This is a genomic window from Martelella sp. FOR1707, from assembly GCF_053484265.1.
On sequence record NZ_JBAKFP010000001.1, the window covers coordinates 346270 to 403940 of the forward strand.

48 protein-coding genes (2 of these 48 only partly in view) are annotated in these 57671 nt (G+C 63.3%); 18 read left to right on the forward strand and 30 right to left on the reverse strand.

The genetic code is table 11. From position 1 onward, the window contains the following. From V6765_RS01545 to V6765_RS01555, 3 genes are all read right to left on the reverse strand, one after another. A protein-coding gene (locus V6765_RS01545) for a formate dehydrogenase beta subunit (RefSeq protein WP_448425873.1) crosses the window boundary here: on the reverse strand, positions 1 to 1363 show its 5' portion. The gene continues 209 nt to the left of window position 1, outside the view; the window shows 1363 of its 1572 coding nt (coding positions 1-1363); it begins with the start codon at positions 1361 to 1363; its stop codon lies beyond the left edge, outside the window. Then, on the reverse strand, positions 1360 to 1839 hold the full coding sequence (locus V6765_RS01550) for a formate dehydrogenase subunit gamma (protein WP_448426607.1): 480 nt from the start codon (positions 1837 to 1839) through the stop codon (positions 1360 to 1362). The genes V6765_RS01545 and V6765_RS01550 overlap by 4 nt, the downstream gene beginning before the upstream one ends. Positions 1840 to 1957: 118 nt before the next feature. Then, the gene (locus V6765_RS01555; RefSeq protein WP_448425875.1) at positions 1958 to 2839 is read right to left on the reverse strand and encodes a LysR family transcriptional regulator; all 882 of its coding nucleotides are present in this window, start codon (positions 2837 to 2839) and stop codon (positions 1958 to 1960) included. Between the two features lie 491 nt (positions 2840 to 3330). Between V6765_RS01555 and V6765_RS01560 the strand changes: the two genes are divergently transcribed. The 4 genes from V6765_RS01560 to V6765_RS01575 all read left to right on the forward strand — a co-directional run bounded on the left by V6765_RS01560 (position 3331) and on the right by V6765_RS01575 (position 7295). Next, a complete protein-coding gene (locus V6765_RS01560; RefSeq protein WP_448425877.1) occupies positions 3331 to 3603 on the forward strand; it encodes a helix-turn-helix transcriptional regulator in 273 nt (90 codons plus the stop codon). After that, positions 3600 to 4853 carry a HipA domain-containing protein gene (locus tag V6765_RS01565; RefSeq protein ID WP_448425878.1) on the forward strand — a complete coding sequence of 418 codons (1254 nt, stop codon included), beginning with the start codon at positions 3600 to 3602 and terminating at the stop codon, positions 4851 to 4853. Before V6765_RS01560 ends, V6765_RS01565 begins: the two co-directional genes overlap by 4 nt. A 259-nt stretch (positions 4854 to 5112) precedes the next feature. Continuing rightward, complete coding sequence (locus V6765_RS01570) at positions 5113 to 5874, forward strand: hypothetical protein (protein WP_448425879.1); 762 nt, start codon at positions 5113 to 5115, stop codon at positions 5872 to 5874. 47 nt (positions 5875 to 5921) lie between these two features. Continuing rightward, complete coding sequence (locus V6765_RS01575; RefSeq protein ID WP_448425880.1) at positions 5922 to 7295, forward strand: NAD-dependent succinate-semialdehyde dehydrogenase; 1374 nt, start codon at positions 5922 to 5924, stop codon at positions 7293 to 7295. A 75-nt stretch (positions 7296 to 7370) separates the two neighbouring features. Here V6765_RS01575 and V6765_RS01580 read toward each other — a convergent pair whose 3' ends face one another. The 8 genes from V6765_RS01580 to V6765_RS01615 all read right to left on the reverse strand — a co-directional run bounded on the left by V6765_RS01580 (position 7371) and on the right by V6765_RS01615 (position 20393). Next, positions 7371 to 10856 (reverse strand): S8 family serine peptidase, encoded by a 3486-nt coding sequence (locus V6765_RS01580; RefSeq protein ID WP_448425881.1) that lies wholly within the window; start codon positions 10854 to 10856, stop codon positions 7371 to 7373. Between the two features lie 264 nt (positions 10857 to 11120). Beyond that, complete coding sequence (locus tag V6765_RS01585; RefSeq protein WP_448425882.1) at positions 11121 to 12158, reverse strand: helix-turn-helix domain-containing protein; 1038 nt, start codon at positions 12156 to 12158, stop codon at positions 11121 to 11123. A 175-nt stretch (positions 12159 to 12333) separates the two neighbouring features. Continuing rightward, positions 12334 to 13950 (reverse strand): GMC family oxidoreductase, encoded by a 1617-nt coding sequence (locus V6765_RS01590; protein ID WP_448425884.1) that lies wholly within the window; start codon positions 13948 to 13950, stop codon positions 12334 to 12336. 148 nt (positions 13951 to 14098) lie between these two features. Next, a complete protein-coding gene (locus tag V6765_RS01595; RefSeq protein WP_448425886.1) occupies positions 14099 to 15370 on the reverse strand; it encodes an ABC transporter substrate-binding protein in 1272 nt (423 codons plus the stop codon). Positions 15371 to 15462: 92 nt separating this feature from the next. Further along, positions 15463 to 16113, reverse strand: coding sequence for an alpha/beta hydrolase (locus V6765_RS01600; RefSeq protein WP_448425887.1), 651 nt, complete (start codon positions 16111 to 16113; stop codon positions 15463 to 15465). Then, positions 16113 to 17072 (reverse strand): VOC family protein, encoded by a 960-nt coding sequence (locus V6765_RS01605; RefSeq protein ID WP_448425888.1) that lies wholly within the window; start codon positions 17070 to 17072, stop codon positions 16113 to 16115. Before V6765_RS01605 ends, V6765_RS01600 begins: the two co-directional genes overlap by 1 nt. A gap of 442 nt (positions 17073 to 17514) precedes the next feature. Further along, entirely contained in the window at positions 17515 to 19272 is a 1758-nt protein-coding gene (locus tag V6765_RS01610; RefSeq protein WP_448425890.1) for an FAD-dependent oxidoreductase, read from the reverse strand. 47 nt (positions 19273 to 19319) lie between these two features. Then, entirely contained in the window at positions 19320 to 20393 is a 1074-nt protein-coding gene (locus V6765_RS01615) for a maleylacetate reductase (protein ID WP_448425892.1), read from the reverse strand. Positions 20394 to 20485: 92 nt separating this feature from the next. On the opposite strand from V6765_RS01615, the gene V6765_RS01620 reads away from it, so the two are divergent. Beyond that, entirely contained in the window at positions 20486 to 21436 is a 951-nt protein-coding gene (locus V6765_RS01620; RefSeq protein WP_448425894.1) for a LysR family transcriptional regulator, read from the forward strand. Between the two features lie 3 nt (positions 21437 to 21439). On the opposite strand, the gene V6765_RS01625 is transcribed toward V6765_RS01620, so the two are convergent. The 17 genes from V6765_RS01625 to V6765_RS01705 form a co-directional block, all read right to left on the reverse strand. After that, a complete protein-coding gene (locus tag V6765_RS01625; RefSeq protein WP_018064648.1) occupies positions 21440 to 21772 on the reverse strand; it encodes a hypothetical protein in 333 nt (110 codons plus the stop codon). 7 nt (positions 21773 to 21779) lie between these two features. After that, complete coding sequence (locus V6765_RS01630) at positions 21780 to 22619, reverse strand: intradiol ring-cleavage dioxygenase (protein ID WP_448426609.1); 840 nt, start codon at positions 22617 to 22619, stop codon at positions 21780 to 21782. Between the two features lie 19 nt (positions 22620 to 22638). Then, positions 22639 to 23670, reverse strand: coding sequence for a branched-chain amino acid ABC transporter permease (locus V6765_RS01635; RefSeq protein WP_448425896.1), 1032 nt, complete (start codon positions 23668 to 23670; stop codon positions 22639 to 22641). A gap of 9 nt (positions 23671 to 23679) precedes the next feature. Then, a complete protein-coding gene (locus V6765_RS01640) occupies positions 23680 to 24543 on the reverse strand; it encodes a branched-chain amino acid ABC transporter permease (protein ID WP_448425898.1) in 864 nt (287 codons plus the stop codon). Beyond that, positions 24540 to 25253 (reverse strand): ABC transporter ATP-binding protein, encoded by a 714-nt coding sequence (locus V6765_RS01645; RefSeq protein WP_448425900.1) that lies wholly within the window; start codon positions 25251 to 25253, stop codon positions 24540 to 24542. Before V6765_RS01645 ends, V6765_RS01640 begins: the two co-directional genes overlap by 4 nt. Further along, on the reverse strand, positions 25250 to 25969 hold the full coding sequence (locus V6765_RS01650; protein WP_448425901.1) for an ABC transporter ATP-binding protein: 720 nt from the start codon (positions 25967 to 25969) through the stop codon (positions 25250 to 25252). Before V6765_RS01650 ends, V6765_RS01645 begins: the two co-directional genes overlap by 4 nt. 219 nt (positions 25970 to 26188) lie before the next feature. After that, complete coding sequence (locus V6765_RS01655) at positions 26189 to 26749, reverse strand: flavin reductase family protein (RefSeq protein ID WP_448425903.1); 561 nt, start codon at positions 26747 to 26749, stop codon at positions 26189 to 26191. A 58-nt stretch (positions 26750 to 26807) separates the two neighbouring features. Then, positions 26808 to 28028, reverse strand: coding sequence for an acyl-CoA dehydrogenase family protein (locus tag V6765_RS01660; RefSeq protein ID WP_448425904.1), 1221 nt, complete (start codon positions 28026 to 28028; stop codon positions 26808 to 26810). 11 nt (positions 28029 to 28039) lie between these two features. Further along, positions 28040 to 28837, reverse strand: coding sequence for an alpha/beta fold hydrolase (locus tag V6765_RS01665; RefSeq protein ID WP_448425906.1), 798 nt, complete (start codon positions 28835 to 28837; stop codon positions 28040 to 28042). A gap of 10 nt (positions 28838 to 28847) precedes the next feature. Then, positions 28848 to 29867, reverse strand: a complete 1020-nt coding sequence (locus V6765_RS01670) for a zinc-dependent alcohol dehydrogenase (RefSeq protein WP_448425908.1) — start codon at positions 29865 to 29867, stop codon at positions 28848 to 28850. Further along, positions 29864 to 30907, reverse strand: a complete 1044-nt coding sequence (locus V6765_RS01675; protein WP_448425910.1) for a branched-chain amino acid ABC transporter permease — start codon at positions 30905 to 30907, stop codon at positions 29864 to 29866. Before V6765_RS01675 ends, V6765_RS01670 begins: the two co-directional genes overlap by 4 nt. Before the next feature lie 3 nt (positions 30908 to 30910). Then, entirely contained in the window at positions 30911 to 31768 is an 858-nt protein-coding gene (locus tag V6765_RS01680; RefSeq protein ID WP_230719985.1) for a branched-chain amino acid ABC transporter permease, read from the reverse strand. Further along, on the reverse strand, positions 31755 to 32483 hold the full coding sequence (locus tag V6765_RS01685; RefSeq protein ID WP_448425913.1) for an ABC transporter ATP-binding protein: 729 nt from the start codon (positions 32481 to 32483) through the stop codon (positions 31755 to 31757). The genes V6765_RS01680 and V6765_RS01685 overlap by 14 nt, the downstream gene beginning before the upstream one ends. Further along, positions 32480 to 33229 carry an ABC transporter ATP-binding protein gene (locus tag V6765_RS01690; RefSeq protein ID WP_448425914.1) on the reverse strand — a complete coding sequence of 250 codons (750 nt, stop codon included), beginning with the start codon at positions 33227 to 33229 and terminating at the stop codon, positions 32480 to 32482. The genes V6765_RS01685 and V6765_RS01690 overlap by 4 nt, the downstream gene beginning before the upstream one ends. 1 nt (position 33230) lies before the next feature. After that, positions 33231 to 34520 (reverse strand): ABC transporter substrate-binding protein, encoded by a 1290-nt coding sequence (locus V6765_RS01695; protein ID WP_448425916.1) that lies wholly within the window; start codon positions 34518 to 34520, stop codon positions 33231 to 33233. 72 nt (positions 34521 to 34592) lie between these two features. Continuing rightward, positions 34593 to 35405: an SDR family NAD(P)-dependent oxidoreductase gene (locus tag V6765_RS01700; protein WP_448425917.1), complete on the reverse strand. Its 813-nt coding sequence runs from the start codon at positions 35403 to 35405 to the stop codon at positions 34593 to 34595. Positions 35406 to 35664: 259 nt separating this feature from the next. Further along, positions 35665 to 36462 carry a helix-turn-helix domain-containing protein gene (locus tag V6765_RS01705; RefSeq protein ID WP_448425919.1) on the reverse strand — a complete coding sequence of 266 codons (798 nt, stop codon included), beginning with the start codon at positions 36460 to 36462 and terminating at the stop codon, positions 35665 to 35667. A 215-nt stretch (positions 36463 to 36677) separates the two neighbouring features. On the opposite strand from V6765_RS01705, the gene V6765_RS01710 reads away from it, so the two are divergent. From V6765_RS01710 to V6765_RS01730, 5 genes are all read left to right on the forward strand, one after another. Continuing rightward, entirely contained in the window at positions 36678 to 38258 is a 1581-nt protein-coding gene (locus V6765_RS01710) for an ABC transporter substrate-binding protein (RefSeq protein WP_448425921.1), read from the forward strand. A gap of 51 nt (positions 38259 to 38309) precedes the next feature. After that, complete coding sequence (locus tag V6765_RS01715) at positions 38310 to 39341, forward strand: ABC transporter permease (RefSeq protein ID WP_448425923.1); 1032 nt, start codon at positions 38310 to 38312, stop codon at positions 39339 to 39341. After that, positions 39338 to 40162, forward strand: a complete 825-nt coding sequence (locus tag V6765_RS01720; protein ID WP_448425925.1) for an ABC transporter permease — start codon at positions 39338 to 39340, stop codon at positions 40160 to 40162. Before V6765_RS01715 ends, V6765_RS01720 begins: the two co-directional genes overlap by 4 nt. Before the next feature lie 58 nt (positions 40163 to 40220). Then, positions 40221 to 41807 (forward strand): ABC transporter ATP-binding protein, encoded by a 1587-nt coding sequence (locus V6765_RS01725; RefSeq protein ID WP_448426611.1) that lies wholly within the window; start codon positions 40221 to 40223, stop codon positions 41805 to 41807. Between the two features lie 73 nt (positions 41808 to 41880). Then, complete coding sequence (locus V6765_RS01730; RefSeq protein ID WP_448425927.1) at positions 41881 to 43875, forward strand: CocE/NonD family hydrolase; 1995 nt, start codon at positions 41881 to 41883, stop codon at positions 43873 to 43875. Positions 43876 to 43935: 60 nt separating this feature from the next. Here the strand turns inward: V6765_RS01730 and V6765_RS01735 are convergent, their stop codons facing one another. Next, positions 43936 to 44910 carry a LacI family DNA-binding transcriptional regulator gene (locus V6765_RS01735; protein ID WP_448425928.1) on the reverse strand — a complete coding sequence of 325 codons (975 nt, stop codon included), beginning with the start codon at positions 44908 to 44910 and terminating at the stop codon, positions 43936 to 43938. A 159-nt stretch (positions 44911 to 45069) separates the two neighbouring features. Here V6765_RS01735 and V6765_RS01740 point away from each other — a divergent pair, with 159 nt between their 5' ends. The 8 genes from V6765_RS01740 to V6765_RS01775 all read left to right on the forward strand — a co-directional run bounded on the left by V6765_RS01740 (position 45070) and on the right by V6765_RS01775 (position 57254). After that, on the forward strand, positions 45070 to 46995 hold the full coding sequence (locus tag V6765_RS01740; RefSeq protein ID WP_448425929.1) for an ABC transporter substrate-binding protein: 1926 nt from the start codon (positions 45070 to 45072) through the stop codon (positions 46993 to 46995). 94 nt (positions 46996 to 47089) lie between these two features. Continuing rightward, complete coding sequence (locus tag V6765_RS01745) at positions 47090 to 49198, forward strand: family 10 glycosylhydrolase (RefSeq protein ID WP_448425931.1); 2109 nt, start codon at positions 47090 to 47092, stop codon at positions 49196 to 49198. 43 nt (positions 49199 to 49241) lie between these two features. Next, the gene (locus tag V6765_RS01750; RefSeq protein ID WP_448425933.1) at positions 49242 to 50231 is read left to right on the forward strand and encodes an ABC transporter permease; all 990 of its coding nucleotides are present in this window, start codon (positions 49242 to 49244) and stop codon (positions 50229 to 50231) included. Next, on the forward strand, positions 50228 to 51427 hold the full coding sequence (locus tag V6765_RS01755) for an ABC transporter permease (protein ID WP_448425934.1): 1200 nt from the start codon (positions 50228 to 50230) through the stop codon (positions 51425 to 51427). Before V6765_RS01750 ends, V6765_RS01755 begins: the two co-directional genes overlap by 4 nt. 10 nt (positions 51428 to 51437) lie before the next feature. Further along, positions 51438 to 53159, forward strand: coding sequence for an ABC transporter ATP-binding protein (locus V6765_RS01760; RefSeq protein WP_448425936.1), 1722 nt, complete (start codon positions 51438 to 51440; stop codon positions 53157 to 53159). 11 nt (positions 53160 to 53170) lie between these two features. Further along, positions 53171 to 53947 carry a hydroxypyruvate isomerase gene (hyi, locus tag V6765_RS01765; RefSeq protein WP_448425938.1) on the forward strand — a complete coding sequence of 259 codons (777 nt, stop codon included), beginning with the start codon at positions 53171 to 53173 and terminating at the stop codon, positions 53945 to 53947. A gap of 10 nt (positions 53948 to 53957) precedes the next feature. Next, positions 53958 to 54827, forward strand: a complete 870-nt coding sequence (locus V6765_RS01770) for a 2-hydroxy-3-oxopropionate reductase (protein WP_448425939.1) — start codon at positions 53958 to 53960, stop codon at positions 54825 to 54827. A 318-nt stretch (positions 54828 to 55145) separates the two neighbouring features. After that, complete coding sequence (locus V6765_RS01775) at positions 55146 to 57254, forward strand: beta-galactosidase (protein WP_448425941.1); 2109 nt, start codon at positions 55146 to 55148, stop codon at positions 57252 to 57254. A gap of 125 nt (positions 57255 to 57379) precedes the next feature. Here V6765_RS01775 and V6765_RS01780 read toward each other — a convergent pair whose 3' ends face one another. Beyond that, on the reverse strand, positions 57380 to 57671 hold the end of the coding sequence (locus V6765_RS01780) for a FadR/GntR family transcriptional regulator (protein ID WP_448425943.1). Its footprint extends 491 nt past the window's final position; 292 of the gene's 783 nt are visible here — the last part of the coding sequence; its start codon lies off the right edge, out of view; the stop codon is at positions 57380 to 57382.

Genomic DNA, 57671 nt, shown 5'->3' on the forward strand with positions numbered 1-57671 from the left:
CCCCGCGCACCGCGCCGATGCGACAGGGCGTGCATTTGCCGCAGCTTTCCGCCGCGCAGAACTCGAAGGCGAAACGCGCCTGCTTCATCATGTCGGCGGTATCGTCAAAGACGACGATGCCGGCATGGCCGATCAGCCCGTTATTGGCGGTGAAGGCTTCATAGTCGAAGGGGATATCGAAATGGCTGGTCGGGAAATAGGCACCGAGCGGGCCGCCCACCTGCACGGCCTTCACCGGCCGGCCGCTCGCCGTGCCGCCGCCGATATCGTAGATCAGCTCATTCAGCGTGATGCCGAAGGCGGTCTCGAACAGCCCGCCATGTTTGATATTGCCGGCAAGCTGAATCGGCATGGTGCCGCGCGATTTTCCGACGCCGAAATCGCGGTAATAGTCCGCGCCGCGGTCCAGAATCAGCGGGATGGAGGCCAGCGACAGCACGTTGTTGACCACGGTCGGACAGCCGAACAGACCCTCGAGTGCCGGGAGCGGCGGCTTGGCGCGCACAACGCCCCGCTTGCCCTCCAGGCTGTTGAGCATGGAGGTTTCCTCGCCGCAGACATAGGCCCCCGCGCCGACGCGCATTTCCATATCGAAGGCGTGCCCGGAACCCAGCACCGATGGCCCCAGAATGCCCTCCCGGCGCGCGATCTCGATCGCCTTCCGCATGGTCTGGATCGCATGCGGATATTCGGAACGGGTGTAGATGTATCCCTTGGTGGCACCGGTCGCGAGGCCCGCAATCGCCATGCCTTCGATCAGAACGAAGGGATCGCCTTCCATGATCATCCGGTCGGCAAAGGTGCCGCTGTCGCCCTCGTCGGCATTGCAGACGATGTATTTCCGGGGACCTGCCGCCTTGCGCACAGTGTCCCATTTGATGCCTGTCGGGAAACCCGCGCCGCCGCGACCGCGAAGGCCGCTGTCGGTGACGGTCTGGACGATATCCGCGCTTTCCATCGTGATCGCGTTTTCCAGACCGCGCAGGCCCTTGTAATGGCGGTAGTCGGCGACGGATAGCGGATCGGTCACGCCGCAGCGGGCAAAGGTCAGCCGCGTCTGCCGTTTCAGGAAGGGCAGTTCACGCGTCTCGCCAAGGAAAAGCGGATGCTCCGCACCCTCCAGAAAGCCCGCTTCGAACAGGCTTTCGACATCGGAAGCCTTCACCGGGCCATAGGCAACGCGACCGTTTCCGGTGCGCACTTCCATCATCGGCTCAAGCCAGTGCAGGCCGCGCGAGCCATTGCGCACGATCTCAGCGTCCAGCCCGCGTGCAGCAAGCGTTTCGGAAATCGCCGATGCCACCCTGTCGGCGCCAACGGCGAGGGCTGCGGCATCGCAAGGGATGAAAATGACAGGTTTCATTGTCCGGCCTCCGCAACGACATCCTTGAGCGTCGCTTCATCGAGCCGGCCGTAAAGCGCGTCATCCAGCATCGCCGCCGGCGCGCAGGAGCAGAGGCCCAGACAGTAGACGGGTTCAAGCGTCAACCGGCCGTCCGTTTTCGTCTCGTGCCAGTCAAGGCCAAGGGCGGCGCGCAGACCGTCGGCCAGCGCCTCTCCGCCCATGGACTGGCAGGCTTCGGCGCGACAGATCTTCAGGACATGGTGACCGGCCGGTTCGCGGCGAAAATCGTGGTAAAAGCTCATCACGCCATGCACTTCGGCGCGGCTGAGGTTCAGTTTTTCGGCGACAAGCCGCAATGCGGTTTCCGGGATATAGCCGAACTCGCTTTGAATATCGTGCAGGATCGGCAGCAGCGGCGCTTCGCGCTGCTGATGGTCTTCGACAATCGCGGCTGTCCGTGCGGCAACCGCCTCCCGCTCGAAACCCAGATCCATCATGCTCCTCCGCCTCTATGACTGATCTCGAAAAATGTCATATTTTTGGACGGACAATCAATGCGGCAGTTCCGTCAGTCGATGGCTTTTACTTATAGATGACTGCAGTGCTCATATTTCATGCCTCGGCCAGGTGCCGCACCTGCCGCAGAAAGGCCGAGATCAAGGGCGCATAGGGCTCGCGATGCGTGGCAACGAGGCCGACCTCGGACCCGGCCACGGGATCGATGATCGGTATGGTCTTCAGGGTCTCGTTTGCAAGGCTCGTCGCCAGGCTCTCGGGCATGATGGTCGACCACAGCCCGGTCTGCACATGGGCAAAGAGGGTGACGATCGAGTCCGATTCCAGCGTCGGCGCGACATCAGCGGAAACCTGCGTGAGGATGCCGTCGAGTATGCGCCGGTTCTGCATGTCCTTCGTCAGAAGACAGAGCGGCAGGCGGCTGACGTCGTTCCATGTGATCCGCCTGGCCTCGCCGAGATCGGTTTCGGCATGGGTCACCAGGCAATAGGTTTCACGGTAGAGCGGGATCTGCGTGACCTTCCCCACCGGTTCGTTCTCGAGATAGGTGATGCCGACGTCGATCTCGAGATTTTCCAGAAGCGACAGGATTTCGGCGGAGGAACGCGACAGCACCGAGACCGTGACGCCGGGATTGCTCGCGACAAACGGCGTCGTCAGCGTCGGGACATAGGATAGCGCGGTAGGAATGGCCGCAACCCTTAGGTGACCGCTCAGGCCCTCGCGAATGGTCTTCAGTTCCTGCTGCATGGTGCGCGCATCGGCGACAAGCCGTCGCGCCCATTCCAGCACCCGCTGGCCTTCCGGCGTCAGCCCCTGATAGCGCGAGCCGCGCAACACCAGAAGAACGCCCAGCTGCTCCTCAAGCTGCTTGATCGATGCCGAAAGCGCCGGCTGCGAAACCCCGCATGCCTCCGCCGCGCGCCCGAAATGCCGCTCCCGCGCGAGCGTTATGAACATCTCAAGTTTTTCAATCATGCATCTTCCATCCGGGGCAACCTTGCTGCAGCCCGCATTTGTGCATTCTGCCCCGGCGGCGACAATCGCGCCAGCGCCGGGGTGTGGTTTTTCACCAACTCACTAGGTCGTCGCGTTTGGTGTTTTTCATGTCCCGGCGTTTTCTGGCGATCGACGCGATGACGAGCAACCCGGCTATGGCCTATAGCATCGGGTTATGGAGGCTCGGTGAAGCTTTCTCATCTGGATGATAGCGGCACCCTGAGCCCCCTGGAAAATGTTACCTTTTTCGATACGCTCGGATTTGCTCCTCATTCCGATCGGGTAGAAACGGGCTTTCAACAGGAAAACTTCCTTTTCGGTAAGTTTTCCTTTCATTGCCGCCAAACTTCCTGTACGGTAAGTCCAATTCGGGTAGCGCCGCGTTTTATAATGGCCGGAAGCTGCTCCACTTGCGCTAAGCGATTTCGCCAGGTCAGCAATCTGCCTGCGAAATGCTCAAGGGAATGCACATGATAAAGTCGGCCAAGGATTTCGGAGAACTGGTCAGGGCGAAGCGCAAGGCGTGCGGCTGGACCCAGACGGAGCTCGCGCGGCGCGCCGGCACGGGCGAACGCTTCATCGTAGACCTTGAAGCCGGGAAGCCGAGCTGCCAGCTCGGAAAGGCTTTGACAGTCGCTCGCACGGTTGGTCTGGAACTCGGGGACCTGAAGGTCCGAGCGTCTTTTGATGAAGGGAATGACACAAGCCTCGACTTCCTGCCGACATTCGGGAACCGGCGATGATCCCGTTTTTCTACGAAAATCTGCCTGTTGGGCATCTCGTCACGAAAGAGCCATGGCGGTTCGCGTACGATCCCGCATGGGAGAGCAGGCGGTCCGCCTTCCCGATCTCGCTGACCATGCCGCTGCGGTCCGGTCCGATCGGTCCTGAAAGACTGCTGCCCTGGCTTGCAAACCTGCTGCCGGAAACGCACCTTGCCGAGATCGGCTTCCGGCTCAAGGTTTCACCGCAGGATATTGTCGGGATGTTGGCCCATATCGGCCGCGACACCGCCGGCGCTCTTTCGATCGGACAACCGCGACAAACGGGTCTGCAACTGCATCCCGTTGACGACGAGGCCGCGCTGGAGCGCATACTCGACGAACTGCCGTCAAAGCCGTTTCTTGTTGGCGAGCGTGGCGTGTCGATGTCGCTTGCGGGCGTGCAGGAAAAACTTCCTGTCTTCGTCGATAACGCGGGTAAGATCGCGATTCCTGTCAACGGCACCCCCTCCACCCACATCATCAAGCCGGACACGCAGCGTCTGGCGGGAAGCGTCGAAAACGAAGCCTTCTGCCTCGCGCTTGCGCGGACCTGCGGGCTGGAAGCGGCGCAGGCCATGATTGGCACGGCGGGCCGAAGGCGCTACCTGCTCGTCGAGCGCTATGATCGCTTCGAGGATAGGCAAGGTTCTATCCGCAGGCTCCACCAGGAAGATCTCTGTCAGCTGAATGGCCGATTTCCGGCGCAAAAATACCAGCGCTCCGCATCGGGTGGCGGGCTGTCCCTGCCAATGCTCTTCGGCGCGGTTGAGGCGCTCGTCTCGCCCGCGGAGCGGACCGCCCTTCTGGATGCCGTGATATTCAATGTCCTGATCTGCAACTCGGATTCCCATGCGAAGAACTATTCGGTCCTGATCGGCGCGAGCGGAACGGCCAGAATGGCGCCGCTTTATGATCTGATGTGCGCCGCGATCTACCCCCAGGTTGACCAGAGCCTTCCCCAGAGCATTGCAGGCAAGTTTCAGGCAACGGAACTGCATGCCAACGACTGGAAGACGCTTGCGGCCGACATCGAACTGAGCGGGGCGGCCACAGTTCGGCGGGTCGAAGAGCTGGCGGCACTGGTGCAAGCAGCCTGCGACGATGTGGCCGGTCAACTGCTGGAAGCGGCCGGAGATCCGTCGCGATCCCTGGCACGGATCGTTCACGAGATCAAAAAGCGCTGCCGTCGCATTGAGCGGCAGCTCAGCAACCAGCGCTCCTCAGGCTGAACGGCAAGACTTCACATGACGTTCAGAATGAAGTTCTTAGGCGATTTGTGACTTGATCGCGAAGACCACGGCGTGAACGCGCCTGTTGCCGTCCAGACATGATGCGAATGCGACCCTGCGAACAGCTCTGTCGCGGCCCGCATCGGGCCCGTCAGGCAGTGATCGCGCATCCGCGCGGAACATAGCCCCTCCCCTATCCATTTGAGAGGTGATGGCTCACGCGAGCGGGCCGTCATCGGATCGAAGGATAAGCCGCGCGATGCAGCAACTGGCCGACAATTTCTGGACTTTCCGCGGGGACTTCAAAGTTGCCGGCGTGATCAATCTCGGCACCCATATGTCGCTTCTGCGAAGGGCAAACGGCAAGTTCCTGCTTCTCGACAGCTATGACCTTGATGAAAGCGATCGTGACGCGCTGCTGTCGCTGACGGATGGCGGGCGCGCCATCGAGGCGGTTCTCAACGTCCACCCGTTCCACACGCTTCATTGCGCCGCCATCCACGCACTCCTGCCCCATGCCCGTCTTTTCGGTACGTGCCGCCACCACAAGCAGGCGCCGGATCTGCCCTGGGAAACGGGATTTGTCGAGGACGTCGCGACACAGGATGCGTTTGCCGAGGACCTTGCATTCTCGGTGCCTGAGGGCGTCGACTTTGTCTGCGACGACGACAGCGTCCATGTCGCCTCTGTTTTGGTGCGCCTCCGGGAGAGCGGCATCGTCCATGTCGACGACACGATCAATGTGCTGGCAGCGCCCGGTCTTCTCGGCAAGCTGCTGCCGCAATCGAAACTGAAGTTCCATCCGCAGCTTTCAAAAGCTTTGCAGAAGCGGCCCGGCGCCGCCGACGATTATGCGCGATGGGCGCGCGGCCTTGCCGAGGATTGGTCAGGCACCCCGATCGTCTGCGCCGCCCACTCCTCCATCCGCAAGCTGCCGAGGGGCGGCTGGCGCAGCGAGGTTCTCGACGCGCTCGCCGCCGCGGACAAGACGCTTTCGCAGCACCGATCCGCCCATGGCTGATGCGTTCGGCCCACAACGAAAAATGAACCACGAGGAAACCTCATCAAATGTCCAATTCCATTACGACCATCAATCCGCTGACCGAAGAAGAGCTCGAATCCTATCCGCAGATGTCGGACGAGGAAGCCTCTGCGGTCGTTGAAGCGAGCCACGCGGCGTTTCTCGAATGGCGCCTGAAGCCGCTCGAGGAGCGCGCAAAGGTGATCGCGGCGATCGCCGAGGAGATGCGCAAGTCGAAGGACGAATTCGCCAAGCTGATGACCGACGAGGTCGGCAAGCTGCTTAAGGACAGCCGTGAAGAGGTCGACCTCTGCGCGGCGATCTGCGATTACACCGCCAAGATCGGTCCGGACACGCTGGCAGACGACGAGCGCGAGGTTGAGAGCGGCAAGGGCATCGTCACCCATTCGCCGATCGGCGTGGTCTATGGCATCCAGCCGTGGAACTTTCCCGCCTATCAGGCGGTGCGCTATTCGATCGCGAGCCTGATGGCCGGCAACGGCGTGCTGCTGAAACATGCCTCGGCCTGCACCGGCAGCGGGCTGTTCCTGCGCGATCTCTACGAACGGGCCGGCCTGCCCAAGGGGCTGTTCGGCGTTCTGCTGATCTCGCACGACCAGTCGGACAGGATCATCGAGGACGAGCGCGTGCGCGGCGTGACGCTGACGGGCAGCGACAAGGCCGGGCGGGCCGTGGCCGGCAAGGCCGCCGAACTGGTCAAGAAGACCGTGCTGGAGCTCGGCTCCAACGACGCCTATCTGGTGCTCGACGACGCCGACCTGGATCTGGCGGTCAAGACCTGCGTTCAGGGCCGCATCTACAATAACGGCCAGACCTGCGTGAACGCCAAGCGCTTCATCGTGACCGAGAAGAATTACGATGCCTTCGTCAAGGCCTATGCCGAGGCCTTTGAGGGCATCAAGATGGGCGATCCTTCCGAGGACGACACCGAACTCGGCCCGATGGTGACAGAGGCGCAGCGTGACAAGCTGCATAAACAGGTCGAGGAAAGCATCGAGAAGGGCGCGCGGCTTGTGGCCGGCGGCAAGATCCCGGATCGCAAGGGCTGGTTCTATCCGGCAACGGTGCTTGCCGATGTCGCGCCCGGTCAGCCCGCCTACAAGGATGAAATGTTCGGCCCCGCCGCCTCCATCATCCGCGCGAAGGATGAGGAGGACGCGATGCGGATCGCCAACAGCAGCCGCTACGGTCTCGGCGGCGGCATCTTCAGCCGGGATGTCGAGCGCGCCCGCAAGCTGGCGGCGGATTATTTCGACACCGGCATGGTGTTCATCAACACGTTCGATGTCGCCTACCCGACCATGCCCTTCGGCGGCGTGAAGACCTCCGGCTATGGCCGCGAACACGGTCCGGAAGGGCTGAAGGAGTTCGTCAATATCAAGTCGATCCGGATCGGCTGATCGACCAGGACGCCGAAAAGGGCCGGAAATCCGGCCCTTTTCTTTGCGACGCACCCGTTTTTTTCTGGCTCGCTGTCAGAAGCTGAGACTTGCCTTGGCGGAGAACATGTGGCTCTCCAGGTTTTCCCGGAACTCGCCCTCATAGGCGGCTTCGAAGGTGAAGCGGTCATCGGCGAAGGCCGTCACCGAAAGCCGGCCGATGAAGGCATCGGCGCCGATATCCGCGCCCGCGACATCGAAATCGCTTCCGAAAATGCCGAGCGTCGAGGAGCGGCCGGTATCGCCGTAATCATGCCGCCAGCCGGCGCTGATCGCGGGCAGAAGCCGTACGCCATTATCGAAGCTGATATCCTTGGAAAGCGCGACCGCCAGCGTGGTCTGGGTTTCGTCGAAGGTCTCAGAGGGGATAGTGAGCGCGAAGCTGCTGCCGCTTTCCTGCATGCTGTCACGGTGAAACGCGCGGTAGCCGAGCGTTGCCGATGGGGTCAGCGTAAACGCGTCCATGTCGAGGTCCGAGAACGCCGCGGCCTCGATGAACCCGCCGGTGCCATGGCCGCTGGCGGACGCCGTGGCCGAATATGCGCCAAGCGCGGTGATCCGGCTGGTCGACAGGTCGCCGTAACCGAGGCCCGCCCGGCCGGCAAAGGTCATCATGCCAGCGTCGAAACTGCCGTAGAGCGCTGCCTGATAGGTGCCGACATCGCCAGAGCCGTTGGCGCTTGCCGAGACATCGGCATATTCATAGGAGGCTGCGACGCCGGCGACGCCCTGGCCGAACCGCCAGTCATAGCCGAAGACCCCGTTGCCGCCGGAGACATCGTAGCCCGAAAGGCCGTTTGCCGAACCGACGCTGGTCGAGAGCGAATTGCCGCTCGCCCAGAGCGTTCCCTCGCCGGCGGAGCGGTCGCCCGTTCCGGCAAGACCGTTCGTCAACTGCATCTGCCGTGTGCCGACTGCGTCCGCAAACCGGCCGACGGCGCGCACCGCGGTCGTTCCGATCTCGGCGTGCAACTGTCCGGTCATCGACGGAAGACCGGCCGCCAGCGCATCGAGATCGGCCGCATAGAGCGTGTTGTAGGCATCGTTAAAGGCGGCGTCCGGACGCACGCCCGCTGCCGGCCGCGCCATGTCGATCGCGTTGCCCAGCGCGGTCTCGTTTACCGTACCGGCAATACCGAGAGCTGCCAGATCGCCATAGCGTTCCGGCGTTGCCGCCAGTGACAGCGCGTTGTCGAAATAGAGCACATCGAAACGCGTGTTTGCCGCAAGGCCCGAAGCCGGCTGGGCGAGACTGTCGAAACTGCCGGCAACGGTGCCATCGGGCGCGGAAACGAAGGTGAAGAGCTCGCCCGGCTGGGGCGTGAAGCTGTTGGTCGCCGAGCCCGAAATGCCGCGCAGCTGCGGGGCAAGCGTGCCGCCCGCGGTGAACACGTTGCCGCTGCCGGCAAGGATCAGGCGGTCATAATTGCCGGCGCCGTTGCCCGTTCCGGTTCCGTCGACCTCGATCGTCGCTACGGCCGAGGAATTGAGCGTGACATCGCCGTAGACGGTCAGCGTTCCGGGCGAATTGCCCGGCGCGAGCTCACCGGATACATCGATATCGCCCCTCACGACGCCGACACCGCCAAGCGTGCCCTTGCTGCCGACCGTCAGAACCGGCGTTGCCAGCGCGCCATCCACCGACAGCAACCCGCCGGTGACCGAACTGCCCTTTTTGAAGGCCGCGGCGCTGGCGATCTCGAGCGTGCCGCTGCCCTGCTTTTCCAGGCTGCCGTCGCTTTCGAAGGAGACAAGCCAGGTCCTGTCGCCATTGTCTGCGCCAACAGTGTAGACGCCGTCCCCGCTCATGCCGACCGGGCCGACGGAAAGCGCGCGGTCAAGCCGGAGCAGGCCATGGCCGAAGACCGCATCGACGCCTTCGGCGCCAAGATCCTCGGCGGTCATGAACAGGATGTCGACGATCTTCGCCGGCGAAAAGGTCGGGTAGGCTTCCGTCAGTACGGCCACGGCGCCCGAGACATTCGGCGCGGCCATCGAGGTTCCGCTGTAGTCGTCATATCCGCCCATATCCTCGGGAACCGTGGAATAGATGCCGCTGTCGACGTCATTGGCCTGCCCGCCGCCGGGTGCGGCGATACACCATTCCATGGCGACGCCGCAGTGGCTGGAATAGTCGGCTATATGGTTATAGGCATCGAGCGCCACGACGACGACGATGCGGCCGCGCTCGATCCCGTCGGCCTTCTCGGCCGCGGCCAGCGCCTCGGCGGTCGTGAAGCTCAGATCAAGTCCGAGGCCATGATCATCATAGATCAATGCGCCTGCCGAATTGGTCGCGCCCTCGTTTTTCGGCTGAATGAAGGGGAGAAGACCGCCGCCTGACGGATTTTCCGCGTAGACAGGGGCTCTGAGCATCTCATTGCCGGCTGCCACGACAAGGATCTGACCGGCATCCATATTGGCCCTCATAGCCCTGGCTTCGGCCATCAACGCTTCCGGATCCTCGATGTCCCAGTTCAGCTCGCCAGGATCGGACCGGGGACCGTAGCTCATATTGATGGCGGCGATGTCGTCAAACTGGGCAAGGTAGCGGGTGGAATCGATGACAGACCCCTGCATGTTCCCGGATAGGGGATCGCATTCATCGTAGAGCACGCTCGGACCGCAGCTTTCAAGTTCGTCGAAGCTGAAGTCCTCGTAAACGCCGCCGCCGAGATCGACCGTCACTGTGCCGTTGCCATTGGGGATGGCCTTGACGGCCAAAATCCTCGCATCCGGCGCGACGCCTTCCATGCCGAACCCGTTATGACCGGCCGCGATAATGCCCGCGACATGCGTGCCATGGCCGTTGACGTCGTAGGAATCCGTCCAGCCCTGCTCAAACGCGGCTTCGAATTCCTCAAGCGTAATGGTCGCGCCCTCAATTTCCCTGTCGACCCAGTGAAGATAAGTCTTCGACCGATCATCGACGCGGCCTTCAAATTCAGGATGCATCGTGCCGTCGGGGCGCACGTCCAGGCCGGTATCGATCACGCCGACAACGACATCCTTTCCGGTATAGCCGAGCTCGCGCGCCGTCCGGGCATGGATGGCATCGAGCGAATAGTTGCGCTGGAACTCGCTGAGCGCGCTTTTGGGAATGTCCGGATTGCCGCCAGGATAAGGCTGAGCCCGCTCCCCCGGCGCAGACGTCAGCGACTGCGACGGATAGACGTCGGCCAGATGGCGTCCGCTATCGACTGCGCGCGCGATGTTCTGCGCCAGCTCCGGGCGCAGGCCGATAGCCGTTGCCTTGATCTGGTCGGCGCGAGCCGGCGTCAGCCGGGTGTTTTCAACAATGCTGGCAAGGAAGGAGGTCGTGCCGTAACCGGCGGCCTGACCGAGCGCATCCTCGATGGCCGATTCAGAGAACCACGATTGCGTGGCTGCCGGGACGCCGGCCTCCGCGGCCTGGGCCGGGCTGAATGCAGGCGCTATCAGCGCCGAGGCCATGAGAAGAGCAAGCGTGCGGCAGCGCAGAACCCTGCGGCCGCGAGCGTGTGAAGCAGTATCAGGAAACATTGTTGACCCCCTGTTTTTCCCGAACCCTCGCCCTGGAAAGGCGGAATCCGATTAGCCTTGCGCAAACAAGCGCAGTTCCCCGAAGCCTGGCCACCCCTGTCGCCAGCCCCGGGCGCGATCTCTTATTCGGGAAGAGGCGGCAGCCGCTGCCCGATCTGATCTTTTTTGACTAAAGGAAGGCAGATTTTCTGTATCGCCCGCACGTACCCAATAATGTGCAGAACGTACCGAAATGGATTGCGCGGAACGGGAGTACGGTTCGCGTCAGACGCCTGCAAACCATGCAGACCAGGTATATCGTGTCGGGGCGCTGGCAGCAGCGGGCATCGCGGCTCCGTGGCGTTGCCGCCTGGCCTCGCCCGGCGTCATGTCGTAGCGGCGGCGGAAGGCGCGAATAAAGGCGCTTTCGGACTGGAACCCGACGGAGGCGGCGATGACATTGTTGTTGAGCGGCAGCGCTCGCGGATCGGTGAGCTTTTGATGGGCTGCGGCGAGCCGGCGCTCGCGCACGAAGGCCGCGACGCCGCCATAGGGTTCAAAATGACGATAGAGCCGCGTCCGCGAGATTCCGAAGCGGGCGGCGATATCCTCAACCGTCAGGTTTTCGCTCTCGAGATTGGCGTCGATATGCCGGCGCACCTCCTGAAGCACGCTCTGGCGCAACAGGGCTTTCTGTTCGCCCGAAAGGTCGCAATCGTTATTGATGACGGCGGCAAGAAATTGAACCAGGGTCGAAAAGACGCGCGGACCGTCTTCGGCCCGGATCTGGGGGGCCATGCGATAGACGTCCATAACATGTGTATGGAACAGACGGGCAAGCGGCGTGTCGCGGCGGACGCGACGGTAATGCAGCCCGTCCGGCTCACGCAGCAGCGGAGCAAGCTGGTCGCGCGGAACGGCAAGCGCCATGAGGTCGAAGTCCTCATTGACGGTATCGAGCGGCTCGGTGTTGTCGAAGATACAGACGTCGCCGGCATCGAGGATGACATCGCCCCGAGGGGTGCGCGCATGACACCGCCCCTTGCGGAAGATCTGGATCATGTAGTTGTCAACGCCGTCGCGGCCGATCTGCGCCCGGCTGCGCGAGAAGGCCTGCTGCACGCTCGCACAGCGCCCCAGCGTGCCAGCGCCGAGCAGGAAACCATTCACTTCGGCCCGGAAAGGTCTCTCCTCGGCGCTCTCCAATGTGGGCAGGTAGAGCTGGCTCATGGCGTCGCGCCACTCTTTATAGTCGGTACTCGAGAAGACGTCGTTCGGGACGACGTCCTCTCCGGTCGGCTTGGCTGTGGTCTCTTCCGGCAATTTGCGTCTCCCCAAGGCGGCAGTCTTCCCGCCGCTTGCTCCTTTCCAGTCAACCTGACGAAGGGCCCGCCCCCGCGCGCTACCTTAAATGATCGTCAGCTAAAATACTGTAATGCATTCTGCCCGTCTCCTCAAATCGGGCTGGTTTCCGCCGGTTTTTTGAGGACCGCAGGCGCTATCGCGACGCCAGCATCATCTCGGCGGCCTTCTCCGCGATCATCGTCACCGGCGCGTGGGTGTTGCCGGACGGGATCGTGGGCATGATCGAGGCATCGGCGATGCGCAGATTGGCGAGGCCGCGCAGTTTCAGCGCCGGATCGACCACGCTTGCGGGGTCGCTGCCCATGCGGGCCGTGCCGACGGGGTGGAAGATGGTGGTGCCGAGCCTGCCCGCCGCTTCCAGCAGATCCTCGTCCGACTGCACATCCGGACCGGGCTTGATCTCGCGCGGGTTGAGGCCGACCAGACCGGCGGCGGCCATCAGCCGCCGGGCGTGGCGGAGACTATCGACGGCGACGATCTGATCAGCGCGCGTGGAGAGATAGCAGGGCCGGATTTCGGGCGGGCGATCCGGCGCGGGGGCGGTGATGTGGATCGTGCCCCTGCTTTCCGGCCGAAGATTGCAGACGGAGACCGTGACCCCCGGCTCCCTGTCGAGCGGTTGACCAAAGGCTTCCAGCGAAAGCGGCTGGATATGGTATTCGAGATTGGCCCGCTCATGGTCGGGCGAAGACCGGGTGAAGATACCAAGCTGGCTCGGCGCCATCGACATCGGCCCGGTGCGGCGAAAGGCATATTCGAGGGCGATGCCGGCCTTGCCCGCAAGTGTCGCGAGCCGGTCGTTCAGGGTCAACGCGCCGGTGATGCGATAGACCGTCCGGATTTGCAGGTGGTCCTGAAGATTCTCGCCGACCGCTGGAATATCAAGCGCGACCGGAAGACCGAGAGACTGCAGCAGGCCGCCATCGCCGATGCCGGAGAGCTCCAGAAGCTGCGGGGTGTTCACGGCGCCGGCGGAAAGCACGATCTCGCCCCGGCAGACGGCTCGTTTGAGCCGACCGTTCTGGCGGTAGATCACCGCCTCCGCGCGCCCTTGCGACAGGGCGATGCGCTCGACATGGGCCTTGGTCTCGATGCGCAGATTACGGCGTGATCTGGCGGGGTTCAGGAACGCCTTGCGGGCGTTCCAGCGCAACCCGCCGCGCTGGTTGACCGGAAAGTAGCCGACGCCCTCATTGTCGCCATCGTTGAAGTCGTCGGTGGCGGGAATGCCGATCTCCTCGGCCGCAGCCGCCAGCGCATCGAGCACGGGCCAATGCAGGCGCTGTTGGCAGACGTCCAGCTCGCCGCCCTTGCCGTGGACGGCGCTTTCCGGGCCATAGTGATTTTCGGACTTGCGGAACAGCGGCAGCACATCGTCCCAACCCCAGCCGGTGCAGCCGGCCTGCCGCCACTGGTCGTAATCGGTCGCCTGTCCGCGCATGTAGATCATGCCGTTGATCGAGGAGCAACCGCCCAGCACCTTGCCGCGCGGATAGGCGAGCGCGCGGCCATTCAGTCCCGCCTCCGGCTCCGTGCGATAACACCAGTCGAGCCGGGGATTGCCCATGGCATAGAGATAGCCGACCGGGATGTGGACCCAATGATGATTGTCGTGCCCGCCCGCCTCCAGCAGCAGCACGCGGTTGGCCGGGTTGGCGCTGAGCCGGTTGGCCAGCACGCAGCCGGCAGACCCCGCGCCGCCGACGATATAATCGAATGCGCCTTCGTCGACGATATCCGTTTCAACCATGCTCATCACTCCAGGCATGCCCGCGGCCATTGCCTTTGGGGCCGATGCCTCTGGAGCGGCTCCGCGTTTCATCGAACGCAAACCCGCTCCAGCACTATGCTTTATCATCTTGACGGACGACAGAAGATTCCGCCGACCAAGAGACGCCCTAAAGCGCCTCCATCGTGCCGCCGGTCGGGATTTCGGGGGCCGCGCCGTTTTCGACGATCACCAGATCATAGCCGCCGTCATCCTCGATCCGCCACTGGCCGCCGGTGAGCGGCGTCTTGCAGACGTTTTTCGCCGCAAACGGCGGCACGCCCTTGCCGTTCCAGGCGATCGGGCCGACCACGCATTCCATGTCGGTGGCGGCGATCGCCGCGGCGACGACCTCTCCGTCGGTGGGGTCTTCGGCGCGTCCCATGACATCGGCGGCGACCTCGAACAGCGAATGCACGAAGCCGATCGGCTGTGTCCACGGACGGCCGGTCTTGGCCGTGAAGTCCGCGGCAAGCTCGGCCGAGCTCTGCCCGGTCACCGAGGACGAGAACGGATGGTTCGGCGTCCACCACACTTCCGACGACAGGTTGTTGCCGGCCTCCCCGAGCGCTTCGACCGATTGCGGGAACAGCAGCGCCTTGGCGACCGTGACGGCCTTTGGCTGCATGCCCTGCTGGCGAAGCTGGTTCCAGAAGGTGGTGAAATCCGGCGGAATGAGAACGCCGGTGATGATATCGGTGCTGGCCGCCTTGAACGCGTTGATCTGGGCCGAGAAATCATCCGACAGGTTCTGGAAGCTGCCGGGATTGGTCAGTTCATAACCGCGTTCGGCAAGGCCCGGCTTCAGGCCGGTTTCGGGATCGCCCCAGGCATTGCCGTCGGCATCGTTGGGGAACAGGCCGCCGACGGATTTGTTGGTCTGAAGCTGATCCCACATGGCGGTGTAGACCGCGATGATATCCTCCATGCCCCAGAAATAGTGGAACGCAAACTCAAACGGCTGCCAGCTTGCCGGATCGCGCGGATTGGCCTGCTGACCGATAAACCAGGGCTGCCACGGCGCGACCGTCGAAAGCACCGGAATGCCCTCGGATTCGCACACACCTGAAACCGGATTGGTGGTTTCGGGCGTCGAAGCGACCAGCATTAGATTGACCTCGTCGCTCAGGATCAGTTCCTTTGCAACATCGGCGGCACGGTTGGGGTTCGACTGGCTGTCCTTGACAATAACCTCGAAATTCTTGCCGACCGACGAAGCGAGAAAGGCCTCGATATTGTAATTGTCGCTCTCGGCAAAGCCGGCCAGCGGCCCGGTCTGCGGCGAGACATAGCCGAGCTTGATTTTCTTGCCCTGGGCAATCGCGGGCGCGGCGAGGCCGGGTGCTGCAAGCATCAGCCCCGTGGCGGCGGTGGAACGCAGGAACTTACGTCTGTTGATCATTTTTCCTCTCCCTTTTTTGTAACGATCCCTCTGCCCGACCGCTGCCATTCGCATCGCGAACGCCTCCGCAGCGGCGGCTCGGGACAATGCAGCTAGCGGGCCGCCCCCATGCCAGGAGCCGTTCCGGCAGCCAGATCCTGCAACAGGTTTTGCAGCATGGCCACTTCCGCGTCCGAGACTTCATGGCCGCGACCGGGAAACGTATCCGCGCGCAACCGGCCCCGGCCCGCGCCAATCTCTCCTGCGGCTTCGGCAAAGGCGGTGACCGGGATCCACGGATCGGCATCCGAGCCCGTCAGATAGACGGGCAGTTCGGCGGCCAGACGGCGCGGCCGGTCATCCGTCGTAACGCCCACGCGGCAGCCGGTGAAGGCTGCGAGCGCATCCGGGGCGGCAAGCCCCGCAAAGGCGTATTCCAGCGCGAGACAGGCCCCTTGCGAAAATCCGGCAAGCAGCAATGGCAGTTCGCCAAACGCGGCGCGCGCCGTCGCGACATCGCCGGCAAGCTGATCCAGCGCCGCCTGGAGCGCGGCGCGCGTTCCGGCGGTCAGGGGGGCGATGGCCCGGGCATCATACCACGAGCCGGTTGCGGCCCGCGGCAGAACGAAAGCGACATCCGGCGCATCAAGGCGGGCCAGAACATGAGACTGCATCTCCTCGGGCGACTGCCCGCGGCCATGCACAAACACGCAGATCGCTCTGGCCTGTTTTTCCGCCGCAAGATGAAGCGCGCTTGATGACATCAGGCGAACTCTGCCTCTTCCAGCCCGGCGCGCAGCTCTTCTTCCCGATCCTTGAACCACGGCGGGAACACCAGCGTCTTGCCGATCTGGCCCGGAGGCTCGTCGCGGGCCCAGCCTTCCGGCGTGGTCCAGGCCAGTTCGAACAGCGCGCCGCCCGGCGAGCGGACATAGCAGGACTTGAAGTAGTTGCGGTCCTTCTGCTCGGAAATGTCGGTGAAGCCGAGACCCTCGATATGGGCGCGCAGCTTCATCTGGTTTTCTTCATCGCCGGTGTTCAGCGCCAGATGATGGATCGTGCCGCCCGACAGCGTCCAGGTGCCCTGCGGGCTTTCCCGGTCGGTGATCACCTCGACGCGCTGAATGATGCCATCTGCGTCCGGGACCCGGTAAACGGTGCCCTCATCGGAATCGGCTTCCTTGGTCAGGGGCAGAGCGATGGTCATGAAATCTTCCATTGCAGTGCGATCGAAGCAGGCGACCAGCGCGCCGTAAATGCCCTTGATGCCGTGCTCGGCGCTCACGCCCTGCGCCTCGTTGACGATTGGCGCGCGGTTGTCGCTGTCGCTTTCCACCAGCTCATGCGGAATGCCGCAGGGATGGGCGAAGACGACGCGATCGGCGCCGAAACGGGTGATCTTCTCGGCCTTGATGCCGCGCTCGTTCAGCCGGTCCACCCAGAAGTTTGCGGCCCCCTTGGGGATCGCCTGCATGATGGTGCGCGACTGGTTCGTGCCGCGCCGGCCATAGACGCCGGGCTTGCGGAACGGGAAGGTGGTGATGATGGTCGAGGCATCGCCATTCGGCGATCCGTAATAGAGGTGATAGACCGGGATCACGCCGTCAAACAGCACCGTGCGCTTGACCGAGTGAAGCCCCAGGGTCTTGGTGTAGAAGTCGAAATCCTCCTGAGCGCCATCCGTCGAAAGCGTCAGATGATGATAGCCGCTGATTTGTGCCAAGGTACAATCCTCCCAAAATGCAGTCTGTCTGTGCGGCGCCGCATGAACCCGCGGCGCCATTTTCTCATAAACAAAAGCTTACAAAGCCGTTGCGGCAGCAGCCAATCGCAAACATGGATGCGCCCGCAAAGTCGTCATCGCTCTGGAAATAGCGGGGTCGCAACGCCTCATCCGGGTGCGACAGCGCCATGCCAAAACAGCGAAAGAACTGAAGCATCATCTCCCGGCGGTTTCACGTCGGGCGAAGCGTGCTCAATTCGGTCGCGTCATCGGCATGTCCTCCAAACCGATCCTCCTCAAAATCAGACTAACCCAAGGCGGAAGCGCCGGTTATGCGATGTTCGAAAGCTTGCATCGCATTTTGTTATGAAGTCTCGCCGGCCTTGACCGGCGTTGCCTCGTATGGAAACCGACCGTTTTCCGCCTCGGGTTTTCGCCTTTTCTACCGGGCCAGAATGCGTTTCAGGGCCCGGTGCAGCTCTGCCTCCGGATCGTCGACGGGCGAGGACACGCGCCAGCAGACGTGGTGATCCGGGCGAACCAGCAGGCAGCCGCTGTCGCAGATTTCCGCCAGCCTTGCCCATTCGCCGCTATGGTCGACATATTCCTGGCGCGGACCGATGACATGGGTCACGATCTCGATGCCGAGCGCATCCCCGACCCTGGCGGCCGCCTCGACCCAGGCCTCGCCGCCCAGCCCGGTCAAAATGGTGAACCGGCCATGGCCGCACAGATCGAGCGTCGAGACTTCGGCCCCGTTGTCGTGGCGGTAGAGCCAGGCATGGGGCAGTCGCGCCCCCGGCCATGTCGTCGGCTGATAGTGAAGGTCGGCGTCGAGCTGGAAGGCCGGCTCGATCTGACCGTCCGTCACCACCGCGTCGGAGCTGTAGCGCTGGTTCATCTCGACCCCGTGGGCGTCGAACTCGTATTTCTTGAAGGCGATCGCCTTGCGGATCGCCTCGCGCTGCGCCTCGGCCTCCGGCGTGCCGTTGGTGCGCGCTTCGAGGTTCTTCTGCATCTGCTCCGGGTTCACCCCTTCGGCCATGCCGAGAGCCGCGAAGATCGGGCCGGTTTCGGCAATCGACTGGTTCGCGCGGGTGACGATCTGCTTGGCGACGGGCGCGCGCTCGGCATCATAGCTGTCGAGCAGATGCTCGCCGGCCTGTCCCTTCAGCACCATGGCCAGTTTCCAGGCGAGGTTGAAGGCATCCTGGATGGAGGTGTTGGAGCCCAGACCGTTCGACGGCGGATGGCGGTGGATGGCATCGCCCATGCAGAACACCCGGCCATTGGATGTTTTCGTGGCGTAGAAATTGTTCACCGTCCAGGTATTCGCCGACAGCAGCTCGATCTCGAGGTCCGGATCGCCGATCAATTGCCGGGCGACGCCGGTGGCGAATTTCGGGGTCACGACAGGCTCGGGCTCGTTGATGTCGTAGCCCCAGACGATCAGCCATTCGTTCCACGGCCGCACCATGCGCACCAGCCCCATGCCGATGCCGCCGACATCCGCACCCGGCTGCATCACCCAGTAGAGCACGGAGGGGCGGTGGGCGACGTATTTGGACAGGTCCGCCTTGAACAGGATGTTCATCGATCCGCCGACGCCCATCTTGCCCTCGAAGGGCAGATTTTCATGCTCCGCCACCAGCGACTTGCCGCCATCCGCGCCGATCAGATATTTCGAGCGGATCGTGAATTCCTTCTGCGTCAGCCGGTCCAGACAGGTGGTGGTCACGCCGTCCTCGTCCTGCTGGTGGCGTAGATATTCGGTCGACATCCGCGCCTGGGTGCCGCGCGAGCAGGCGGTCTTGAACAGCAGCGGCTCCATGAAGGTCTGCGGCAGGTCGTTCATCTTCGTCGGCGACGACATCAGATGCTCGGCCTTGGAGAGCGGATGGTTGCCCCAGGCCTTCATCCGGCCGATTTCCTCGCCGGCAAGGCTTTCGCAGAAGATGTTCTCGCCCATCAGCTGCTGATGGGTGGCGAACAGATAGGCTTCGTCCTCGACCTCGCGGCCGAGGTCGCGCAGCACCTCCATGGCGCGCTGATTGGTGATGTGCGCGCGCGGCGTATTGGCAAGCCAGCGATAGCGGTTGATCGCCATGTTCTCAATGCCGTAGCTCGAAAGCAATGCGGCCGTCGCCGAACCCGCGGGCCCGGTGCCAATGATCAATACGTCGGTTGTGATGTCTGGCATAAATTCTCCTCCCAGGAACACTATAGTGCGGGCGCTATCGCCCTAAATCAAAAGGCCGGCATGTCTCCGCTCCACGCCGCCTGCAGCAGCGTCCGGATCGCATCCCGTTCAATCGGGCGCGGGTTCCAGTAGGGATTGGCGACGGCAAGGTCGGCCGCCTTGTCGAGATCGGCCTCGCTCACGCCAAGATCGCTGAGCGCCAGCGGCGCGCCGATCTCCTTGGCAAACTGGTAAAGTCCCCTGCCCGGATTGTCGTCGCCGAAGAGCTCGGCGACCGGCGCCAGCAACTCCGGAACCGCCGCGGCATTATAGGCCAGGGCATGCGGCAGGATGATCGCGTGGGTCTCGGCATGCGGCAGGTTGAAGCTTCCGCCCAGCGTGTGGCAGAGCTTGTGATGCAGCGCCATGCCGACCTGGCCCAGAACCGTGCCGCAAAGCCATGCGCCGTAGAGCGTCTCGCCGCGCGTCGCCACGTCTTCGGGCGACGCCAGAACGCGCGGCAGGCTGTCGCGGAACGCGCGCAACCCCTCGACGGCCATCAGCGAGGAAATCGGCGAGCGGTCGCGGGCATAAAGCCCCTCGGCGGCATGCGCCATCGCGTTGAGCGCCGAGGTTACCGTCATTCCGACCGGCAGGGTCGCGACCAGCTCCGCATCGTAGAGGATGGTGCCGGGTTGCACTTTTGGAGTGGTCTGGGTGGTTTTCACGCCATTTTCGGTCTGGCCGAGAATAGGGGTCGCCTCCGACCCGGCATAGGTGGTGGGCACGGCGATCTGGGGAAGGCCGGTCCTGAGCGCGATGGCCTTGCCCAGCCCGGTCGTGGAGCCGCCGCCAACGGCAACCAGCACGTCCGCACCCAGTTCTTCGGCGTGTCGGACGGCCTCTTCCGAGACGTCGACCGGCGTGTGCATCGTCGCATTGGTATAGGTGCCGGCGGCGCGCGCTCCGCAGTACCCGGCAAACTCTTCGGCCAGCTCAGCCTGTTGCGGCGTGGTCAGGATCAACGCACGCTCGGCGCCGAGCGTTTCCAGTTCCTCTGCGATGTTCTTACGCACTCCGGCGCCGAAACGAACCCGGACGGCAGCACTGCGTGCGGTGAATTCCTCGCGAAAAAAAGACAAGAGACTCCCCCTCATATTGGTCTGAAAATCACGTTACCCCATTCAAAGGGAGATATTGATCTGATGATTGAAATAAAATATTCCTTTGGGTTATGAAAATAGACAGCGAGCATCTCGAAATTCTGGCGCTGATCGTCGAGAAGGGCGGCTTGACCGAAGGGGCGGAAGCGCTCGGAAAGTCGCAGCCTTCCGTCTCGCGCAGCATGACGCTGCTGGAAAAAAGGGTCGGCATGCCGCTGTTCGAACCGGGCCGCCGGCCGTTGCGGCCGACCGAGCTCGGCGCGAGCCTCGCCCGGCTCGGTAACCGGATTCGCACCGCCAACCGCGAAGCCAGCCTTCTGGTGCGGCGCTTCCGGCAGGGGCTGGCCGGCAGGCTGAGGGTCGGCGGCTCGCCGATCTTCACCGATGGCGTCGTGGCCAAGCTGATCGCGGAATTCCAGTCGCGCTATTCGGACGTCTATATCGATCAATCCTACGGCTATCTCGACACGCTCGAGGCCGGGCTGCGGAATGGCGGTCTTGATATCGCCATCCTGCCGCTCCATCCCCGGCAGGTGCCCTCCGACATGGAGTTCCTGCCGCTGCTTTCCGGTCGCAATGTCGTGGCCTGCCGGCAGGATCATCCGCTGACGCGGATCAAGGCGATCACCTCCGACGCGATCGCGCCCTATCCATGGATCGCGCCGCCTTCCAACAGTCCGCTCTACCGCGACCTGGAACGCGCGCTGAAATCCATGGGGCAGGAGAGTTTCATGGTCAATTTCTCGGGCGGCACGCTGGCATCCATCCAGTCGCTTCTGCTGGGATCGGATTCGCTGACCGTGCTGCCCTATTCGGTGGTTTTCCTGAACCGCCGCACCATCCCCCTTGTCGCTCTGCCGTTGAAGATCGATCATCCGAACCGCCAGTTGGGCATCATGACCAAGACCGATGGAAAGAGACCGCCGGCGGCCGAGCAGTTCATCACCTTCCTGCAGACCGAAGCCCAGCGGCTGCAGGCGCGGATGGAACACGAGGAGCAGGTGACCCAACGCCGCGGCTGAAGCCTATTTCAGCGCAACATAGGTCTCCGGGTCCAGCATCGCGATGCGCACGGCGACGGACTGACCCGTGGCGTGACCGATCTGCTCGCGAAGCTGCCCGGCTACTTCGGTGACCATCGCGCGTGTGCGGTCCGGCCGCTCCAGCAGAAAGAGCTCGACATTGATCTGCGGCTGGTCCGGCATGCCGAGCACCGGGATTATGGCCAGCTGGAAGGCTTCATTGCCAACCGAGAGACTGGAACACAGCGATGTGCGCATGTCCGGCAGAAACGCCGCGAGACCGTCCCGCGCCGCGCCGTATTGCGCCTCATCGATGAAGATTTTGACGTTGGGCATTCTGACCTCATTGTGAAACGAGAACGAAATCGAAGGGGGAGCGCCACAGCGTTGCGCCGTTCTCGACCTGCTCATAGGGCGCAATCAACGTGTCCTTGACGCCGAAAACAGCATCGGATTCCAGATATTTGTCGCCGCCGACAAAGGTGTGGGTGACCAGCTTCTGATAGCCCGGCGCGGTGACCAGATAGTGCATATGGGCCGGGCGATAGGGATGGCGGCCGAGATGGCCGAGCATCTGCCCAACCGGGCCGTCATCGGGGATCGGGTAGCTGACCGGCTTGATGCCGACGAAGCTGTAGCGCCCGTCCGCGCCGGTGATGAACCGCCCGCGATTGTTCCATTTCGGCTGAATGCCCGGCTGCTGAACGTCGTAATAGCCGTCGGCATTGTCCGACCAGACATCCACCGTCGCGCCTTCAATCGGATTGCCGTCAATGTCGAGAACGCGGCCCTCGAACAGGCAGCTCTCGCCCTTGCCGTCCAAAGAGATATTGTCGCCCATCTGCCGGATCGGCGCGCCGTCGACATGGAACGGACCAAAGACGGTGTTTTCCGTCGCGCCTTCGGGACGCCGGTTGTTGATCGCATCGACCAGCATCGAGAACCCGAGAACATCCGAGAGCAGGATGAACTCCTGCCGCTCCCCGGAGCACATCTGGCCCGTCTTGGTCAAAAACCCGATCGCATACTCCCACTCGTCTTGGGTCAGGTGGATTTCCTTGGCGAAATCATGAAGATGGCGGACGAGACAAGACATGACCTCTGCCAGACGCGCGTCCGTTTCGGGCCCCATACGCTCATTGACGGTGCTGGCGGAATTGTCTTCGGTGAAATAGCTCATGATCTTCTACTCCTCAAAGGGGTCATGTAATTTTGCGATTGCGCGGGCCGGATTTCGGCGGAAGATGTTCGAGCGGCAGGAAGTCGAAGCCGGTTTTCTGCACGACGCCCCCCCACAGTCCTCGTCTTTCGAACAGCATGATGGCAATGCCGATTATTCCCAGAATGATCAGATAGACGGTTCCATAGTCCGACAGCAGGCGCTGGAGCCCGTAGAAGACCAGCACCCCGATGATCGGACCCGGCAGCGTGCCGATCCCGCCGATGACGACGATGAAGATCACGAAGGCGGTCCAATCGATCACCGAAAAGGCGGCATCGGGCGCGATCCGGCCGGTCTGGAGAAAGATCAGCCCGCCGCAAAGCCCGGTTCCGAAGGCGGTGAGCATGAAAACCAGCGCCTTGAGGCGCAGCGGATCGACGCCGACGGAGCGCGCGGCAATCGTATTGTCGCGCATCGCCTGCAGGCCGAGCCCCATGCGCGAGCGCAGGAACAGCCAGCTTGCGGCGAGCATGACGACGACCAGCCCGAGAGCAAGCCAGTAGGTCAGCACATCCACGGCTGCCGCGCCCGAAATGTCGAGAAGGTCGCGCAAGGCCTGCACGCCCGGCATTTCGCGCGCGGCACCCCTGGGCAGCGCGGTGCCCGTTCCCCCGCCAAGTGCTCGCCACTGGCTGAAGGACAGCCGCGCGATTTCGGCGACGGCCCATGTGCCGATCGCGAAATAGGCGCCGTAGAGACGGAAGGTGAAGAAGGCGACCGGGACCGAGAGCGCCATGGCCACCAGTCCGCCGATCAGAATGCCTGTCAGCGGGTCGATCCCCCAGAGGATCGCGGCGGCGAACATCGAATAGGCCCCGACGCCGACGAAAAGCTGCTGGCCGACCGACACCAGCCCGGCAAAGCCCGCCAGCATGTTCCAGTTGAGCGCCAGAACCAGCAGGCACAGCACCATGAACAGGTCCTGCACCAGGGCGCGCATGCCGAACAGCGGAATGATCGCCAGAACGACGATGATGACGGCGGAGAAAAGAAGTTCAAACGCGTTTCTCATGGCCGGTCCTCAATCATATGCGCGCGGGAACAGCCCGCGCGGCCGCACGAGCAGCACGACGACAAAGGCGACATGGCCCGCCAGAATTTGCCATTGCGGATTGATGGCGGCGCCGAACGCCTGCGCCACGCCGATGATCAACCCGCCGATCAGCGTTCCCCACAGACTTCCGAGTCCACCGATAATGACCGCCTCGAAGGCATAGAGCAGACGCGCGGGCCCGATCGACGGGTCGAAATTGGCCCTTGCGCCGAGATAGAGCGCGGCGATCGTGGCTACCACCATCGCAATGCCGGTCGCGACCGCGAAAACCCGCTGCGGACGGATGCCCATGAGCTGCGCCGTCACCGGATCGTCCGAGGTCGCACGGAACGCCCGGCCAAGCGCCGTGCGGTAGAAGATCCAGTTCAGCCCGAGGATGACGAGAATGGCCGAGGCAAAGGTGATCAGCGGCATGACGCCGATATTCATCGTGCCGAGATAGACCGACTCGGCCTCGATGGGCCCGACCGGCAGCTTGCGGCTGTCGGCTGTAAACTGCTGCAGCAGCGCGTTCTGGATGACGATCGACAGTCCGAACGTGACGAGAAGCGGCGGCAGGATATCCTCGCCCAGCACCCGGTTCAAAAGCGCGATCTGCAGCACATAGCCAAGCGCGAACATGATCGGCATGGCGATCAGCGCGGCCACGAACGGGTTCAGCCCCATCACCGTGCCGATGCCGAGGATCAGATAGGCGGCCAGCACGATCAGATCGCCATGGGCGAGATTGACCAGCCGCATAATGCCGAAGACAAGGCTCAGCCCGGCGGCAAACAGGGCGTAAAGACCGCCAAGCAAAAGGCCCTGAACGAGCGTATCCAACCAGATCATGCGTGACTTACTCCGAAATAGGCGTCGTGGATGGCCTCGCGCGACAATTCCGAAGGATGCCCCGACAGGGTGATGCGGCCTTCCATCATGCAATGGACGACATCGGCGATCGCCAGCGCCTGGCCGATATCCTGCTCGACGACGATGATCGCCGTGCCGCTTTCGCGGATCTTCGGGAAGGAGGCGTAGATTTCGCGGATGACGACGGGGGCGAGCCCAAGGCTCAGTTCATCGCAAAGCAATACCGCCGGGTTAGACATCAATGCCCGCCCGAGCGCCACCATCTGTTGCTGGCCGCCCGAAAGCGCGGTCGCCGGCTGGCTGCGGCGTTCCGCCAGAACCGGAAACAGTTCGAAGACGCGCGACAGGTTCCAGTATGCGTTGCCCTTGCGGGCGTGGGCCCCGATCTCGAGGTTTTCCTCGACGCTCAGACTGGGGAACAGGCAGCGCCCCTCCGGCATCATGCTGATACCGGCGCGTAGGATGTCGGGCGCGGCCAGCCGGTCGATGCGCTTTCCGTCGAGAGCGACCGTGCCCGCCGTTACCTTCGCGATCCCGGTGATGGCGCGCATCAGCGTGGTCTTGCCGGCGCCGTTCGCGCCGATGATGGCCAGCGCCTCGCCGTGCTTCAGCGTCAGGTCGACGCCGAACAGGGCCTGAAAGTCGCCGTAATGCGCCGTCAGGTCGCGAATTTCCAATAGCGCGCTCATGCCTCGATCCCCAGATAGATTTCGCGCACCTTCGGCGCGGCCATGACCGCGTCCGGCTTGCCGTCCATCAGAACCTCTCCGAAGTTCAGCACCATCAGCCGGGACACGACCGCGTTCAGCGCATGCAGCACGTGCTCGATCCAGATGATCGCCATGCCCTCGGCGTGAATGGCGCGGATCGTCGACACCAGTTCGCCGCATTCGCCATCGGTCAGCCCGCCCGCGATCTCGTCCAGCAGGATCACGTGCGGCCGGGTGGAAAGCGCGCGCGCCAGTTCCAGCCGCTTGCGGCTGAGAAGCGGCAGCGCCCCGGCCTTTTGCGTGGCCAGATGATCGAGCCCCGTGCGGGTGAGAAGCTCCATGCAGAAATCCGGCGCTTCGGAAGCCTTGACCGAACCGCCGAACCGCGCCGCTACAAGCAGGTTTTCATAGACAGAGAGATGGCCGAAAGGCTGCGGGATCTGGAACGACCGGCCAATGCCGCTGGCGCAGCGCTGCATCGGGGTTTCGCGGGTGACGTCGCGCCCGTCGAGCATCACCTGCCCGCTGTCCGGCTTGAGATTGCCGGTAATGAGGTTGAAAAGCGTGGACTTTCCCGCGCCGTTCGGCCCGATAATGCCCAAGGCCTCGCCGGCGGCCAGATCGAAACTGACATTGTCAGCGACCTTCAGCGAGCCGAAGCTTTTCGACATTCCCTTTACGGAAAGGACTGCCATAATTGTTCTCTCCCCTTGCGGACCACCCTCGGGGCTTCCCCGAAACAGTCCGCCTCCTCGCAATTTTCGGCCTGCAGACCGGTTTTCCCGAACCGTTCTGCGTAATCCGCCGTCGACCCTATCTTAGCCCGGCATGACGGGCAGCGTGATCGGATAGCTTCGTCAAAATATCGCTCCGGGTTATACTATCCGGGTTCCGGCACTTCCGCCGTGAACGGATCAGCGGAAAACGTCGCGATATTCCTCGTCCAGCAAAGCGAGGCTCGCCACCCCGCTGCTGTCCTCGCGCAGCCGGTGCCAGCGGCGATCCAGATAGACCAGCGATTCGCGTTCGGGCGCGGCGAGATCGGCGGTCGCCCCTTCGAGGAGTTCCGCAGCCACCAGCGTTGCCCCCTCGACCGCCAGCGTGCCGCTGATGCGCGCCCTAAACCATGTCGACACATTGGTGTAACGCGGTTCGCCGGTCGGAAGCCGCGTCCAGGCGATGCCCGGACCGAAGCGGTCGGCGCCGGGCGTCGCGCCAAGCCGCGCCAGTTCCAGATCCGGATAGCGCAGCATATGGGTAACCACGGTTTCCGCCTGCAACACCGTTGCCGTGGAGCGCGAACGCGCCGAAAGCGAAAAGGCGATGGTCGGCGGCGACCCACTGACGGAAATCAGCGAGGACACGGTCATCGCCACCGGCTGATCGCCGGGATCGGCGGTGATCACCGCGACGCCCGCTGGGTGGCAACGGAAAGCCTCGCGAAAGGCTTCGGCGACGGTATGGTGTTCAGGCATCAGGCATAACTCCGGCAGTCTGTTTGGCCGGGGCACGACAGCGCGCCCCGGCCTTTGATTATTTCTTCTCGATCAGATCGTAGAACTGCCAGGTCCGATCGGACCAGAGCCCGCCGATCTCGCGGCCGGCGGAGGTCACGATCGACGGCGCGATGGTGAAGTGGTTCGCCGCCACCATCATGTCGCGAAGGGTGCGCTGGATCACGCCCGCACGGAGCCCCGCCCCGCCGGATGCGCGGTAAGCGAAGTTGCAGACATCGACGCCGACTTCGTGGATCTGGGCCTTGGCCAGATGAACAAGGCTGACCTGACGGGTGGTCATCATCTTGCCCGCCTCGGCGCTGGCCTCGATATCGCCCCAGACTTCCATGACGAAGGCGCGCGCGGCGCGATAATTGGCTTCCGCGCGACCGTAGTCGTACCAGAACTTCTCGCTTTCCCCGAGCATGCCGGCGCGGCCGGACTTGCTGCGGGCGAATTTGGCGATTTCGTCCAGCATCCGCCGGCCGGTGCCCATGGCCCAGCCGGTGTGACCGATCGATGCAAGACCGACGATGCCGAGGCTGAACAGCTCCTTCAGGCGCTGCGGCGGCGCCGACAGGATCGGGAACACCAGATCATCGGGAATGAACACATCCTTGGCGGAATAGTCGATCGAACCGGTGCCCTTGAGGCCGAGCACGTCCCAGTTGCCGAGCTGTTCATGCTCGCCGATCGGCGCGTGGGCGCACATGACGATGACGTTGCCCTCGGCATCCTTGGCCGGCTTGCCATTGCCGTCATCGACGAAGCAGGCCGAATGCGACCAGGTCGCATGGCTGAAGCCCGAGCCGTAACTCCACTTGCCGGTCAGCTCGTAACCGCCATCGACCTTCTTGAGCATACCGAGCGGCGCGCCCTGCCCCGAGAAGCGGTTGTCGCTGCCGGGCTCGAACAGGCGTTCGACCGCGCTGTCGGGCAGGAAAGCCGCCGACATCGCGCCGATGCAGCAATGCACCATCGACACCCAGCCGGCCGAGCCCGACCACCAGGTCACCGCCTCGATCAGTTGCAGAACCTCGGTCGGGCGCATCTGCGCGCCGCCAAGCTCTTCCGTTGCCATCAGATGCGAGAAGCGCAGCGGCTTCAGCGCCTCGAAGCTTTCCTTCGTCAGTTCGCCCGCTTCCTCGTCGGCCGGCGCATTGGCTTCGAGCGTCGGGCCGATTTCCTCGATCTTTTTCAGGACGTCGCGATAATCGACGCTGTCGCCCCAGTATCCGGGCTTCACATGTTTGTTCATGTCATCTCCTCCTACGGTGTTTGTCCGGCGAGAAAATCGCCGATTTTTGTCACGCTATCGGGCTGCTCCTGAAGCAGCAGATGGCCGGCGCCCTCGATCAACAGAGCCTGGCCGTTCGGCAATTGCTCCACCCACAAGGGCATCTGGCTTGCCGGTAGAAGCCTGTCCTCCTCGCCCCAGGCCACCAGCGCCGGATTGGCTATCCGGGCGAGCATGCGGCTGAGATTGGGGTGCCCCATGCCGAAGGGCGCGCAGATCCGCCCGACGGTTTCGCCCTCGCGGGCGCGATCGGCGCCGAATTTTTCGGCAAAGCCGGCATCGGACCCATCGGGGAAATAGCGCAGCGCCACCTTGGGGTCGTGCGCCAGAAAGCCCGGAAGGTCCTGCGGCGCGATCGATCCGAGATCGGTCGCGGGGTGGTCGGGATCGTTGAGGCCGGCCGGCGCGAGCAGCACGATGCGGTCGAACCGGTCGCCGGCAACGGCCGCCATTTCGGTGGCGAGCCAACCGCCCATCGAGAAACCGATCAGGTGCGGCTTTTCGGGAAGGTCCATCGCATCAAGCAGGTTGAGATAATGGATGATGATATCCATCGACCCTGAAATATGGGGCGCGTCGCCGGAATAGCCCATGCCGGGATGGCTCGGGCAATAGACCCGAAACCGGTCGGCAAGCCCTTCAGCGAAATCGAAGCCTTCCAGCGTCGCCGCGCCATGCAGGAACAGCACCGGCTTGCCCTTGCCGATGGCCTTCACCACGGTGTGAACACCACCGATCTCGTATTCTGATGTCTCGAACTGAACAGTCATATCTTCTCCTTCAGACAAGTTCGGGCTGGATCAGCACCTTGCATTGCGTCGTGCGCCGGCGCAGGCCTTCGAAGACCTGGGGCACGGGCGAAAGCCCGATGCGGTCGGTGATGATCGCCTGCGGCGCGACCACGGCTCCCTTGGCGAGCGCGTCGAGCGCCACGCCGAATTCATTGCCCTGGTGGAAAAAGGCCGAAAAGATCAGGTCGATCTCCTTGGAGAGCGCCACGAACGGGTCCCATTCATCGCCGCCGACGCAAAGCCCGACGCCGATCACCTTGCCCTGCAGCCGCACGGCCTCGACGGACGCCTGCAACAGGCCGGGCTTGCCGACGCATTCGAAGACGATATCGGGCGGGCCGCCGCACTGATCGCTCAGGTTTTCAGAAAGACCCGCGCCTGAAAGCGCAAAGCCCGTCGCGCCAAGCGCGCGGGCGCGTTCGGCCTGATGATCGTAGAGATCGGCCATCACCACGCTTGCAGCCCCCAGCCGCCGCGCCCAGAACGCCACCAGCAGACCGATGGGGCCAGCGCCGAGAATGGCGACGCGATCACCCGGCTTCATGCCCGAGCGGACGATGCAATGTAGCGCCACCGAAAGCGGCTCGGCGAGCGCGGCGTCGCTTGCCGCAACGCCGTCCGGAAGCACGCGGCACTGGCGGGCGGCGACGCAGACATAGTCCGCATAGCCGCCGCCGATCAGCGTCATGTCCGGGCAGCGCGCCGGATCGCCGGCAAGACAACGCGGGCAGTGCCCGCAACCGCGCATCGGCACCACGGCAACCAGATCGCCCGCCTTCAGCGTATCGACGCCGCCGCCGGTTGCCACCACCTCGCCCGCGATTTCATGGCCGAGCACGAAATCGCCGGCAATGCCGAAGGGCTCGGGATCGACGCTCATATGCAGGTCGCTGCCGCAGATGCCGCAGGCGGCGACCCTGATCACGACTTCGTCGGGCGCCGGCGTCGGATCGGGCCTGTCGCCGACGCGCAGCGGCTGACCGACCTTGTCGAAGATGATGGCCTTCATGGGCTCTCCTCCTTCTCGACAATCAGATGGCGACGGATCGGAAACCATGGCGCGTCCCAGCGCTTGGAGATCATCCCCCAGATGCCGGTGCGGGCATAGAGCGCGACCAGCACGGTCATCACGCCGAGCACGATGAAGTAGCTCGCGCCGTATTCGCCGAAATAACGATCCGCGATGAAGTAGATGAGCGCGCCGATCAGAACGCCTTCGATCGTGCCGATGCCGCCAATCATCACGATGAAGATCGCGACATTGGACCACATCGGATCAAAGGCCGAGGCGGGGTTGATGCGCAATTGCGCCATGAAATAGACCGACCCCGCCAGACCGCATCCCACGGCTGCGGCGACATAGACCATGAACCGCAGACGGCGGACATTGACGCCCTGGCTTGCCGCCGCCACCGGGTTGTCCCGCATGGCGATCAGCGCGAGGCCGAAGCGCGAGCGCAGGAACCAGTAGCCGCCGCCGATGGCGACGAGGATCATCAGCGCGCAGAGAAGCGACATGGCGATGTTGCGCTCGAAGGTGGAATAGTCGCGCATCACGCCCAGGGACATGCCGGCCCCGGCATTGACCCATCCAAGATTGGAGGCCACGAGACGGAACACCTCGGCCACCACCCATGTGCCGATGGCAAAATAGGGCCCGTCCAGCCGGTGCAGCAGCATGTAGCAGGGAACGGCCAGCACGGCGGGCGCCAGCAGCGAGAGGCCGATGGCGAGGAACGGGTTGATGCCGAATGTCTGCGCCATGACGAACAGCGCGTAGCCAGCCGCGCCCATGAACGCCTGCTGGCCGACCGAAACCAGCCCGGCATAGCCGGCGAGCAGGTTCCACATCTGCGCCGCCAGAATGTAGCAGCACAGTTCGAGCACCATGCGGATCGTGCCGGTCTTGGCCCACCACGGCATGGCCGCGAGCGCCACCAGGGCGAACACGAACAGGCTGAGCGCGATGATCCCGGAGAGGGTCTGCCGCCGGACCTTCATCTCGATCGGCGCCGCGCCCGCACTGGATGAAATCGAATGAGAAGTCATGGTTCACGCTCTCCCGAACAGGCCCTGAGGGCGCACGGCTAGAATCAGCAGGAAGACGAGATGGCCGGCCAGAACGCCGAAGCCCGGATCCAGGCGGAAACCGACCGCCTGGGCGATGCCCAGCACCATCGAGCCGGCAAACGCGCCCCAGACCGAACCCATGCCGCCGATGATCACGGCCTCAAAAGCATAGATCAGCTGCGCGCCGCCATCGGCGGGCGCAACCGTCGACCGCAGCGCCTGAAACACGGCCGCAAAGCCGAGGATGCCGACCGCGATTGCGGTTGCCGTGGCATAGACGGTTTTGGCGTTGACCCCGGTCATCGACGCGGCCTCGACATCCGCGGCGGCGGCACGCAGCGCCCGGCCGAAACGCATGCGCTTCAGCATCAGGTCGAGCGCCAGTGTCAGGCCCGCCGCAACCAGCAGGACGAGCACCGGCAGAAGGCCGATATAGATGCCGCCGATCTGGATCGACTGGCTTTCAATCCCGCCGCCCGGCAGCGAGCGGCTGTTGGCCGACCAGATCTGCAGCATCAGGTTCTGCAGCGCCAGCGACAGGCCGAAGGTCGCGATCAGCGACGGCAGCGGGTCTTCGCCCACCACCCGGTTCAGCACCGCGCGCTGGAGAAGCCAGCCCATGGCCACCGCCAGCGGCACCAGCGCCGCCATCACCGTGAACGGTCCCAGCCCGAAGGCCGAGGCCAGCGAAATGCCGATCAGCGAAAGCAGGATCACCAGATCGCCATGGCTGACATTCACGATCCGCATGACCCCGAACATCAAGGCCATTCCCAGCGCATATTGCGCATACATCCCGCCCAGCAGGATGCCCTGTACAAGTGCGTCAAACCACTGCATGGCCACCCCCGAAATAGGCTTCACTGATCTGTTCGCGCGTGACCTCGCCGGAACGTCCGCTCAGCGTCACGCGCCCTTCGAGCATGCAATAGAGCCGGTCGGAGGCGCTCTTCGCCAGCCCGACATCCTGCTCGACCAGCACGATCGACGTCCCCTGCGCCCTGATTTCGGGCAGGACGGCATAGATTTCGCGGATGACCTTGGGCGCGAGGCCGAGACTGATCTCGTCGCACAAGAGCAGGCGCGGCTGGCACAGCAATGCACGGCCGATCGAGACCATCTGCTGCTGGCCGCCGGAGAGGTTTTGAACGGCCACGCGGCCCTTCTCCTCCAGAATGGGAAAGAGCTTCTGCACCCTGTCCAGCGTCCAGCCGCCCTCGCGGCCCTTGCTGCCGACCTGGTCCATGGCAACCCGCAGATTGTCGTTGACGGACATGCCGGTGAACAGCCGCCGCCCCTCGGGCACGATGGCGACCCCTTTCTGCACCATCTGGTCGGTGGGCGTGCCGCCGATGGGCCGACCGTCGAGGCTCACCATGTCCGGTTTCACCGGCAACAGCCCCATGACCGCCCGCAGGAAGGTCGACTTGCCGGCCCCGTTGGCGCCGATCAGCGCGATGATCTCGCCTTCATCGATGGCGACATCGACATCGTAGAGCGCCTGAAAATCGCCGTAGCGGGCGACAAGGCCATGTGTTGACAATAATTCCGTCATGCCTCGACCCCCATGTAAACCCGCATGACATCGGGGTTGGCGATCACGGCCTTGGGGTCGCCTTCCGCGATTTTCTCGCCGAAATTCAGCACCAGAAGCCGGTCCGCCACCGCCATCAGCGCATGCAGAACATGCTCGATCCAGATGATGGTGACGCCGCGATCGCGGATCTGCGCAATGAGGGCGACGAGCTCCTTCGATTCCTCGTCGGTCAGCCCGCCGGCGATTTCGTCCAGCAACAAAAGCTTGGGTCCCGAGGCCAGCGCCCGGGCAAGCTCCAGCCGCTTGCGATCGAGAAGCGGCAGGGACCCGGCCAGGGCATTGGCCTTGTTCAGCAATTCGCAATCACGCAGCACCTGCGCGCAAAAATCATAGCTCTCGGCCTCGGACCTGCCGCCGCCGAAGGCCGAGGCGACGAGCAGGTTTTCGAAGGTCGTCATTCCCGAATAGGGCTGTGGAATCTGGTAGGTCCGGCCGATCCCCATCTGGCAGCGACGGTGGGGCGGCTCGCCCTTCAGCAGAACCTCCCCCAGCCTGATCTCTCCGCCGGATGGCTTCAGATCGCCGCTGATCATGTTGAACAGCGTAGTCTTGCCGGCGCCGTTGGGGCCGAGGATTCCCAGCACTTCGCCGCGATAGACATCAAAGTCGACATCGTGCAGCACCCGGAACGCACCGAAGCTTTTCGATACGTTCCGGGCCTGAAGAAGCCGTTGGCGTTCGCCTTTTGGCTGTTGCATCTGCATCCTACCAGTTCAGCGCCACGATCTTCTGCTGCGGCTCGAACAATTGGTTGACGCTGTTGTCCACGATCTTGAGGTCGTAAGGCCATTTCTCGCCCTTGACCCACTGGCCGCCAAAGATCGGCGTGGTGCAGACATTCTTGTGCGGCTGGCCCGAAAAGTTGATATGGCCGACCACGGTGTCGAGATCGGTCGCCGCCAGCGCCTCGCGATTGGCCTCGCGATCCAGGGGATCGGCCGAACGCTTGAGCACGTCGATCGCCACTTCCAGAACGCTGTGCGAATAGCCGAGCGGCTGCGTCCACTGGCGGTTCTGCTCGCTTTCCCACTGATCGGCGATCTCCCGGCTGGTCTGGCCGGTAATCGACGACTTGAAGGGGAAGGCCGGCGTCCACCACACTTCGGTCGTCATGCCGTTGCCAAGCGGCCCCATCGCCTCGACGCTGCCCGGGAACAGCAGCGCCGCCGCCACGGTCACCGCCTTCGGCTTGAAGCCCTGCTGGTTGCACTGGGTCACGAAAGTCTTCAGATCGTCCGGATAGGTGATGCCGCCGATGATATCGCAGCCGGCCTGCTTGAACGTTGCGATCTGCGCCGAGAAGTCGTTGGTGCGCGGCTGGAAATAGCCGGGGATGGTGACCTCGTAGCCCGCGGCGCGGGTCGGCACGGGCAGGCCGTATTCCTCATTGCCCCAGGTCTCGCCGTCGATGTTCTGCGGAAACAGCATGCCGACCTTGCGGTTGGTCTCAAGCCCGTTCCACAGGCCGACAAACGTGTTCAGCGCCTCGTCCAGACCCCAGAAGAAATGGTAGGTCCAATCGAATTCGCCGCCGCCGCGCGGCATGATCACGGCCTGCCAGGGCGCGCCCGCCGAGATCGACGGCGTCTCGTAAAGCTCGGCCTGCTCCATGGCCGGCAGGATGGTATCGGTGGTCGACGCCGGCACCAGAAGATGCACTTCGTCGTTCAGGATCAGGTCGCCGGCGATTTCGGCGGCCTTGTTCGGGTTCGACTGGCTATCACGCTCGAGGATTTCGAGCTCGTAGACATCGCCATTGGCCGATTGCAGCCTTCCGCCCAGCGCCTCGCGGATTTTCTGAACGGTATAGCCGTCGGTTTCCCCGAACAGGCCAAGCGGCCCGGTTTCGGGCGTGATATAACCCATGCGGATCTTGCCCGCCGTCTGGGCGCGCAGCACCGCCGGTGCCCCCAGAACGCTCGCCGCAAGGCCGGCGCCCATGCCGCGCAGCACGCCGCGGCGGGTAGGCCGGATCAGTTTATTGATGTAAGCCATTTCTGTTCTCCTCTCCCTATTGATTGGCGCATCGCCCGCCGCTCCCTGGCAGGCCGCGCGCCCATTTGCCTGTCACGTCATGCGGATCAGCGATCCGCCATCGATGACCACCAGCGAGCCGGTCATGTAGGACCCGGCCGACGAGGCCAGCAGCAGGGCCAGCCCCTTGATGTCCTCCACATCGCCGATCCGTCCGATCAGGGACTGCGCCTCGAACGCGGCGCGGTCTTCCTTGTTGCGCAGCCGGCCGCTGGCGATATTGGTGATGAATGGGCCCGGCAGGATCGCGTTGACGCGGATGCCGTAAGCGCCGAGCTCCATCGCCATGTGGCGGACGAAATGATTCACCGCAGCCTTGGCCGGCATGTAGGATGTTCCGACGATGCTTTCGTTGATTTCCGAGGCGATCGACGAGGTCACGATGATCTGCCCGCCGCCGTTCGGCTTCATGTGGCGCACGGCATTCTTCACCGTGCTGTAGACCGAGGTGAGGTTGATCTCGATGCCCCGGTCCCACTGCTCGTCGGGAATGTTCTCGATCGCGCCGTCGGGGTTGCGCTCGCCCGTGGGCGTCATGAAGCCGGGTCCCGGATCGATTCCGGCATTGGCGTAGACCGTGTCGATGCGGCCGTGCTTTTCGGCCACTTCATCGAAGGCCGCCGCCAGTCCGGGACGGTCGGCGACATCGACCTTCAGACCCCAGACATCGCCGCCCGTGGCCTTGATTTCGCTGACGGTCTTCTCGGTGCCCGCCTGATCCAGATCGAAGATGCAGACCCGCGCGCCCTGGGCGGCCATGATCTCGGCATAGGCGCGGCCGATGCCGCTGGCCCCGCCGGTCACGATCACGGATTGACCGCGCACGTCGAACATCTGCTCCAGCATTATCAAAACCTCCCTGCCTGCTGATATGACAACAGGAGACCGCCCGTTGTGCGCGGGCAGCCATCATCGATCCGGGACGCCGGACCGACCTCCTCCTGTTTCGCGACCACCCTTCTCCCTCGGGCGGGGTCGCGCTCCTCACGCACATAACGCCGCCATAACCGCATCAAGTCAAATGCGGAAAACAACGGGAAATATAACTTTCCGCTATATTGAACGCCGCAAGGCGACATCCGCCGTGGTCGACGGCGACCGGGGTCTACCGGGCAGCGACGATCCTGTGGTATTCGCCTTCGCCGCTCAGATAGCGGCGGACCGGCAGCGGCAGCCTTGTCGATTTCTCGTCCGCAAGGCCGCAGCCTTCCAAAAGCCGGCGTTTGTCCGGGTTCGAGCCAACTGCCCGCCAGATGATGCGCGTGGAATAGGGGACGTTCTGCTGGCGCCATGAAACGCCGGTGGTGATGCCGTGCAGGTAGGTGCGCTGATGCTCGGCAAACGGCATCAGGGTCGTCTGGCAAATGAAGGAATGCTCGCCCACGCCGCGCTCGATGATGAACAGCCGCTGGCGCCAGAATGCCGCCAGTCCGTTATATTTCGAAAACTGCCGGATTTCGGATTCACGGTCACGAATACGCTCGATCGACTTCACCGTGATCTGCCCGTTCTTTTCCTCGATCCTGGCACAGCTGCAGACGATCTTTCCCGGCCATGACAGCGTTCGGTGGAAAAGCTGGTAATAGCCCACATACTGGCGCAACTCCGGCAGATTGCCGGGAAAGCCTTTCCGCAGCAAAGAGAATGGCCCGTCGCTGTCGACCGGCGCATTGAATGTCTCCTGAAACCGTTTTTCCGACGCCATGAAATCCTGCGGTTTCAAACCGAAATAGCGTGCGATTTTCCCTGTATTATAAGGCGACGGGCGGGATTGACCCGCGAGATAACGATTGAACTGCTGCCGGTTGATACCAATTTCGCGACAGATCGCCGTGATCGACGGACGAGTATTGCAGGCGAACCGCAGATTGGCCGCAAAGTGACTGTTATCGCGTGATGTCATCGGGTCTCGATCCTGGCCTTGATGGCGTCAAATAGCGTCAAACCGCTTCAATAAGCGAAGTTGTCTGGCTTCCGCAACCTGCTTATGTCATCGCCCATGATCTTTGACGGTATCGTCAACTGCGCCTTTAGGCATTCCGCCACGGCAAATTTAGAATATCATGGCCGCTTTCTTGCAGCGGCACGAATGCAATGCTCACAAACAGGGGAAACCAGATGAACAACAAGAAATCCTCCATTCCGCAGACCGGCCTTAACCGTCGCGCCTTTCTTGCCTCCGCGGCCGCGGCCGGGTTCGCGGCGACCGCTTCCGGTCTGCTGATCCCGCGCGAGAGCCTTGCGGCCGAAGAGCCGCAGCGTGGCGGTCATCTCGTTCTCGGCCTCGACGGCGGCCAGACGACCGATATTCTCGATCCCGGCACCTATGCCGGCAGCACCATGTTCCTGGTTGGCTTCACCTGGGGCGACCGGCTGGTGACCACCGATCCGGTGTCCGGCGAAGCGCTGCCGAGCCTTGCCGAAAGCTGGACCTCTTCCGACGACGCGAAGACCTGGACCTTCAAGCTGCGCAAGGATGTGCGCTTTCATGACGGCACGCCGTTCACCGTCAACGATGCCGCCCAGACGCTCCGCCGCCATTCCGACAAGGATTCCACCTCCGCAGCGCTCGGCCTTCTCGAAGAGATCGAGACCATCGAGGAAAGCGGCGGCGATCTGGTGATCACGCTGAAGAATGGCAATGCCGACCTGCCGCTGATGCTGACCGACTATCACCTACAGGTCCAGAAGAACGGCGGCATGGATGATCCCAACAGCGCCATCGGCACAGGCCCCTACAAGCTGGAAAGCTTCGAGCCGGGCATCCGCATCACCTTCTCGAAGAATGAGGATGACTGGAACGAGGATCGCGGCTTCGTCGACAGCGTCGAGGTTCTGGTCATCAACGACAACACGGCCCGCATCGCCGCCCTTTCGTCCGGCAAGGTGCATTTTATCAACACGCTGAGCCCGAAGACGATGTCCTTGCTGTCGCGGGCACCGAATATCGAAACGATCAGCACCAAGGGTAAGGGCTTCTATTCCTTCCTGATGCATGGCGACACCGCGCCCTTCGACAACAATGATCTCAGAATGGCGCTGAAGCTCGCCATCGACCGCGAGGCGATGCTGAACACCGTTCTCGGCGGTTATGGCACGCTCGGCAATGACTATCCGGTCAATGATGCCTATGCGCTGGCGCCGACCGATATCCCTCAGCGCGCCTACGATCCGGAGGAAGCGGCGCACTACTTCAAGAAGTCCGGCCATGAAGGCCCGATCCTGCTGCGCACCTCCGATGCCGCCTTCACCGGCGCGGTCGATGCGTCCGTGCTGTTCCAGGCCAATGCCAAGGAAGCGGGCATTGACATCCAGCTCCAGCGCGAGCCGTCCGACGGTTACTGGTCGAATGTGTGGAACAAGAAGCCGTTCTGCGCTTCCTATTGGGGCGGAAGGGCGACGCAGGATATCCGCTACACCACGACGCAGCTTTCGACCTCGACCTGGAACGACACCCGTTTCAAGGACCCCGAATTCGACAAGATGCTGCTCGAGGCCCGCGCCGAGACCGATCAGGACAAGCGCCGCGCGCTCTACCGCCAGATGGCGATCATGGTGCGCGACAATAGCGGCCTCATCCTGCCGGTGTTCAACAATTACCTCAATGCCCGCTCGGTGAAGATGCAGGGCTGGATCGATGATGTCGGCAACGACCTGTCCAACGGACAGATCGCCAGCCGCGTCTGGCTCGTTTCCTGATCCGAGAAATAGAGGAAGCCGCTGGATCACGCCGCGGCTTTCACATCCCCCATGACAGAAACGCAACCAACCCCAACCGCCCCTGTCGGCGCGCCGCCGCCCGGCCCCCTCGTGGTCCTGCGCGCGCGCTTTCCCATGGCAAGCCGTATCGGAGAGCGGATCGTGCTCGGCATCGGCCTGCTTCTCGCCAGTTCGATCCTGATTTTCGCCGGGATCGAAATCCTGCCCGGCGATTTCGCCGAGACCTATCTCGGTCAGGCGGCAACGCCGCAGGCGATCGCGAATCTGCGCGCCGAATTCGGCCTCGACCAGCCGCTCGTGACCCGCTATTTCGACTGGCTCGTCGGCATATTGCACGGCGATTTCGGAACGTCCTGGGCGAGCGGCCAGTCCGTCAGCGGCCAGATTGCCGCCCGGCTCGGCAACTCGCTGCTTCTGGCGGGCGCGGCGGCGGTGATCGCCGTTCCGCTCGCCGTCGGCCTTGGGCTTCTCGCCGTGCTTTATCGCGACCGGCTGGCGGACCGGCTGATCAACCTCGTCTCGCTCGCCGCCGTCTCGCTGCCGGAATTCTTCGTCGCCTATCTGCTGATCATGGTGTTCGTGGTCCAGCATCCGGTCGCGGCCTTTCCGGCCACGGTCTATGACAGTATGAGCCTGTGGCAGAAGCTTCAGGTCATCATCCTGCCGGTGGCGACGCTGGTGCTGGTGGTGCTCGCCCACATGATGCGGATGACGCGGGCGGCGATCATCAATGTGATGTCCTCCGCCTATATGGAAACCGCCGAGCTGAAAGGCATCGGGGCGTTGCGGGCAATCGTCAAACATGCCGCCCCCAACGCGCTGGCGCCGATCATCAATGTCGTGGCTCTCAACCTCGCCTATCTGATCGTCGGCGTCGTCGTGGTCGAGGTGGTCTTCGTCTATCCGGGCATGGGGCAGTACATGGTCGATGCGGTGACGATACGCGACTTGCCGGTGGTGCAGGGCTGCGGGCTGGTGTTCGCGTCGATCTACATTCTGCTCAATATGGTCGCCGATATCCTTTCCATTCTCGTCAATCCGCGCCTGAGGCATCCACGATGAACATAAGATCCATTCCGCTGACGGCGTGGATCGGCATGGCCGGTATCGCCATTGCCGTCATCGCCGCCGTCTTTGCGCCCTTTCTCGCGCCCTACGGCGAAAACCAGGTTGTCGGAAGCCCCTGGGAGGCGGCGAGCGCGGCCTTTCCGCTCGGGACCGACAATCTCGGCCGGGACCTGCTGTCGCGCATGATCTATGGCGCGCGCATGACGCTGTTCGTGTCGATCTGCGCCACCGTACTTGCCTTCTCGCTGGGGGTTGTCCTGAGCTTCGTCGCGGCCGTCACGCGCGGGATGATCGATATGGGCCTGTCGCGCCTCAACGACCTGATGATGTCGATCCCGACGCTGATCTTCGCGCTGATCGTGCTGGCGGCGCTGCCGCAGAACCTGCTCGTGCTGATCGTGGTCATGGCGGTGCTCGATTCCACCCGCGTGTTCCGCCTCGGCCGGGCGCTGGCGCTCGACATCGCGGTCATGGATTTCGTCGAGGCGGCAAGGCTGCGCGGCGAGAAGACGGTCTGGATCGTGTTCCGCGAGATCCTGCCCAACGCGATGACGCCGCTGCTGGCCGAATTCGGCCTGCGGCTCGCCTTCGCCGTGCTGTTCATCTCCACCCTGTCGTTCCTCGGCCTCGGCATCCAGCCGCCGACCGCCGACTGGGGCGGCATGGTCAAGGACAACAAGGACGGCATCATCTTCGGCGTGTCCGCCGCTCTGGTGCCGGGAGCCGCGATTGCCGCGCTCACCATCTCCATCAATCTCGTCGTCGACTGGCTGCTGAAACGCACATCCAGCCTGAAAGGAGGCCGTGGTGGCTGATCTTCAAACGCAGGACGAAACCCCTCTGCTTCAGGTCCGCGACCTGCAGATCGGCGCGATGGCTTATCCGCCGGGCGAGCGCCCGCATCCGATCGAGATCGTCAAGGGCGTGAGCTTCACGCTGGAACGCGGCAAGGTGCTCGGGCTGATCGGGGAATCGGGCGCCGGCAAGTCCACCATCGGGCTTTCACCGCTCGCCTATGGGCGCGGCGGCGTCACCATCACCGGCGGCGAAGTGCTGCTCGATGGCGTCGATATCCTGAAGCTCGGCAAATCCGGTACGCGGGCGCTGCGCGGCGCGCGGGTCTGCTACGTCTCACAATCGGCGGCAGCCTCGTTCAACCCGGCCCACAAGCTCGGCGATCAGGTGATCGAGGCGACCGTGCGCCACGGGCTGATGAGTCGTGGCGAGGCCCGCCAAAGGGCTGTTGAACTGTTCGGCATACTCGGCCTGCCGGACCCGGAAACATTCGGCAACCGCTACCCCCATCAGGTCTCCGGCGGGCAGCTGCAACGGGCGATGACGGCGATGGCGCTCTGCAGCCGTCCGGAACTGATCGTCTTCGACGAGCCGACCACGGCGCTGGACGTCACCACCCAGATCGACGTTCTGGCCGCCATCAAGAACGCGATTGCCAAGACCGGAACCGCCGCGCTCTACATCACCCATGACCTCGCGGTTGTGGCGCAGGTCGCCGACGACATCATGGTGCTGCGCAATGGCGAGTCCGTGGAATATGGCAGCGTCGAAAAGATCATCGAGAATCCGGATGCCGAATATACCCGCGAACTGGTGAATGTCCGCGCGATCCGTCATGACGAGGCCGCCGACCAGTCAGACCGCTTCTTCGAGATGACCAACATCTCGGCCTCCTACGGCACCATGCCGGTGCTGTTTGATGTGTCGCTGCATGTTCCGAAGGGACAGACGCTTGCGATTGTCGGCGAATCCGGCTCGGGCAAATCGACGCTCGCGCGGGTCGCCACCGGGCTTCTGCCGCCGACAGCCGGTAGCGTGCGTTTCAATGGAAAAGACCTGCCGCCGGCGCTGAAGAACCGCAGCCGCGAGGAGCTGCGGCAGCTTCAGCTGATCTACCAGATGGCCGACACCGCCATGAACCCGCGCCAGACCGTCGGCGGCATCATCGGCCGGGCGGTGACATTCTACGAGGGTCTGCGCGGTTCGGCCCGCCGCAGCCGCGTCAACGAGTTGCTCGAGCAGATCGAGATGGGGAGCGGCTTTTACGACCGCTATCCCGCCGAGCTTTCCGGCGGCCAGAAACAGCGCGTGGCGATTGCCCGCGCGCTGGCTGCACGGCCGGAGCTGATCATCTGCGACGAGCCGACCTCGGCGCTCGACCCGCTGGTGGCCGACGGCATTTTGAAACTGCTCTTGCAGCTTCAGAAGGAAAAGCAGCTGTCCTACATCTTCATCACCCACGACATCGCCATTGTCCGGGCGATTGCCGACAGCGTTGCGGTGATGCATCAGGGCAGGCTGGTCCGTTTCGGCCCCAAGGCGGAGGCGCTGTCCCCGCCCTTCGACGACTATACCGATCTGCTGCTGAAATCCGTGCCCGAAATGAAGATCGGCTGGCTGGAAGAGGTGCTTGCCAGCCGCAGGACTTCCAGCGCCGGCAACTGACACATTCCGGCCGGGCCGCCCCTCCGGCCCGCGCCCCCTTACCGACAGAACCGAATACGAAAAGGTCAAAACCATGGTGAAACAAGGTTTTACGACGTCCGAGGACCAGTGGATCACGCTCAAGGACGGCACGCGGCTCGCAACGCGAATCTGGATGCCGGACGGCGCGGCTGACAAGCCGGTGCCTACCGTGCTGGAATATCTTCCCTATCGCAAGCGCGGCGGAACCGACCCGCGCGACGAATCCACCTATCCGGTCTTCGCCGCCGCCGGCATTGCCGGCGTGCGGGTCGATATCCGCGGGTCAGGCGAATCCGAAGGCGTCATCGATGGCGAATACACGCCGCGCGAACTCTCCGATGCCTGCGAAATCCTCGAATGGATCGCCGCACAGCCCTGGTCGAACGGCAATGTCGGCATGATGGGCATTTCCTGGGGTGGGTTCAACTGCCTGCAGGTGGCCGCCCTCAAGCCGCCGCAGTTGAAGGCCGTGATCTCGATCGCCTCCACCGTCGACCGCTACAATGACGATATTCACTACAAGAACGGCACGCACCTCTCCGCCCAGCTCTCCTGGGCGGGCACGATGCTGGCCTATCAGTCGCGCACCCCGGATATCGATCTCGTCCGCGACCGGTGGAAGGCGATGTGGCTGGAGCGGCTGGAAGGCCAGCCCTTCTTCATGGAGGAATGGCTTGCCCATCAGCGCCGCGACGATTTCTGGAAACACGGTTCGATCTGCGAGGACTTCGAGGGATTTCCGGTTCCCGCGCTGGTGATCGCCGGCTGGGCGGATGGCTATCGCAACACGCCGCTGAAGGCGATCGAGGGCCTCGGCGACAGGGGCAAGGCGATTGTCGGCCCATGGGTGCACAAATATCCGCATTTCGCCTGGCCGAAGCCGCGCATGGATTTCCACGCCGAGGCCATCGCCTGGTGGAAGCGCTGGCTGGACGATGCCGATAATGGTGCTGAACAGCTCCCGCAAATGCGCGCCTATATCCTCGACGGACCGCGCCCGGCGTTGAGGCGCGACCGCGATCCCGGCTACTGGGTCGCAAAGCAGTCCTGGGAAGCGCCAGAGACGGACACCCTGACGGTCGGAGTCGACGGCACGCTCAACGCGACCGGCGCCAGCGAAGGCACGGGCGACATCTATCTGCGCTCGCCGCTCGATACCGGCATCAGCGGCGGCGAGTGGTTCACGTTGAAGCCCGACGCAGAAATCGCCGGCGACCAGCGGGTCGACAACGGCGGTTCGCTGATCTTCCAGACCGCACCGCTTGCGGAAGAGGCTGTCTATCTCGGCGCGCCGGAACTCACCGTCGATGTCGCCTGCGATGGCGACTGGGAAAACCTCGCCGTCCGGATTATCGATGTCCATCCCGATGGCACGGAAACCCGCGCCTGCTACGGCGTTTTGAACCTCGCCCATCGCAACGGCAACGAAACGCCGGCCAACATGCCGCGCGGCGAAAAGACGCGCATTGCCATGAAGCTTGACGCAATGGGCTATCGCTTCGCGCCGGGCCATCGCATCAAGCTCGCGCTTTCGACGAGTTACTGGCCGATCATCCTTCCCTCGCCTCAGGCGCTGGGGCTCACGATCGATACGGCCACCATCCGCCTTGCCCTGCCGCTTCTGGGCCAGCATGAGCGTATCGCCGTCGCCGAACCGGAAAACCCCGATCCGCTGCCGCAATATGAAATGCGCCAGCCGGAGGAAACCCGCCGCTCGGTCGAAAAGGATCTGGTCACCGGCCTGACGCACTATCGCATCTACGAGGATGCGGGGCTGGAAGTGCATCCTGTCAACGGCCTGCGCACCCAGGAAATCCGCAATGAGGACTGGTCGATCGACCCCAACGACCCGCTGTCGATGGCGGGCGATATCGACTGGACCATCCGGCTTGAACGCGACGGCTGGTCGGTCTCGACAAAGACCACCACGACAATGCGCTGCACCGAACACGACTGGATCATCACGGCCAGCGTGACGGCCTTCGAAGGCGAGCAGGAAATCTTCGCCAAGTCGTTCGAACAGCGCATCCCCCGCGACTTCATGTGAGCCGTCGCGACGGCGGCCACTGCCAGCCGGCTCTCCTAAAGGCGAGCCGGTTGAGATCACTCACCTCGGCGCGGGCCCGGTGGATTGCCGTTCTATGATCTGACAGGGCACGTGGAGGCGCAGCGGGCAGGCGGGGAAGTCCTGATTGGAGATGCGCTGGTGCAGCACGCGCGTCGCCATTCGGCCAATATCGACGCCCGGCACCCTCACCGTCGTCATCTGCGGCGAAATCTGCTGGGCGGCGGAGTAATCGCCGAAGCCGACAACGGAGGCATCGCGCGGTATCCGGTAGCCGCGGGCAAGCAGTTCGGAAATCACCGCCAGCGCAAGCCCGTCATGGGCGCAGAAGAATGCCGTCGGCTTTTCGATGTCCGTGATCAGCCGCCCGAAGGCCTCGCCGAAATCGCGTCCCTCCTCCAAAATGAGATCGTGGAGGACGGCATCCGGCGCGCGCTCGCACACCTCGCGCAAACCGTAAAGCCGCTCCATGCGCCCGCGAAAGCGCGGATCGCCATGGATATAGACGATCGTGCGGTGACCGAGATCCAGAAGAAAGCGGCCGACCGCGGAGCCCGCCTCATGGTCGGTCGCGCCTACCTGATCGACCGGCTCCAGCGGCTCCAGCCAGCTGTTGCGCACGATCGGAATGCCTGAATTGTGAAGCCGCCTGAGGTTCTCCTCGTCATGCAGACCGACGATCAGCAGGCCGCTGCACTCCTCCGCCAGCGCCTCGAGTTCCATGCCGTTGCGCGTGCTGCGAATGCGCAGGGCATATCCCAGTAGCTGGGCCTCGCGCTGGACGCCGTTCTGGATCTGCATATGGAGTTCGGTGTTGGTGATATCGTTATCATCGAAGACGACGCCGAGCACGCGGCTGCTGGATGCGGTCTTGCGGTAGCCGAGGCGCACGGCCGTTTCGTTGACCTTCAGCCGCGTCGCCTCGCTGACGCCGCTCTTGCCCGAAAGCGCGCGAGACACCGCGAATTTCGAAAGTCCGGTTTCGTCGGCAATGGTCTGGATCGTTACGCGCGACACGGTGGCTCCTCACATTCATGCGGCATTATGGCCCGAAAGGGCGCGCAATGCCACGGTTCAAAAAAACTGAACCTAACGCTTTACATAACAAAACTTCTATTTCAAGCTAGTTGTTAGTCGATGAAGGATAACGGAGCATCGACAGTAGGAGGAAAATCCATGAGGAATTTGAGCCGCAGAGCTTTTCTCGCGGCAGGGACGGCGTTTGCCGCTCTGCTGGCGCTGCCCGCCTGGGCTGAAATGGAATACAAGTCGCCCAATCTGGAAGAAGCGGTAAAGGCCGGCGATCTTCCCCCGGTCGCCGAGCGCCTGCCGGAAAACCCGCTGGTGATCACGCCCCGCGATCAGCCGGGCACGCAGGGTGGCACGTGGAACCATGCGCTGGTCGGCGGCGGATCGCTGTCCATGCTGGTGCGCTATCAGGGCTATGAGCCGATGGTGCGCTTCACGCCCGACTGGTCCGGCGTCACGCCCAATGTCGCGGAATCCTTCGAGGTCAACGAGGATTCCACCGAATATACCTTCACGCTGCGCAAGGGCATGAAGTGGTCGGACGGCGAGCCCTACACCACCGAGGATGTAAAGTTCTGGTATGAGGACGTTTTCCAGAACCCGGAACTGACCATCGGCGATCAGGCCTTCTGGTATTCGACCGACGGTTCGGTTGCAGAGCTGGAAGTGGTCGACGAGCAGACCTTCAAGGTCAAGTTCGCGCAGCCGAACGGCTTCTTCGCCCAGCAACTCGCCTGGGCACAGCAGGACCAGATCACCCGCACGCCGAAGCATTACCTCAAGCAGTTCCACATCAAGTACAATCCGGATGCCAACGAACTCGCCAAGGAGCGCGGCTATGAAAGCTGGGTGGCGTTGTTCCAGCGCGAATGCGGCGTGCAGCAGGACAATGACTTCTTCCAGAATTCCAACCGTCCGACGCTGAATGCCTGGAAGTTCACGATCGCGCCCGGCGAAGACACCGAACGCGCTGTCGCCGTGCGCAATCCCTATTACTGGAAGGTCGATCCCGAAGGCACGCAACTGCCCTATTTCGATGAGATCAACTACCAGATGGTCGGCGATCCGGAAGTGCTTCTCCTGAAGACGCTTCAGGGCGAGATCGACATGATGGACCAGTATATCGCAACGCCCGCCAACAAGCCGGTGCTCTACGATGCGCAGGAAAGCGGCGATTTCCACTTCTACACGCTGAAGGAAACCGCGGCCAATGTGATGGTTTTCCAGCTCAATCTGAACCACACCGATCCGGTCAAAAACGCGCTCTACAACAACCGCGATTTCCGCGTGGCGCTGTCCCACGCCATCGATCGCCAGGCGATGCTCGATGCCGTGTTCGTCGGCCAGGGCGCGCCGGCCCAGCCTTCGATCGTGGAAGGCGATCCCCTCTATGTCGAGCGGCTCGCCAAGCAGTACACGGAATACGATCCGGAAAAGGCCAATGCGATCCTGGACGAGATCCTGCCCAACAAGGACAGCGAGGGGTTCCGGCTCGATTCCGAAGGCCGGCGCGTGACGATCATCTTCGAGATAGATCAGGTGCGCACCACCTTCCTCGACATGTTCCAGCTTGCGATACCCAACTTCCGCGATGTTGGCATCGATGCGCAGATCCGCACCATGGACCGCTCGCTCTGGGAAACCCGCGTGCGCCATGGCCGCGAGTTTGACGCCACGGCCCACCAGTTCGGCGCAAACAGCGGCGTCGCGGCGATGCTCGATCCGCGCTACTTCGTACCGTTCAACACCAATGCGCTCTATGCCCAGGGTTGGGCCCTGCACTTCAACCAGCCGGACAATGACGCCGCCATCGAGCCGCCGGAAGAAGTGAAGGCGCAGCAAGAACTCTACAAGAAATTGCTGGCGACCGGCGATCAGGACAAGCAGCACGAGATCATGCTGGAACTCCTGAACAATGCCGCCGACCAGTTCCTCGTCTTCGGCGTCAGCCTGCCCCCGGATGGTTACGGCGTGATCAAGAACGACATGGTCAACACCATGCCGGTCATGCCGAATTCGTTCGGCTGGCCGACGCCCGGACCGTCGGCGCCGGAGCAGTTCTTCAAGAACTGATCGGCAGAAACATCTGTCACCTTCGACCGACCAAGGGCCGGCCCGTTCCTCCACGGGCCGGCACCAGCCCCGCCTTACCTAACGGAACCGACACATGAAGCCCATCGACCCGATCGCAGCCGCCAGTCTCAGAACGCCGGACTGGTATAAGACCGCCACCCGCTGGACCCAGCTCACGCTGGTCGAGAACGACCCGGTCAAGTTCGATCCGGACTTCTGGATCGATGTGTTCCAACGCACCCGTTCCAACGCGGTCTGCCTGTCCGCCGGTGGCTATATCGGCTTTTACCCGTCCAAGGTTCCGCTGCATTATGTCAGCAAATATCTTGGCGACACCGATCCGTTCGGCCGCCTCGTCGATGGCGCGCGATCGCTCGGCATGCATGTCATGGCCCGCGTCGATCCGCACGCCATCCATCAGGATGCCGCCGATGCGCATCCCGAATGGATCGCCGTCGACAAGGACGGAAATCCCCGCCGTCACTGGGCGTTTCCCGATGTCTGGGTTACCTGCGCCTATGGCGATTACAACAATAAGTTCATGCCGCAGATCGTGAAGGAAATTACCCGCGACTACGATATCGACGCGATTTTCGCCAATCGTTGGCAGGGCCATGGCGTGTGCTATTGCGAGAGCTGCAGGACCCGCTTCAAGGGCGCCACCGGCTTCGATCTGCCGATGACCAGCGACGTCAACGATCCCGCATGGCGGGCATGGTCTGCTTGGCGCCGCGAGGTGCTGACCCGCATGGTCATCGCCTGGGATAATGACGTCAAGGCGATCCGGCCGCATGCGAGCTTCATTCCCAATATGGGCGGTGAGTCGCTGATGGAATTCGATATCGGCCTGATCGAGAAACACTGCCCCTTCCTGGTCGTCGATCATCAGGGCCGGCGCGGGCTGGAGCCGATCTGGCTTGCTGGCCGCAACGCCAAGCGGATGCGCGCCACCTTCCGCGACCGCCCCGTGGTGCTGATCACCTCGATCGGGCCGGAGGAGCAGTATCGCTGGAAGGATTCCGTCACCACTGCAGCGGAAATCGAAAGCTGGATCGCGAATGGCGTCACCCACGGCATGCTGCCCTGGTTCACCAAGTTCAACGGCGTGGTGCCGGATGAGCGCTGGGTCGCCCCGGTCGCCGCCGGTTTCGAAAAGCACGAGAAGCTCCAGGCGATGCTCGAGGCAACGACGCCGACCGCCGAGATCGCGATCATCGACCCCACCACGACGCTGAAGAACTGGGCGCGCGACGAGCGCCGGCAGGCCGAGGGTGATGATCTTGGCTTCTACCATGCACTGATCGAGGCGAAGCTGCCCTTCGAATTCCTCTCCGACGAGGCAATGACGGCGGAAAGCCTGGATCGCTTCAAGCTGGTCATTCTCGCCAATGCCTCCAATCTGTCCGATGCCCAGTGCGCGCTCCTGAGAGACTATGCCGCGCGCGGCGGCAGCCTGATTGCCGCCCACGAAACGGCGATGCGCGATGAAAGCGGCAATGCGCGCGACGCATTCGCGCTTGGCGACGTGTTCGGGTTGAAGCGAACAGCGCTGGCGCGCGGGCCGGTCAAGAACAGCTATATCGTCCTTTCCGGCGACCACCCGCTCACGCGGGGCTATGAAGGCGCCGGGCGGATCATCGGCGGCACCAAGCTTGCCGAGGTCGAAACCGTTGCGGGCACCGAGACGCCGTTCCTCGGCATTCCGGACTTTCCGGATCTGCCGATGGAGGAAGTCTACCCCCGCGAGGAGCCGCGCGGCGCCGCGGTCGTCACCCGCGAAACCGAGGCCGGCGGCCGCACGGTCTATATCCCGTGGAATATCGGCAGCATCTTCTGGGAGGTGCTGACCGCCGATCATCAGCGACTGATCGAAAACGCCGTACGCTGGGCGATGGGCGGCAGGTCGCGCGTCAGCGTTTCCGGGCATTCGGTGCTGGATATCGCGGTGCGCGAGAGCGGCGATACGCTTGCCGTTCTGCTGTTCAACCTCACCAATCCGATGATGTTCAAGGGGCCGACGCGATCGATCTATCCGGTTGGTCCGCACACGGTCTCGATCGCGATCCCCGAGGGTCGGTCCGTCCAGGACGCGCAATTGCTGATCGCCGGCAAGACGGCCGAATACCGGACGACGGATGGCACGGTGGAGGTCGATGTTCCCGAAATCGACCTTCTGGAAACGGTCGAGGTCCGCTGGTCATGATAGTGTCGGAAACCACAAGGACAGCTCGGACGGGAGGACGCTGATGCTGCGCTATATCATTATGCGGATCATATACATGATCCCGACCCTGTTCGGCATTTCGATCATTGCCTTCGTCATCATCCAGCTTCCGCCGGGCGACTATGTTACCTCGCTGATCGCCTCGATGAGCGACAGCGGCCAAGCTTTCGACCCGGCGGAGATCGCGCGGTTGAGGGAAATCTACGGCTTCGACGATCCGATCTACGTCCAGTACTACAAGTGGATTTCCGGCATTCTCCTGCATGGCGATTTCGGCCAGTCCTTCGAGTGGAAGCGGCCGGTCAGCGAATTGATCTGGGAGCGCATGGGCGCGACGCTTGCCGTCTCGGTCGCCTCGCTGCTGTTCGTCTGGGCAGTGTCGCTGCCGATCGGCATCTATTCGGCGGTGAAGCGCCATTCGCTCGGCGACCATGTCTTCACCTTCTTCGGCTTTCTCGGCCTTGCGATCCCGAACTTCATTCTGGCGCTGACGCTGATGTATTTCTCCTACAAGGTGATGGGCCAGAGCGTCGGCGGTCTGTTCTCGCCGGAATACGCCCATGCGGAATGGTCCTGGGGCAAGTTTGTCGACCTTCTGGCGCATCTGTGGATCCCGGTCGTGGTGATCGGCACGGCGGGCACCGCCTCGCTGATCCGGATATTGCGCGCCAACCTGACGGACGAACTCAACAAGCCCTATTACATCACCGCCCGGGCCAAGGGCCTGCATCCGACCAAGGCGCTGATCAAATATCCGGTGCGCATCGCCCTCAACCCCTTCGTATCGGCGATCGGCTGGGTGCTGCCCAACCTGATCTCGGGCGTCACGATCACCGCGATCGTTCTCAATCTGCCGACGGCCGGGCCGCTGCTTCTGCGCGCGCTGATTTCGCAGGACATGTATCTCGCCGGCTCCTTCATTCTCCTCATGGGCGTTCTGACGCTGATCGGCATGCTGGTGTCCGACATCCTGCTCGCCATGCTCGATCCCCGGATAAGGTTTGACCAATGAGCGACAACATTTTCCAGGAAACCGCGCTGCATGAGCCGACGCACCATCATGGGCTCGATCGTCCCGCGATCACGCCGCTGAAGAAAGGCGTCACCAGCGATACCGACGCGGCGGCCGGCCAGTGGAAACTGATCTGGCACAAATTCGCCAAGGACAGGCTCGCGATCGTCGCGGGGATCGTTATTCTGAGCCTCTATCTGATCGGCATCTTCGCCGAGTTCCTGGCGCCTAACCTGGCGCAGGCGGCCCGACCGCAATATTCCTACGCCCCGCCCCAGACGATCTCCTTCTTCGTCGAGGACGAGAACGGCGAGAGGAAATTCCTGCCGCATGTGAAGGGCTATAGCGTCACTGTGGACCAGGCGTCGCTGCGCCGCTCCTTCGTTGTGGATGACAGCAAGGTGGTGCCGATCGGCTTCTTCGTGCGCGGGCCGGAATACAAGATGTGGGGGCTTTTCCCATCCGATCTGCATCTGGTCGGCCCCCTGAAGGCGAACGATCCGTTCTACCTGCTCGGCGCCGACAAGCTCGGCCGCGACCTGTTCAGCCGGGTAATCTACGGCACGCGCGTATCGATGTCGATCGGCCTGATCGGGGTGTGCATCAGCCTGATCCTCGGCGTCGTGATGGGCGCGCTGTCGGGCTACTACGGCGGCTGGGTGGATCTTCTGATCCAGCGCATCATCGAGATCATCTCGGCGATGCCGACCATCCCGCTCTGGCTCGGCCTTGCCGCCGCCATTCCGGTCTCGCTGGCACCGCTGAAGGTCTACTTCCTGATCACGCTGATCGTATCGCTGCTCGGCTGGACCTCGCTTGCCCGCGAGGTGCGCGGACGCTTCTTCGCGCTCAGGGGCGACGATTTCGTCACCGCCGCCAGGCTCGACGGCTCCAACGAGCGCCGGATCATCTTCCGCCATATCCTGCCGTCGCTGACGAGCCATATCCTTGCCGTGGTGACGCTGGCGCTGCCGACCATGATCGTGGCGGAAACCGCGCTCTCCTTCCTCGGCGTCGGACTGAAGCCCCCGGTCGTCTCCTGGGGCGTGCTGCTGCAGGATGCGCAGAACATCCGCACCATCTCGACGGCGCCGTGGCTCTTGATCTGGCCCGCCGGCGCGGTCGTGATCGCGGTGCTCTCCTTCAACTTCCTCGGCGACGGCCTGCGCGATGCCGCCGATCCCTACGATAGCTGAGGCGACGACCATGACCACACCCCAGACCATCGTTCACGATCATCCGGGCTTCGGCGATGCGGTGCTATCGGTGCAGAACCTCTCCATCGATTTCCACCTGCGCCAGCACATTCTGCATGCCGTGCGCGACGTCACCTTCGATCTCCATCGCGGCAAGACGCTGGCGCTGGTCGGCGAGAGCGGTTCCGGCAAGTCGGTGACCGCGCGAGCGCTGCTGAAGATCGTTGACAAGGCGGCCAGGATTACCAGCGGCACGATCGTGCTCGATACCGATGGTAAACCTGTCGATATCCACGCGCTGCCGGACGAGGGCAAGCAGATCCGCGCCATCCGCGGCGGTCGCATCTCGCTGATCTTCCAGGAGCCTATGAGCTCGCTGTCGCCGGTGCATACGATCGGCGACCAGATCATCGAGGCGCTGCGGCTGCACCGCAATATGAGCAAGGCGGAAGCGCGGGCGGAAACGATCAGCCTGCTGTCGCAGGTGGAAATCCCCAACCCCGAGGCGATGATCGACCGCTATACCTTCGAGTTCTCCGGCGGCATGCGCCAGCGCGCCATGATCGCCATGTCGCTCGCCTGCGATCCCGATATCCTGATCGCCGATGAACCGACCACCGCGCTCGACGTGACGACGCAGGCTGAAATCCTCGACCTGATCAAGCGCCTGCAGGTCGAGCGCGGCATGGCCATGCTGCTGATCACCCACGATCTTGGGGTCGTCGCGGAAGTCGCCGACGAGGTGGCGGTGATGCGCTTCGGCGTGATCGTCGAGCGCGGCCCGGTGGATGAAATCTTTTACAACGCGAAGCACCCCTATACCCGCCAGCTCCTGTCCTCGACCGTGCGGCTGGAAAAGCCGCGCGTTGCCGTCGAAACCCGCGAGGCTTCGAAGGACGACGTGGTGCTGTCGGTGCGCAACCTCACCAAGGTGTTCGGCGCTGGCGCGGGCAAGAAGGGCTTTATCCTCAAGGCTGTGGATGATGTTTCATTCGACCTGAAGCGCGGCGAAAATCTCGGCATCGTCGGTGAGAGCGGATCGGGCAAGACCACGATGGGCCGGTTGATTCTCCGCGTCCTCGACCCGACCTCCGGCTCGGTCGTCTACCGCCCCGGCGATGGCACAGAGACCGAGGTGACGACGCTCGACAAGCAGGGGCTGCGCAATTTTCACAGCCAGGTCCGGCTGGTGTTTCAGGACCCCTTCGCCTCGCTCAATCCGCGGATGACGGTGCGGCAGGTGGTTGCCGACCCGCTGGTGGTGCAGGGCAAGCTTTCCGGGCGTGAGATCGAGCAGAAGGTCGGCGACTTGCTGGAACTGGTCGGCCTCGACCGCTCCGCCATGGAGCGCTATCCGCATGCCTTTTCCGGCGGCCAGCGGCAGCGCATCGGCATCGCCCGGGCCTTGGCGCTCGACCCGAAGGTGATCATCGCCGACGAGGCGACGTCCGCGCTCGACGTCTCGATCCGGGCGCAGATCCTCGATTTGCTGCTCGACCTGCAGAAGCGCCTCGATCTCTCCTACATCTTCATCGCCCACGATATCTCGGTGGTCCGCTATTTCTGCGACCGGGTGGCGGTGATGCATCGGGGGAAGCTGGTGGAGCTCGGCAGCGCCGAACAGATATGCACCGCGCCGGAGGAGGACTACACCCGCAGCCTGATCTCCGCCGTTCCAAATCCGGACCCGCGCAACAAGCGCATGCTGCACCGAACCAGATTTATTGCCTGAGGAGTTTTCGAATGCCGAAATTCGCCGCCAATCTTTCGTTTCTCTATGCCGACCTGCCATTCCTCGACCGGATCGCCGCGGCCGCTCGTGATGGTTTTCCGGCCGTCGAATATGTCAGTCCTTATGACTTCCCGGAAGAGGAGGTTGCCGCAGCACTGAAGGCCGCCAACGTCAAACAGGCGCTGTTCAACCTGCCGGCCGGCGACTGGGCCGGCGGCGAGCGCGGCATCGGCTGTCTGCCGGACCGGGTGGAGGAATTCAAAGCGGGCGTGGACAAGGCGATTTCCTATGCCAAGGCGCTCGGCTGCTCCAAGATCAACTGCCTCGCCGGTATCGCGCCCAACGGCGTTGCGCCCGAAACGCTCGAGCAAACGCTGGTCGAAAACCTGAAATACGCCGCGCCGCGTCTCGACGAAGCCGGCATCAAGCTGCTGCTGGAGCCGATCAACCTGCGTGACATTCCGGGCTTCTTCGTTTCGACGACGGATCATGCCGAGCGGATTCTCGATGCCGTCGGCTCGGACAACCTGTTCATCCAGTACGACATCTATCACAGCCAGATCATGCAGGGCGACCTCGCCGAAACCTATAGGCGACTCAAGGCGAAGATCGCCCATGTGCAGCTTGCCGACAATCCCGGCCGCCATGAGCCGGGCACGGGCGAGATCAATTATCCCTATCTTTTCAATATGTTGGACGCGGAAGGCTATGACGGCTTCATCGGCTGCGAATACAAGCCCTCGGCCGGCACAAGCGAAGGCCTCGGCTGGATGAAGCCCTGGCTTTAAGGAGGATCACATGAAAATCGGATTTATCGGCCTCGGCCTCATGGGCCGTCCCATGGCGGCGCACCTGATCGACGCCGGCCACGACCTGTTCATCAACCGGGTGAAGCCGGTCTCGGAGTTTCTGGTCGAAAAGGGCGCCACGGCCTGCGATACGCCGAAGGCCGTCGCGGAAGCCGCCGACATCGTCATCACCATCGTGCCGGATACGCCGGATGTCGACGCCGTTCTGTTCGGCGAGAACGGCGTGGCGGACGGTCTTTCCGAAGGCAAGATGGTGATCGACATGAGCTCGATCTCCCCGGTCGAGACCAAGGTCTTCGCGGAAAAGATCGCGGCCAAGCGCTGCGGCTATCTCGATGCCCCGGTCTCCGGCGGCGAAGTGGGCGCGAAGAACGCGGCGCTGACGATCATGGTCGGCGGTTCGGATGCCGATTTCGAACGCGGCAAGCCTTTGTTTGAAGCCATGGGCAAGACCATCACCCATGTCGGCCCGGTCGGCGACGGCCAGACCGCCAAAGTCGCCAACCAGATCATCGTCGGTCTGACGATCGAAGCGGTGGCCGAGGGCCTGCTGTTCGCCAAGAAGGCGGGGGCGGACCCGGCCAAGGTGCGCGAGGCGCTGATGGGCGGCTTCGCCGGCTCGACAATCATGAAGGTCCATGGCGAGCGGATGATCGAACGCACCTTCGATCCGGGCTTCCGCATCCGCCTGCACCGCAAGGACATGGCGCTCGCCGTCAACGCCGCCCGCGATATCGGCCTTGCTTTGCCGAATGCGGCCGCGACCGAGCAACTAATGAATGCCGCGATCGCGCGGGGCGACGGCGACAAGGATCACTCGGCGCTGATCCGGACGCTGGAGGCGCTCGCGGGGTTGTGAGCCGGCGATCTTCGCCCTCAGGCGCAGGTTAATCGCATCCTGCTTTGCGGCTTGCTCCCAAAACTCTCTCCCGCCTGCGGGAGAGATGCCCCGAAAGGGGCAGTGAGGGTGAAGCAGCGTTTCAAAACGTGAGGGCGTTCAAGGGGATACTCTCCCCCCCTCACTGTCGCTTTCGCGACATCTTTCCCCTCCGGGGCGAGAAGGTTCGGGGGCTCTGCGGTGAAGCCAACCCCGGTCGGCGTCACATCCGTCTGACGCAAGTCGGGGAGGCACAGGTCCAAACCGCCGCCCCATTCGAGATAATATGATGAGGACATGATGACGAAAATACCGATGCAGACGCCGTTCGGGGCGGTCTATTTCCGCAAGTCGAACCCGCCGCGCGAGGACTGGGAGCGCGATTACGGCGTCGCAGCGGCAGACGGGCTGAATGTCTTCCGCCACTGGTTCATGTGGAGCGCGATCGAGCGGCGGCCCGGCTTTTACGACTGGGAGGAGTATGACCGCCAGATGGACCTCGCCGCAGAAAACGGCATCAAGACCATCATCGCCGAACTGACCCACACCGTGCCGGACTGGGCTTATCGCAAGTTCGCCCATGCCCGACAGATGCGCGCCGATGGCAGCGAGCTTCCGGCGATCATGGGTGTGTCGGCCGCGACCGGCGGCTTTGCGCCTAATGGCGGCGGTGCGGGATCGCTGACGATGAACTGCCCGGAGGTGAAGGAAGCCGCCGGCGCCTTCCTGACCGCGCTCGCGGAGCGCTACAAGGGCCATCCCGGGCTTCTGGGCTATGACGTCTGGAACGAGTGCAATTATGCGCCCTCCGTCGATTACAACCCGCACACCAAGGCCGCCTTCCGCCTCTGGCTTCGCGAGAAATACGGCGATCTCGATACGCTGGCAAAGGCCTGGTATCGCTATTCCTACGCCGAATGGGACGATATCGAGCCGCCGCACCAGATCGCGCCTTACCCGGAATGCCTCGACTGGCTCGATTTCAAGCGCGAGAATTACTACGGCCAGATGCAGTTTCGCATCGACACCATCCGCGCCGTCGATCAGGATTGCCTGATCGCCGCCCATGGCGTCGCCGGGGCGATCCCCGACATGGCCGCGCGCGGGTCGGATGACTGGCTCGCCGCCTCCAAGGTCGAGGTCTATGGCTATACCTTCGTTCACGCGCGCAAGGGCAACCAGTCGTGGCGCAGCTTCTACGCCGCCGACCTGAACCGCGCCGCCGCGCGCGGCAAGCCCTTCTGGCATGCCGAGCGGCAGGGTGGGCCGTTGTGGATGCAGCCGCAGGTCGTCGGGCGCGACAAGGAGGATGGCCGCGTCGCCGAGCCCGAGGATATCCGGGTGTGGTCGCTGACCTCGTTTGCCGGCGGCGCGCGCGGCATGATGAACCTGCGCTATCGGCCGTTGCTCGACGGCCCGCTGTTCGGCGCCTTCGGCTCCTACGGCATGGATGGTTCGCGCACGCCGCGCTCCGACATGGCCTCGAAGATCGCGAAGTGGACCAACGCGCCGGAACAGAAGCCGCTTCTGGCGGCAAAGCCGGTGCAGGGCGAGATCGGCATTCTTGTCGCCCCGGAGGCCCAGGCCTGGGATTATCTGCTGAGCCGTGAAGGCGATTACGAGACCTACAGGGAAGCCATGTGGGGCGCCTATCGCGGCTTCTTCGACACTGGCATCCAGGCCGACTGGGTCCATATCGAGGATATCGACGCCTATGACGCGCTCTACTTCCCCTACCCCATCATGCTGACAAGCGAGAGCGCCGCGAAACTCGCCGACTGGGTGAAGGCCGGCGGCACGCTGGTGTCCGAAGCCTGCCCGGGCTATTTCGGCGATCGCGGCAAGGTCGGCACGGTGCAGCCGAACAACGGGCTCGACGCCGTCTTCGGCGTCCGCGAGGACGAGGTCGAGTTCATGCCGGATATCGGCGACCGCATCCGCTTCACGCTCGATGGCGTTTCGACGACGGGCGGCGGCTTTCTGCAATCCTATACCGTGACCGATGGTCGCGAACTGGCGCGTTTTGACGACGGCCCGATCGCGATCGTCGAAAACACGTTCGGCAAGGGTCGCACGCTTCTCGTCGGCACCCACCCATCGGTCGGCTATTATCGCGACCAGTCGGCGGCGGGGAAGCGCTATTTCGCCCGCTGTTTCGCCTTCACCGGCAAGAAGGCCCACACCGTCACCTCCAACCCCGCGGTGCAGGTCCGCCTGCACGAGGGCGCGGACGGCCGCTATCTCTGGCTGGTCAACGCCACACGGCAGGCGCAGACCGGCACGGTGACGGATGGCGAGGGCAAACCCCTCACCAGCGCCGAAAACCACTGGGCCGGCGACGGCGCTTCCCTGAAAGACGGCCGCTTCGCCCTGCCCCCGCGCGATGTCCTGATCGTCCGGCTGGCCTGAAAGCCGGTCCGCCTGGGAGGAAAGCAGCGCGTCGGTGTGGGCTCTCAGGAGAGCTCCCCCGGCGCGATGGGGCGTCAAATAACGCCCGGTCCCGTTAGAGGCTGAAGCAGAAACAGATGCTCAAATCAAGTCGTGGTGTCTTCCACCTCCGCTGCCGCGCGGGCCCAGTATTCGGTGGCGGTGCGGCGGTTGAACTGCAGCATGGTTTGCATCGCCTTTTCGGCGGCGGCGGCATTGCGGTCGCGGATCGCCTCGGCGACGTGGATATGACCTTCGCGCGAGACCGGCTCGCCATCCACCAGCAGGACGCCGAACTCGTAGGAGATGCGCAACATGGTCAGGATGATATTCTGCATCTGCCGCATCATCATGTTGCCGGTGGCGTCGAGCACGGTGGCGTGGAACAGGCAGTCGGCG

Excerpts from the sequence above, each read along its gene's own strand:
- V6765_RS01550 (WP_448426607.1), bottom strand. The coding sequence starts at position 1,839 with ATGGATCTGGGTTTCGAGCGGGAGGCGGTTGCCGCACGGACAGCCGCG.
- V6765_RS01555 (WP_448425875.1), bottom strand. The coding sequence starts at position 2,839 with ATGATTGAAAAACTTGAGATGTTCATAACGCTCGCGCGGGAGCGGCAT.
- V6765_RS01560 (WP_448425877.1), top strand. The coding sequence starts at position 3,331 with ATGATAAAGTCGGCCAAGGATTTCGGAGAACTGGTCAGGGCGAAGCGC.
- V6765_RS01565 (WP_448425878.1), top strand. The coding sequence starts at position 3,600 with ATGATCCCGTTTTTCTACGAAAATCTGCCTGTTGGGCATCTCGTCACG.
- V6765_RS01570 (WP_448425879.1), top strand. The coding sequence starts at position 5,113 with ATGCAGCAACTGGCCGACAATTTCTGGACTTTCCGCGGGGACTTCAAA.
- V6765_RS01575 (WP_448425880.1), top strand. The coding sequence starts at position 5,922 with ATGTCCAATTCCATTACGACCATCAATCCGCTGACCGAAGAAGAGCTC.
- V6765_RS01580 (WP_448425881.1), bottom strand. The coding sequence starts at position 10,856 with ATGTTTCCTGATACTGCTTCACACGCTCGCGGCCGCAGGGTTCTGCGC.
- V6765_RS01590 (WP_448425884.1), bottom strand. The coding sequence starts at position 13,950 with ATGGTTGAAACGGATATCGTCGACGAAGGCGCATTCGATTATATCGTC.
- V6765_RS01595 (WP_448425886.1), bottom strand. The coding sequence starts at position 15,370 with ATGATCAACAGACGTAAGTTCCTGCGTTCCACCGCCGCCACGGGGCTG.
- V6765_RS01600 (WP_448425887.1), bottom strand. The coding sequence starts at position 16,113 with ATGTCATCAAGCGCGCTTCATCTTGCGGCGGAAAAACAGGCCAGAGCG.
- V6765_RS01610 (WP_448425890.1), bottom strand. The coding sequence starts at position 19,272 with ATGCCAGACATCACAACCGACGTATTGATCATTGGCACCGGGCCCGCG.
- V6765_RS01620 (WP_448425894.1), top strand. The coding sequence starts at position 20,486 with ATGAAAATAGACAGCGAGCATCTCGAAATTCTGGCGCTGATCGTCGAG.
- V6765_RS01625 (WP_018064648.1), bottom strand. The coding sequence starts at position 21,772 with ATGCCCAACGTCAAAATCTTCATCGATGAGGCGCAATACGGCGCGGCG.
- V6765_RS01635 (WP_448425896.1), bottom strand. The coding sequence starts at position 23,670 with ATGAGAAACGCGTTTGAACTTCTTTTCTCCGCCGTCATCATCGTCGTT.
- V6765_RS01640 (WP_448425898.1), bottom strand. The coding sequence starts at position 24,543 with ATGATCTGGTTGGATACGCTCGTTCAGGGCCTTTTGCTTGGCGGTCTT.
- V6765_RS01645 (WP_448425900.1), bottom strand. The coding sequence starts at position 25,253 with ATGAGCGCGCTATTGGAAATTCGCGACCTGACGGCGCATTACGGCGAC.
- V6765_RS01650 (WP_448425901.1), bottom strand. The coding sequence starts at position 25,969 with ATGGCAGTCCTTTCCGTAAAGGGAATGTCGAAAAGCTTCGGCTCGCTG.
- V6765_RS01655 (WP_448425903.1), bottom strand. The coding sequence starts at position 26,749 with ATGCCTGAACACCATACCGTCGCCGAAGCCTTTCGCGAGGCTTTCCGT.
- V6765_RS01660 (WP_448425904.1), bottom strand. The coding sequence starts at position 28,028 with ATGAACAAACATGTGAAGCCCGGATACTGGGGCGACAGCGTCGATTAT.
- V6765_RS01665 (WP_448425906.1), bottom strand. The coding sequence starts at position 28,837 with ATGACTGTTCAGTTCGAGACATCAGAATACGAGATCGGTGGTGTTCAC.
- V6765_RS01670 (WP_448425908.1), bottom strand. The coding sequence starts at position 29,867 with ATGAAGGCCATCATCTTCGACAAGGTCGGTCAGCCGCTGCGCGTCGGC.
- V6765_RS01675 (WP_448425910.1), bottom strand. The coding sequence starts at position 30,907 with ATGACTTCTCATTCGATTTCATCCAGTGCGGGCGCGGCGCCGATCGAG.
- V6765_RS01680 (WP_230719985.1), bottom strand. The coding sequence starts at position 31,768 with ATGCAGTGGTTTGACGCACTTGTACAGGGCATCCTGCTGGGCGGGATG.
- V6765_RS01685 (WP_448425913.1), bottom strand. The coding sequence starts at position 32,483 with ATGACGGAATTATTGTCAACACATGGCCTTGTCGCCCGCTACGGCGAT.
- V6765_RS01690 (WP_448425914.1), bottom strand. The coding sequence starts at position 33,229 with ATGCAGATGCAACAGCCAAAAGGCGAACGCCAACGGCTTCTTCAGGCC.
- V6765_RS01695 (WP_448425916.1), bottom strand. The coding sequence starts at position 34,520 with ATGGCTTACATCAATAAACTGATCCGGCCTACCCGCCGCGGCGTGCTG.
- V6765_RS01700 (WP_448425917.1), bottom strand. The coding sequence starts at position 35,405 with ATGCTGGAGCAGATGTTCGACGTGCGCGGTCAATCCGTGATCGTGACC.
- V6765_RS01705 (WP_448425919.1), bottom strand. The coding sequence starts at position 36,462 with ATGACATCACGCGATAACAGTCACTTTGCGGCCAATCTGCGGTTCGCC.
- V6765_RS01710 (WP_448425921.1), top strand. The coding sequence starts at position 36,678 with ATGAACAACAAGAAATCCTCCATTCCGCAGACCGGCCTTAACCGTCGC.
- V6765_RS01715 (WP_448425923.1), top strand. The coding sequence starts at position 38,310 with ATGACAGAAACGCAACCAACCCCAACCGCCCCTGTCGGCGCGCCGCCG.
- V6765_RS01720 (WP_448425925.1), top strand. The coding sequence starts at position 39,338 with ATGAACATAAGATCCATTCCGCTGACGGCGTGGATCGGCATGGCCGGT.
- V6765_RS01725 (WP_448426611.1), top strand. The coding sequence starts at position 40,221 with ATGGCTTATCCGCCGGGCGAGCGCCCGCATCCGATCGAGATCGTCAAG.
- V6765_RS01730 (WP_448425927.1), top strand. The coding sequence starts at position 41,881 with ATGGTGAAACAAGGTTTTACGACGTCCGAGGACCAGTGGATCACGCTC.
- V6765_RS01740 (WP_448425929.1), top strand. The coding sequence starts at position 45,070 with ATGAGGAATTTGAGCCGCAGAGCTTTTCTCGCGGCAGGGACGGCGTTT.
- V6765_RS01745 (WP_448425931.1), top strand. The coding sequence starts at position 47,090 with ATGAAGCCCATCGACCCGATCGCAGCCGCCAGTCTCAGAACGCCGGAC.
- V6765_RS01750 (WP_448425933.1), top strand. The coding sequence starts at position 49,242 with ATGCTGCGCTATATCATTATGCGGATCATATACATGATCCCGACCCTG.
- V6765_RS01755 (WP_448425934.1), top strand. The coding sequence starts at position 50,228 with ATGAGCGACAACATTTTCCAGGAAACCGCGCTGCATGAGCCGACGCAC.
- V6765_RS01760 (WP_448425936.1), top strand. The coding sequence starts at position 51,438 with ATGACCACACCCCAGACCATCGTTCACGATCATCCGGGCTTCGGCGAT.
- hyi (WP_448425938.1), top strand. The coding sequence starts at position 53,171 with ATGCCGAAATTCGCCGCCAATCTTTCGTTTCTCTATGCCGACCTGCCA.
- V6765_RS01770 (WP_448425939.1), top strand. The coding sequence starts at position 53,958 with ATGAAAATCGGATTTATCGGCCTCGGCCTCATGGGCCGTCCCATGGCG.
- V6765_RS01775 (WP_448425941.1), top strand. The coding sequence starts at position 55,146 with ATGACGAAAATACCGATGCAGACGCCGTTCGGGGCGGTCTATTTCCGC.